Annotated in this window: 55 protein-coding genes, 3 tRNA genes and 1 pseudogene; 55 read left to right on the top strand and 4 right to left on the bottom strand. The window is 34.4% G+C overall.

The window, feature by feature from the left end; translation table 11 throughout:
- Nucleotides 1–307: 307 nt before the first annotated feature.
- The 16 genes from F5ESL0228_RS01340 to F5ESL0228_RS01415 all read left to right on the top strand — a co-directional run bounded on the left by F5ESL0228_RS01340 (nt 308) and on the right by F5ESL0228_RS01415 (nt 15,984).
- Complete coding sequence (locus F5ESL0228_RS01340) at nt 308–970, top strand: CPBP family intramembrane glutamic endopeptidase (RefSeq protein ID WP_122022634.1); 663 nt, start codon at nt 308–310, stop codon at nt 968–970.
- 964 nt (nt 971–1,934) lie between these two features.
- Complete coding sequence (locus F5ESL0228_RS01345; RefSeq protein WP_122017769.1) at nt 1,935–2,294, top strand: CPBP family intramembrane glutamic endopeptidase; 360 nt, start codon at nt 1,935–1,937, stop codon at nt 2,292–2,294.
- 592 nt (nt 2,295–2,886) lie between these two features.
- Nucleotides 2,887–3,081 (top strand): damage-inducible protein J, encoded by a 195-nt coding sequence (locus tag F5ESL0228_RS01350; RefSeq protein ID WP_233551569.1) that lies wholly within the window; start codon nt 2,887–2,889, stop codon nt 3,079–3,081.
- Between the two features lie 42 nt (nt 3,082–3,123).
- Nucleotides 3,124–3,453 (top strand): replication associated protein, encoded by a 330-nt coding sequence (locus F5ESL0228_RS01355; protein WP_122022635.1) that lies wholly within the window; start codon nt 3,124–3,126, stop codon nt 3,451–3,453.
- A 744-nt stretch (nt 3,454–4,197) separates the two neighbouring features.
- Nucleotides 4,198–4,689, top strand: a complete 492-nt coding sequence (locus F5ESL0228_RS01360; protein ID WP_122022636.1) for a PTS glucose transporter subunit IIA — start codon at nt 4,198–4,200, stop codon at nt 4,687–4,689.
- Nucleotides 4,690–4,720: 31 nt separating this feature from the next.
- Entirely contained in the window at nt 4,721–5,575 is an 855-nt protein-coding gene (locus F5ESL0228_RS01365; protein WP_122017772.1) for a PRD domain-containing protein, read from the top strand.
- Nucleotides 5,565–6,989, top strand: a complete 1,425-nt coding sequence (locus tag F5ESL0228_RS01370) for a PTS transporter subunit EIIC (protein WP_122017773.1) — start codon at nt 5,565–5,567, stop codon at nt 6,987–6,989. Before F5ESL0228_RS01365 ends, F5ESL0228_RS01370 begins: the two co-directional genes overlap by 11 nt.
- A 12-nt stretch (nt 6,990–7,001) precedes the next feature.
- The gene (locus tag F5ESL0228_RS01375; RefSeq protein WP_122017774.1) at nt 7,002–7,766 is read left to right on the top strand and encodes a ChbG/HpnK family deacetylase; all 765 of its coding nucleotides are present in this window, start codon (nt 7,002–7,004) and stop codon (nt 7,764–7,766) included.
- Nucleotides 7,767–8,229: 463 nt separating this feature from the next.
- A complete protein-coding gene (locus tag F5ESL0228_RS01380) occupies nt 8,230–10,359 on the top strand; it encodes a BglG family transcription antiterminator (protein WP_233553496.1) in 2,130 nt (709 codons plus the stop codon).
- A complete protein-coding gene (locus F5ESL0228_RS01385) occupies nt 10,316–10,768 on the top strand; it encodes a PTS sugar transporter subunit IIA (RefSeq protein WP_233553497.1) in 453 nt (150 codons plus the stop codon). The genes F5ESL0228_RS01380 and F5ESL0228_RS01385 overlap by 44 nt, the downstream gene beginning before the upstream one ends.
- Before the next feature lies 1 nt (nt 10,769).
- Nucleotides 10,770–11,051 carry a PTS sugar transporter subunit IIB gene (locus tag F5ESL0228_RS01390; RefSeq protein WP_122022639.1) on the top strand — a complete coding sequence of 94 codons (282 nt, stop codon included), beginning with the start codon at nt 10,770–10,772 and terminating at the stop codon, nt 11,049–11,051.
- 4 nt (nt 11,052–11,055) lie between these two features.
- Nucleotides 11,056–12,321, top strand: coding sequence for a PTS ascorbate transporter subunit IIC (locus tag F5ESL0228_RS01395; RefSeq protein ID WP_122022640.1), 1,266 nt, complete (start codon nt 11,056–11,058; stop codon nt 12,319–12,321).
- An 11-nt stretch (nt 12,322–12,332) separates the two neighbouring features.
- Nucleotides 12,333–12,974 (top strand): ketohydroxyglutarate aldolase, encoded by a 642-nt coding sequence (locus F5ESL0228_RS01400; protein ID WP_233553498.1) that lies wholly within the window; start codon nt 12,333–12,335, stop codon nt 12,972–12,974.
- Nucleotides 12,971–13,582, top strand: coding sequence for an SIS domain-containing protein (locus tag F5ESL0228_RS01405; protein ID WP_122022641.1), 612 nt, complete (start codon nt 12,971–12,973; stop codon nt 13,580–13,582). Before F5ESL0228_RS01400 ends, F5ESL0228_RS01405 begins: the two co-directional genes overlap by 4 nt.
- 22 nt (nt 13,583–13,604) lie before the next feature.
- Nucleotides 13,605–14,489: a 4-hydroxy-tetrahydrodipicolinate synthase gene (dapA, locus tag F5ESL0228_RS01410; protein WP_122022642.1), complete on the top strand. Its 885-nt coding sequence runs from the start codon at nt 13,605–13,607 to the stop codon at nt 14,487–14,489.
- Between the two features lie 307 nt (nt 14,490–14,796).
- Nucleotides 14,797–15,984: an SLAP domain-containing protein gene (locus F5ESL0228_RS01415; RefSeq protein WP_122022643.1), complete on the top strand. Its 1,188-nt coding sequence runs from the start codon at nt 14,797–14,799 to the stop codon at nt 15,982–15,984.
- 336 nt (nt 15,985–16,320) lie between these two features.
- Here F5ESL0228_RS01415 and F5ESL0228_RS01420 read toward each other — a convergent pair whose 3' ends face one another.
- Nucleotides 16,321–17,283 (bottom strand): D-2-hydroxyacid dehydrogenase, encoded by a 963-nt coding sequence (locus F5ESL0228_RS01420; RefSeq protein WP_122022644.1) that lies wholly within the window; start codon nt 17,281–17,283, stop codon nt 16,321–16,323.
- 325 nt (nt 17,284–17,608) lie between these two features.
- Between F5ESL0228_RS01420 and F5ESL0228_RS01425 the strand changes: the two genes are divergently transcribed.
- From F5ESL0228_RS01425 to F5ESL0228_RS01500, 16 genes and pseudogenes are all read left to right on the top strand, one after another.
- Nucleotides 17,609–18,400 carry a zinc ribbon domain-containing protein gene (locus tag F5ESL0228_RS01425; RefSeq protein WP_158592466.1) on the top strand — a complete coding sequence of 264 codons (792 nt, stop codon included), beginning with the start codon at nt 17,609–17,611 and terminating at the stop codon, nt 18,398–18,400.
- A 12-nt stretch (nt 18,401–18,412) separates the two neighbouring features.
- Nucleotides 18,413–19,819 carry a zinc ribbon domain-containing protein gene (locus tag F5ESL0228_RS01430; RefSeq protein ID WP_122022646.1) on the top strand — a complete coding sequence of 469 codons (1,407 nt, stop codon included), beginning with the start codon at nt 18,413–18,415 and terminating at the stop codon, nt 19,817–19,819.
- 295 nt (nt 19,820–20,114) lie between these two features.
- Nucleotides 20,115–21,043, top strand: a pseudogene (locus tag F5ESL0228_RS01435) (phosphate/phosphite/phosphonate ABC transporter substrate-binding protein).
- Nucleotides 21,044–21,380: 337 nt separating this feature from the next.
- Nucleotides 21,381–22,136, top strand: coding sequence for a DeoR/GlpR family DNA-binding transcription regulator (locus F5ESL0228_RS01440; protein WP_122017777.1), 756 nt, complete (start codon nt 21,381–21,383; stop codon nt 22,134–22,136).
- 23 nt (nt 22,137–22,159) lie between these two features.
- Complete coding sequence (gene lacA, locus F5ESL0228_RS01445; protein WP_122021299.1) at nt 22,160–22,588, top strand: galactose-6-phosphate isomerase subunit LacA; 429 nt, start codon at nt 22,160–22,162, stop codon at nt 22,586–22,588.
- A 13-nt stretch (nt 22,589–22,601) separates the two neighbouring features.
- Entirely contained in the window at nt 22,602–23,177 is a 576-nt protein-coding gene (gene lacB, locus F5ESL0228_RS01450) for a galactose-6-phosphate isomerase subunit LacB (RefSeq protein ID WP_122022647.1), read from the top strand.
- Between the two features lie 260 nt (nt 23,178–23,437).
- The gene (locus F5ESL0228_RS01455) at nt 23,438–23,923 is read left to right on the top strand and encodes a PTS sugar transporter subunit IIA (protein WP_122017780.1); all 486 of its coding nucleotides are present in this window, start codon (nt 23,438–23,440) and stop codon (nt 23,921–23,923) included.
- Between the two features lie 11 nt (nt 23,924–23,934).
- Entirely contained in the window at nt 23,935–24,249 is a 315-nt protein-coding gene (locus F5ESL0228_RS01460) for a PTS fructose transporter subunit IIB (protein WP_122017781.1), read from the top strand.
- 22 nt (nt 24,250–24,271) lie between these two features.
- Nucleotides 24,272–25,690 (top strand): PTS galactitol transporter subunit IIC, encoded by a 1,419-nt coding sequence (locus F5ESL0228_RS01465; RefSeq protein ID WP_122017782.1) that lies wholly within the window; start codon nt 24,272–24,274, stop codon nt 25,688–25,690.
- Nucleotides 25,691–25,719: 29 nt separating this feature from the next.
- Entirely contained in the window at nt 25,720–25,956 is a 237-nt protein-coding gene (locus tag F5ESL0228_RS01470) for a hypothetical protein (RefSeq protein WP_122017783.1), read from the top strand.
- A 203-nt stretch (nt 25,957–26,159) separates the two neighbouring features.
- The gene (locus F5ESL0228_RS01475) at nt 26,160–26,876 is read left to right on the top strand and encodes a GntR family transcriptional regulator (protein ID WP_122017784.1); all 717 of its coding nucleotides are present in this window, start codon (nt 26,160–26,162) and stop codon (nt 26,874–26,876) included.
- A gap of 23 nt (nt 26,877–26,899) precedes the next feature.
- Nucleotides 26,900–28,063 carry an SIS domain-containing protein gene (locus tag F5ESL0228_RS01480; RefSeq protein ID WP_122017785.1) on the top strand — a complete coding sequence of 388 codons (1,164 nt, stop codon included), beginning with the start codon at nt 26,900–26,902 and terminating at the stop codon, nt 28,061–28,063.
- Between the two features lie 165 nt (nt 28,064–28,228).
- A complete protein-coding gene (locus F5ESL0228_RS01485; protein ID WP_122022648.1) occupies nt 28,229–28,717 on the top strand; it encodes a PTS sugar transporter subunit IIB in 489 nt (162 codons plus the stop codon).
- 10 nt (nt 28,718–28,727) lie between these two features.
- On the top strand, nt 28,728–29,645 hold the full coding sequence (locus F5ESL0228_RS01490) for a PTS sugar transporter subunit IIC (protein ID WP_122022649.1): 918 nt from the start codon (nt 28,728–28,730) through the stop codon (nt 29,643–29,645).
- Nucleotides 29,632–30,450, top strand: a complete 819-nt coding sequence (locus F5ESL0228_RS01495; RefSeq protein WP_122017788.1) for a PTS system mannose/fructose/sorbose family transporter subunit IID — start codon at nt 29,632–29,634, stop codon at nt 30,448–30,450. The genes F5ESL0228_RS01490 and F5ESL0228_RS01495 overlap by 14 nt, the downstream gene beginning before the upstream one ends.
- 22 nt (nt 30,451–30,472) lie before the next feature.
- The gene (locus tag F5ESL0228_RS01500; RefSeq protein WP_122022650.1) at nt 30,473–30,874 is read left to right on the top strand and encodes a PTS sugar transporter subunit IIA; all 402 of its coding nucleotides are present in this window, start codon (nt 30,473–30,475) and stop codon (nt 30,872–30,874) included.
- Between the two features lie 60 nt (nt 30,875–30,934).
- On the opposite strand, the gene F5ESL0228_RS01505 is transcribed toward F5ESL0228_RS01500, so the two are convergent.
- Nucleotides 30,935–32,953, bottom strand: a complete 2,019-nt coding sequence (locus tag F5ESL0228_RS01505) for a hypothetical protein (RefSeq protein WP_122022651.1) — start codon at nt 32,951–32,953, stop codon at nt 30,935–30,937.
- 255 nt (nt 32,954–33,208) lie between these two features.
- On the opposite strand from F5ESL0228_RS01505, the gene F5ESL0228_RS01510 reads away from it, so the two are divergent.
- On the top strand, nt 33,209–34,201 hold the full coding sequence (locus F5ESL0228_RS01510) for a tagatose 1,6-diphosphate aldolase (RefSeq protein ID WP_122017791.1): 993 nt from the start codon (nt 33,209–33,211) through the stop codon (nt 34,199–34,201).
- Nucleotides 34,202–34,291: 90 nt separating this feature from the next.
- Here F5ESL0228_RS01510 and F5ESL0228_RS01515 read toward each other — a convergent pair whose 3' ends face one another.
- Nucleotides 34,292–35,053: a MurR/RpiR family transcriptional regulator gene (locus tag F5ESL0228_RS01515; RefSeq protein WP_122017792.1), complete on the bottom strand. Its 762-nt coding sequence runs from the start codon at nt 35,051–35,053 to the stop codon at nt 34,292–34,294.
- A gap of 121 nt (nt 35,054–35,174) precedes the next feature.
- On the opposite strand from F5ESL0228_RS01515, the gene pfkB reads away from it, so the two are divergent.
- From pfkB to F5ESL0228_RS01575, 12 genes are all read left to right on the top strand, one after another.
- Entirely contained in the window at nt 35,175–36,104 is a 930-nt protein-coding gene (gene pfkB, locus F5ESL0228_RS01520; protein ID WP_122022652.1) for a 1-phosphofructokinase, read from the top strand.
- Nucleotide 36,105: 1 nt separating this feature from the next.
- Entirely contained in the window at nt 36,106–38,025 is a 1,920-nt protein-coding gene (locus F5ESL0228_RS01525) for a fructose-specific PTS transporter subunit EIIC (RefSeq protein ID WP_122022653.1), read from the top strand.
- A gap of 643 nt (nt 38,026–38,668) precedes the next feature.
- Nucleotides 38,669–39,307: a hypothetical protein gene (locus F5ESL0228_RS01530; protein ID WP_122017795.1), complete on the top strand. Its 639-nt coding sequence runs from the start codon at nt 38,669–38,671 to the stop codon at nt 39,305–39,307.
- Nucleotides 39,308–39,497: 190 nt separating this feature from the next.
- Nucleotides 39,498–40,556 (top strand): SEC10/PgrA surface exclusion domain-containing protein, encoded by a 1,059-nt coding sequence (locus F5ESL0228_RS01535; protein ID WP_122022654.1) that lies wholly within the window; start codon nt 39,498–39,500, stop codon nt 40,554–40,556.
- A 61-nt stretch (nt 40,557–40,617) separates the two neighbouring features.
- Entirely contained in the window at nt 40,618–41,133 is a 516-nt protein-coding gene (locus tag F5ESL0228_RS01540) for a GNAT family N-acetyltransferase (protein WP_122022655.1), read from the top strand.
- 87 nt (nt 41,134–41,220) lie between these two features.
- Nucleotides 41,221–41,292 (top strand) — tRNA-Gln (locus F5ESL0228_RS01545).
- 174 nt (nt 41,293–41,466) lie between these two features.
- On the top strand, nt 41,467–42,171 hold the full coding sequence (locus F5ESL0228_RS01550) for a glycerophosphodiester phosphodiesterase family protein (protein WP_122022656.1): 705 nt from the start codon (nt 41,467–41,469) through the stop codon (nt 42,169–42,171).
- A gap of 123 nt (nt 42,172–42,294) precedes the next feature.
- Nucleotides 42,295–43,476 (top strand): aminotransferase class I/II-fold pyridoxal phosphate-dependent enzyme, encoded by a 1,182-nt coding sequence (locus tag F5ESL0228_RS01555; RefSeq protein WP_122022657.1) that lies wholly within the window; start codon nt 42,295–42,297, stop codon nt 43,474–43,476.
- Between the two features lie 57 nt (nt 43,477–43,533).
- Nucleotides 43,534–43,615: transfer RNA gene (locus tag F5ESL0228_RS01560), tRNA-Tyr, on the top strand.
- Between the two features lie 7 nt (nt 43,616–43,622).
- Nucleotides 43,623–43,694: transfer RNA gene (locus F5ESL0228_RS01565), tRNA-Gln, on the top strand.
- Nucleotides 43,695–43,858: 164 nt separating this feature from the next.
- Nucleotides 43,859–44,974, top strand: a complete 1,116-nt coding sequence (locus F5ESL0228_RS01570; RefSeq protein ID WP_122022658.1) for a hypothetical protein — start codon at nt 43,859–43,861, stop codon at nt 44,972–44,974.
- 73 nt (nt 44,975–45,047) lie between these two features.
- Entirely contained in the window at nt 45,048–45,746 is a 699-nt protein-coding gene (locus F5ESL0228_RS01575; RefSeq protein WP_122017801.1) for a GntR family transcriptional regulator, read from the top strand.
- A gap of 326 nt (nt 45,747–46,072) precedes the next feature.
- Here F5ESL0228_RS01575 and tagD read toward each other — a convergent pair whose 3' ends face one another.
- The gene (tagD, locus tag F5ESL0228_RS01580; RefSeq protein WP_122017802.1) at nt 46,073–46,459 is read right to left on the bottom strand and encodes a glycerol-3-phosphate cytidylyltransferase; all 387 of its coding nucleotides are present in this window, start codon (nt 46,457–46,459) and stop codon (nt 46,073–46,075) included.
- 121 nt (nt 46,460–46,580) lie between these two features.
- Between tagD and F5ESL0228_RS01585 the strand changes: the two genes are divergently transcribed.
- The 10 genes from F5ESL0228_RS01585 to F5ESL0228_RS01630 all read left to right on the top strand — a co-directional run bounded on the left by F5ESL0228_RS01585 (nt 46,581) and on the right by F5ESL0228_RS01630 (nt 57,592).
- On the top strand, nt 46,581–47,315 hold the full coding sequence (locus F5ESL0228_RS01585; RefSeq protein WP_122017803.1) for a WecB/TagA/CpsF family glycosyltransferase: 735 nt from the start codon (nt 46,581–46,583) through the stop codon (nt 47,313–47,315).
- Nucleotides 47,312–48,412: a glycosyltransferase gene (locus F5ESL0228_RS01590; RefSeq protein WP_122022659.1), complete on the top strand. Its 1,101-nt coding sequence runs from the start codon at nt 47,312–47,314 to the stop codon at nt 48,410–48,412. Before F5ESL0228_RS01585 ends, F5ESL0228_RS01590 begins: the two co-directional genes overlap by 4 nt.
- 67 nt (nt 48,413–48,479) lie before the next feature.
- Nucleotides 48,480–49,949: a nicotinate phosphoribosyltransferase gene (locus F5ESL0228_RS01595; protein ID WP_122022660.1), complete on the top strand. Its 1,470-nt coding sequence runs from the start codon at nt 48,480–48,482 to the stop codon at nt 49,947–49,949.
- Between the two features lie 4 nt (nt 49,950–49,953).
- Complete coding sequence (gene nadE / locus F5ESL0228_RS01600) at nt 49,954–50,787, top strand: ammonia-dependent NAD(+) synthetase (RefSeq protein WP_122022661.1); 834 nt, start codon at nt 49,954–49,956, stop codon at nt 50,785–50,787.
- Between the two features lie 22 nt (nt 50,788–50,809).
- On the top strand, nt 50,810–51,241 hold the full coding sequence (locus tag F5ESL0228_RS01605; protein ID WP_122022662.1) for a GNAT family N-acetyltransferase: 432 nt from the start codon (nt 50,810–50,812) through the stop codon (nt 51,239–51,241).
- Nucleotides 51,242–51,505: 264 nt separating this feature from the next.
- Complete coding sequence (gene alaS / locus F5ESL0228_RS01610) at nt 51,506–54,145, top strand: alanine--tRNA ligase (protein WP_122017808.1); 2,640 nt, start codon at nt 51,506–51,508, stop codon at nt 54,143–54,145.
- Between the two features lie 52 nt (nt 54,146–54,197).
- Nucleotides 54,198–54,455 (top strand): IreB family regulatory phosphoprotein, encoded by a 258-nt coding sequence (locus tag F5ESL0228_RS01615; RefSeq protein ID WP_122017809.1) that lies wholly within the window; start codon nt 54,198–54,200, stop codon nt 54,453–54,455.
- Nucleotides 54,455–54,883, top strand: a complete 429-nt coding sequence (ruvX, locus tag F5ESL0228_RS01620; RefSeq protein WP_122022663.1) for a Holliday junction resolvase RuvX — start codon at nt 54,455–54,457, stop codon at nt 54,881–54,883. The genes F5ESL0228_RS01615 and ruvX overlap by 1 nt, the downstream gene beginning before the upstream one ends.
- A gap of 1 nt (nt 54,884) precedes the next feature.
- Complete coding sequence (locus tag F5ESL0228_RS01625; RefSeq protein ID WP_122017811.1) at nt 54,885–55,190, top strand: DUF1292 domain-containing protein; 306 nt, start codon at nt 54,885–54,887, stop codon at nt 55,188–55,190.
- 50 nt (nt 55,191–55,240) lie between these two features.
- A complete protein-coding gene (locus F5ESL0228_RS01630) occupies nt 55,241–57,592 on the top strand; it encodes an endonuclease MutS2 (protein WP_122022675.1) in 2,352 nt (783 codons plus the stop codon).
- Nucleotides 57,593–57,671: the final 79 nt, after the last annotated feature.

The raw sequence follows: 57,671 nt of genomic DNA on the forward strand, positions 1-57,671 counted from the left end.
TACGGCATTGAGGAATGGTGCAATAACCTGCCGCGCAAAATCTTAGCCTACCACACTCCCGATGAATTATATGAGAAAAGATTAGATTGCATCTATCAAATCAAGTAGGGTGTTCAACTTAAAATTGTAATTTTCGATTATTCAAAAAATAAAAATAAACGAGAAACGAATTTGTAAAGGTGGAAATAAATATTTGAAATGATTTTAACTCAAGAATAATAAACTGACTATATAAAGTATTGATTGGCTGTCAAGCACGTTGGTGTATTTTGAGAAATCTTTTGATTTTGAAGGAATAATTATTAATATGAAAATTTTAAAAAAGATCACAAACAAAGTTTTATATCTTTGTTTGTTTATGATATTATCTATAATTATCCAAATCCCTACAATAAGTGAAGGCTTTTTTGGGGGAGAAAGTTCGAAAAATATAAATTTATTTTTACATGTTGCGATAACATTTTTTAGTACGATAATTATATTTCTGATTGTTTATACTGTTTATCATCGTTTGAATTCCAAACCAATATTTGTGAAAAATAATATTATTAGAAGTTATAGTTTTGCAGTTTTATTTGCATTACTTTCACAGATTTTACAGTTTGCTATTACAGTGCTTGAAAAAGGAAACGATCGAGATTTAGAGTTACTAGCCGCTTCACAATCAAAACTTGCGCCAATTTTAATAATTACGTTAGTTTTGATTTCTCCACTTTTAGAGGTAATGGTATGGCAAGGAATTTTACAGGGCGGTATTTTAAAAGATATACCTCCTTTTTTTTCAATAATAATTACGAGCGTATTATTCGCATTTGCTCATGGTTATTCCTTTAACTATAAAACTTTAGAGTTATTATGTTCAGGAATTTCGTATTCTATTTTATATTATGTGACTGATGATTTGGGATCAGTAGTATTTTGTCACGGTTTATCAAATTTAATTGTCTATTTAATAAATTTTGTTTTTTGATCTTACTGTTATCCAAATCTATTTGTGCATCATAGTACTTAAAGAACATAATAAATTAAACCCAAAAGCTCAGTTAACTAGTTATAGCTAAGCTTTTGGGTTGTCTTTTTAATTTTATTAATTTGGCATTTTTCTTTAGTTTGGAAGAAACTTGTATAATTTTTGCTTCTTCAATTTTTGTTATGGGAACATAATATGGATGTGAGTATTCATTTTATCAAGTGAATTATTTAAATTATAAATAACATTTAATAGGATGAATTCACTTTCCTGAATTGTTATTTCTAAGGAAGTATAGATAAAATCATCATCTATATAAGAGCTGTTAATTTTAGACAAGGGTAATTTTCAAAAAGCATAATAAGATAAATTTCTAGTTTTTAATGTGTATGCTTCCCTTTCAAAATGATGAATTTCTTGTCCCATTGAAGCACTATAATTTGCATCTAACCAGTATCACTGAAGTTATAAAATTATCGCTATAATACCCATTTTATGTATAGTCTAGCTCATTTCTATACTTATCGAGTCGAGGTTATATACGGCATCATATAGTTGAGCAACCTTATCTAGCTTTTTACTGATCAAAATTTTTTTAAAAGTTTCATTGTTGATGAAAAAACATATACCTTTGAACAGTTTAAGCGGCGAATTCATTCAATTCATATTATATCAAAATTTATTGTGGAATTTTTTCAAGATAACGAATCTGAGTTTGAATAATTATTTGATGTTAAGTAAAAACAATGGAAGAAGATGAAAAAATGTTTGGCAATGAGTTATTAAATGATAGACAAATAGCAGATATAGGGGATAATTAGAAATGGATGTATTAATAGATAATAATTATAAAGAATTATAAAGAATTATAAGACGATGAACTAAATAACATATATGATGGTAGGTTTGATTTCTGCTTAGGAGCTGTTGCAAGTGCTATTTGGGAATTTTGCGATGGCTATAAATGACTACTGGGTATGATGCGGGTCAAAAAGAGTACCTAATAGAAATGCTTAAAACATCTCCACTAGCAGTGTTTATTATTTTTGGAAATATAATAATAGCTCCAGTATTAGAAGAAATATTATTTAGAGGTATATTACAATCTAATTTTTTTAAAAAAATAAATCCTATAATTAATATCTTTCTAACTGCATTTATTTTTGCATTCTTACATTCTGGACAAATTGATTGGGGGACCGTAGAAAATTTTGTTTTAGGCATAGGATTGGGAATTTCATGTTTTTATTCAAATAGCCTAGTTCAGCCAATAGCTATTCATATGGTTAATAATTTGTTAGTTATTTTGATTGGACTTTTTTAATATTGTGTCATAACACAGTACTTTCATAGAATATTTAATGCTTTAAAATAAAATTAGTGATACTTCAATAACTGTAAATGCCAGAGCGGTAAGGCTTTAACAACTTAAATCACACTGGCAATCAGCATAAATTAAGTTTGTAAAAATTAGTTATCCTTTGTGTATCAACGTTTTAAACAGATACGCGAAGGATAATTTGATAATTAATAACACAAACGAAACATAAAAATTACTGTGTTTCGTGACTGATTTTTTGACAGATACAAAGATTGATATATCAATCTTTGTAACCGCTTTTTAGTGTGCGGAATGAAGCTTTTTTACGTTATTGCAACTGTATGGTTATAGGTTTTACTGCGAGCGTCACTATTGACTGGTTGCAGTAAATTATTATCTTTTTTAATACTAGCAGCCCAAATAACTTTTTAACTCTTATAGAAAACTTAGAATAGTGTAAGTTTTATTATCGCTTTGTACGACAATGATAGTACAATTAAACTGAGATGATTAAAATGGCACAAACAGCAAGAATTGAAGCAAGAATGGATCCTATATTAAAGCTAAGGCTAGTAATGAATTAGAAAAACACGGTTTGAGTATTTCTGATTTTGTTAGAATGAGTTTGACTGAAGTTGCAATTGAGGGACTTCCAAAGCAATATATTGTGCCTACTCTTAGTGAAACTGTTCAAGCATCGCTAGCAGAGATAAAAGCAGATATGAATGGCACTAAGAAATTGCCAAAAGCTCATAATTATGAAGAATTAATGGAATTGCTAAATGAATAAAAAGAAATTGGCTTTTCTAGTCAATTTAAGAAACAATTTGCTATGAGACAGGTTGATCCTAATTGGAATAATGTTTTTAAAAAACATTTCTCAGAAGGAATTGATTCTGAAAGAAGCCCAGCTTGGAAATATATCGTGGATCAGTTAATAGAGGGCAAACGTATTCCAAGTTATTTTAAGCCTCACCTGCTTCATGCTAAACTGAAATTAATTAAGCAAATTAAAAAAGGCCTAGGTAATCCGGCAGGTACGCCCATTAAAATAATTGATATTCATCTTAATGGTCAAACAGGCAATCACTTATTAATTTATTCGCAGTCCAAAACGGTAGTGTATTTAGTTGCTATTGGAACTCATAGTGAATTGTTTTAATTAATTAGTTGGAATCAAAGATGGAGCTAGCTAAGCAATTTAGAATTGGGTAAACATTGATAAATAAAGTTTTGAAGTCAACAGCCTACCGGTTTCTAGTCAGCATAACCAAAGCAAATATAGTATTAAAGCTCGTTGTATCAATCTTGACATGACCGGCTTTTGCTTGTTATGAAGTATTTTAAACAGTTGTAAATTAATGTGAACTGTTATTGTCAGTTACATTACAAGTCACATAAAGTAAAATAAGTTAAAAAGTTATCGTTATTAATTGTTTAAGAATGAACATAACCCTTGATGTAGCAGGCTTGATTGCTTGTTTTTTTGTGTGAATTAGTGTGACTAGAGTGTTTCTATTGTTAATAAATTTTGTTCTGTCCGACTTGCAACTTATTTCTCAACAAGTAAAAATTCTCTGTTTATTATTACAGATAATTCTTTTGTAAATTACAATTTTAAGTTGAACGCTTACATTAATTAACTTAATAGATGCAATCTAATCTGCATTCAAATAATTTAAAAAGTGAAAACTATAACCAGCAGCAGGTAAGGGCTAAAAGTTTATTACCCACAAAAAGTTGACACTAATCGATAAATAAAAAGCGCTTGCATAAAAGTTGCTGATGTGTATAATAAAACTAAATGGATTGTTACTCTTTGAGGCATTACCACTAATTAAGTATTTTATGTACTTTTTAGTAGTGATGTCTCAAAGAGTTTTTTGTTTTTAGAAAGGAAATAATCTTGTTTAATTTTTTCAAAAATAAGAAACAAGTATTTACAGTTTCTGCACCTGTCAATGGTTTATTAACTAATCTTTGTGATGTTGATGATCCAGTGTTTGCACAAAAACTGATGGGTGATGGCTTTGCTGTTGCCTTAGGTGAATCAGCAAAACTGATTTGTTCACCAATATCTGCGAAAGTTGTTTCACTTCCAGAAACTAAACATGCATTAGGTTTAGTTTCTAGTGAAGGTGATGAAATTTTAGTTCATATTGGTATTGATACTGTTAATCTGAAGGGTAAGGGTTTCACAGCTTTGGTTCAAGAAGGTAACACAGTTGAGCAAGGTCAGCCAGTTATTGAACTTGATCGTGAGTTGTTAGCTAACGAACATGCAAATTTAATAACAATGGTAATTTTCACCAAATTATCTTCTGAGCATCAAAATTGGAATATGGTCAAAAGTTTTGGTGATCAAGTAACTACTCAAGATGTGGTAGTTAAGCAATAAAATAATGTAATGTTGAAGTAGGGAGAGCCTAATGCAGGTTATTAAAAAAATTAATAATAACGTCGCAATTTGTTTAGATCAAAATTTTGATGAATTAGTAGCATTTGGCAAAGGAATAGGATTTCCTAAAATGCCATATGAGTTGTCCGATTTAAGTAAAATAAAAATGACTTTTTATCGGATGGATACACATAATTTCCAATTAATTAAAGAGATTCCTGAAAACATCTTAGAAGTAAGCGCAGATATTATTAAAAATGCACAGTCAATTCTTGATCATGATTTAAATCAAAATATTATGTTTAGTTTGGCTGACCATATTAATTTTGCAATAGAACGATCTAGAAAAGGGATAAAGTTTAATTATCCTTTTTCCTATGATATTCGGTCTTTATATCCTAAAGAATACCATGTAGGTGAAATTGCTTTAGACTTAATTAAAGAAAAAATAAAGATTCAGTTACCTCAAGAAGAAAAGATTGCAATTGCCATCCATTTTATTAATTCGCAAGTGGTTACTACTCTTCAACTAAGTGAAACTGGATTTAATTCAATTACTGAATTAGCAATTCAAGAAATTGAAAGTAAGTTTAATCTAAAGATAGATCGAAATGCTTTTATTTATAATCGATTTGTAACTCACTTACGCTACTATCTGAAACGATTGGAAAATAATGAACAAATTGATGATGGTTCTAGTAAATTAATTCGATCAAGCTTTAAGAAAAATTATCCAGAAGTATATCAATGTACAGTTGATATTGTCAGTAAAATTGACCAGCGATTGAAAACATTCAGTACAGATGATGAAACTTTCTATTTAATGATTTATGTTCAACGAATAATCTCACAAACAATAGATAATGGGGGAATAAATAATGAATAAAGATTACCAGAAAATGGCAGAAAAAATTATTGAAGCCATTGGTGGTAGTGGTAACGTAATAACTGCTACACATTGTATGACTAGACTACGCCTTAATTTAAAAGATATGAGTATTCCCAATGATGAGGCTATAAAAAAAATCACTGGAGTACTTGGTGTTGTGCGTTCTGCTGGACAATACCAAATTATTATTGGTCAAACAGTTAACGAAGTTTATGATGCCGTGGTACAAGTTGGCAATTTAGCTGAAGCAGCACCAATTGCAGAAAATGTAGATAAAAGCAAAATTCAGAAAAAAGAAAAACAAACATGGAAATCACTTGGAAATACTATTTTAAATAAAATCACTGGTAGCTTGACACCCTTGATTCCTATTTTAATTGCAGCATCAATGTTTAAAATGCTAGCTGCAGTTTTTGGGCCAACAATGTTAAATATGATTTCTGTTCAAAGTGATTTGTATCGATTATTTTCTTTTGTTGGTGATGCTGGTTTTTACTTTTTCCCTATTGCAATTGGTTATACGGCCGCTAAGCAATTTAATACTTCACCAGTATTAGGAATTTTTTTAGGATCAATTTTACTTGATCCAGAGTTAGTTAAAATTGTTGCAGCCGGTAAGCCATTTACTGTGTATGGTATTCCAATGCATTTAACTAACTATGGCAGTACCGTTGTTCCAATTTTATTATCTGTTTGGATAATGTCATATATTGAACGTTTCTTTAATAAACATATTACTCCGGCACTTAGAACAATATTAGCACCTACTCTAACAATTGCTGTTATGTTGCCACTGGCTTTATGTATATTAGGACCTTTAGGAGGATTTTTGGGTGAATATGTTTCAAAAGGAATTATTTCATTCGGTCAATTAGGTGGTGTTGCAGCTATTATTGGAGTTGGAATAATTGGTGCTTTATGGGAGTTACTAGTAATTACAGGGATGCATTTGGTAATGATCAGTGCAATGATTACAATTGTAGCTCAAACTGGACATGATAATTTTATTATTCTTGGTTCTCTTGCCGCTAGTTTTGCAGTTGCAGGAATGAGTTTAGGTGCGACTTTGCGCTTAAAAGATAAAAAAGAAAAATCATTAGCGTTTAGCTATTTCATTGCCAATATAATTGGTGGAGTTACTGAACCTGGGTTATACGGATTAGCAATTAAATATCGTAGACCATTTATAGGAATGATGATAGGTGGTTTTGTTGGAGGAATATATGCAGCTATTATGCATGTATCAGGATATGTAATTGTACCAGTTGCTAATTTTATGTCTTTAACAGCTTATGTAGGCGGTTCAACTGTAAATTTGATTAATGGAATTATCAGTGCTGTCGTAGCACTAGTTGTTGCAGCAGTAGCAACATATCTTATTGGAGTTGAACCCAAGTCTAAGGGTGAATAAGGAGGAATTGAAATGAATAATTTAATTATTCGAGCTGATGATCTTGGTTATTCTAAAGGAGTCAATTATGGTATTTATGAAAGTATAAAAAATGGCATAATTAACAATGTTGGTGTGATGGTCAATATGGCAGATACGAAGCATGGATTAAATTTATTAAAGGACTTTGATATTGATATTGGTATGCATACAGTAATTTGTGCAGGTAAGCCAATTAGTGACCCTAACTTAATACCCAGTTTAGTTACTGAAGATGGTTATTTTAAAGCTTCCAAGACTTATCGACAAACTGATCATGATTTGGTTAATTTAGATGAAGTTGTTATTGAAATTGAAGCACAATATCAATACTTTTTAAAACTTGTTGGTAAAAAACCGGCCTATTTTGAGGCACATGCTGTTTATAGTAATAATCTATTGAAAGGTTTGAAAATAGTAGCTGATAAATACGATTTGCCTTTACTTCCATTTGATCTAAATTTGGATCCAGTTAAATTTAAAAAGAATACTACGATTACAAGTTTTATGGATAGTATGAAGCCTAATTATAATCCGTATACCACTTTTAATAATGCAATTAATTTTGCTAAAAATTGTCCGACTAATAATGTACCAATGATGGTATGTCATCCTGGATTTTTAGACCAAAGTATTTTAAATCAATCTAGTTTAACGTTACCACGTCCACAAGAAGTTGCTTTTTTGTGTGATTCGAAGACTCGTTTTCAAGTTATTGACAAAAACATTCATTTAGTCAGATATTCAGAATTAAGTTAAACTCAGAATATTAATTAGGGGTCACGTCAGTATTTAGGAAATAATTTTTATAATCATTAAGTACTCTATTATTGTTAAGTATAGCAATTAATAATAGAGTGCTTTTTTGCTTTAACCTCATCTATCTATAATAAAAATAAATCAACCTGTATACACTTTAATTCAATTTGAAAGTATTAGTTAATATACGAATTGTTTAAACGCAAGTTAGATTATATCTATTGAGCTTAATTATGATAGGTGTTGGACTTAAAATTACAATTTTCGATTTTAAAATGGTCGTTAGAATATTGATTTGAATTTTATAGTTAGGATTGCTAATTTAAAAATTCATACTGTATCAAATATCTAGCAGATTGTTTATTTAGCTGAAAATGTAAAAGTTTTCAGTTTAAAACGTGTAACAAGTTTCATTTTATTCGGCTTATTATTTAGCTGAGAGTTAGAAGTAGGTGAGAATATGATGTTGTATCACGAATATTTGTTGTTGAAGATGTTGACAGATTCAAATTCATTATTGAGTATTAGTCAAATTATTGAACAGTTGAAAATAACGCAAAGGACAGCCTACTTATCAATTAGTGGCGTAAATGAATGGCTTGAATCACGCGATTTAAACAAGATTATGACTGTAAGAAATCATGGCTATTATGTACAACCATATGAAATTGATAAAATTAAATCCTGTTTGAAATATGACTTACAACAAGGAAATGTGAAACTGCCAAGTTTTATCAGAAAGATAGCAATTGAATTTGTCTTACTTTGTAAAGAAGGTCCAGTATCTCTAAAATATTTAAATGCATTAAATGGAGTTACTAATAGAACTACTCAAAATGATTTAGCAAAAGTTAAAGAAGAATTAGAAATTAGAGGATTAAAACTTGATTTAGTTCGTCATGGCTATTCAATTAGTGGGGCAGAAGAAGAAGTTAGAAAATTTGCCCTGCAAAAACTTGCCAATATCCAAGGAACAGTTGTTAATGATAAAATTTCGCAATATTTAACGTTAAAGACTAAGGATAGAGTGCAGATTGAACAAGCGCTATTAGCGATAGAACAAAATTCTGGCTGTTATTTAACTGATGAGTCGATTTTTCAAGTAAGAAAATTTATATGTTTTTCTTTAGTAAGATATCGCAATAAACATTATTTGAAAATTAATATAGAAAATAATATAAAAGAAAAAAATAATTCAAAGTCACTGATTTTTAATTTACTTAAAAATTTAGGTCTTAATGCTAAGCATTTAAATTCCGAAACACAGCTTTTATGTCGAATTATTGAATCAAGACAAATTAGCAAAATAAATAAAAAAATGGAATCACGAGAAATTTCTAAAATTGCTGCAGAAATTATTAATCGGTTTTCAGTTATATCAGGTATAGATTTAGTAAATAACAAAAGTTTACAACAAGCGTTAACAACACATTTAATTGCTGCAGAAAGACGAGTATCTTATAATATACAATTTTTAAATTCGAATTTTTTAAATATCCAGAAAAAATATCCAGAAATATATTTTTTAACCAAAAAAGCAATTCATCCTTTCGAAAAATATACGGGTAAGAAATTGACTAAAGATGAAATTGAATTAATTGCAATTTACTTTGGTGGAGAAATTGAATTAATGAAAACGGCAGATACCAATGATTCTATTGGAAAAATTCTTTTAGTATGTGGAAGTGGTATCGGTACATCTAGACTGTTAAAGATTCAGTTAGAAAATCATTTCTCTGATCAGCTAAAAGTTGAAGTAGTTACAAAACAAGATTATGAGAAACTTAATAAAGTCCGGTCTGATTTAGTTATTTCTACTTTGCCTGTGACAAATAAGGGTGCACCCATTATAAATATCAATCGAATTTTAACCGACAATGACTTACAAAATATTAAACAGCATTTATCGTCTAAGACAAACTATTCTTCTGCTCTACATAACTCTCCTGTAGTAAAAACAACGCAAATTTTAGATATTGTTAGTGAATATGCTCAAGTTAAAGATTTTACAGGCTTAACTACGGCCCTACAAAGTTATTTTTCAAAAATAGCTTTACCTGTTAAAAAAGAGGAAAGCCAATTGTTAAGTTTAAGTCAGCTTTTACCAGAGAATAGAATTTCTTTTAAAAGTGGAAGATATTCTTGGCAAGAATCTGTTGAATTAGCAGGGAGATTGCTAGAAAAAGACAATGTTACAAATTCAGCATATACAGAGAAAATGTATTTGCAAATAAAAAAGTACGGTCCGTATATGAAAGTCTTGAATAATGTTATGTTACTTCATGCAAAACCTGATGATCCAAAAAAGTATTCATTACCAGGTATGAGCTTAGTTTGTTTTAAAAATCCAATTAAATTTAATTATAAAGTAAAAGCGAACTATGTTTTTAGTTTATATGCACCAAATACTAATTCTCACTTAGAGGCGTTAAAGCAATTAACTGAAATGTTTTCAGATAATAATTTATTAACAAAATTTGAAAGCGCCGAAAATGGTAAAACAATTTCTAAAATTTTTAATACTATTGAGAAAGGAGATGCTAATACTGGTGACAACATTAATAGATCCCAAATTAGTTCAATTGAATATTAGGGCTGAAAATTGGAAAGATGCAATTATTAAGTCTGGTAAACCGCTAGTTGATAATAAATTAGTTACTAAGAATTACTTAAAAGGAGTAATTAGAATAGCTGAAGAAACTGGTCCATATATTGTATTTATGCCACATGTAGCATTATCGCATGCAAAAATAGAGGATGGTGCATTGAAAGATGGTATGGGATTAACCGTTTTAAAAGATCCAGTTTCTTTTGGTAATAACGATAATGATCCAGTTAAGTATATTTTTACATTAAGTTCGACAAAACCAGATGGTCATTTAAGTCAAATGGCTCGTTTAGTTGATTTATTATCTAGTAATGATTTTTTAAAAAATATTGATAAAGCAAAAAATATTCAAGAAATTATTAATTATATAAATAAATTAGAAGGAGAAAATTGAAATGAAAAAAGCAATAATTACATGTAGAGCTGGAATGGGCACAAGCACTATGTTAACGGTGCAAGTTAGAAATGTAGCTAAGAAAAATAATTGGGATCTTGATGTAAGTCATACTAGTATAGATGGAATTGGAAGTTTTAACGGTGACTTTATTATTGCATTAAGTGACGTTGCCGATGATTTGCGCACTAAAGAAACAAGAATACCAATTGTTGGAATAAAAAACATGATGGATCAAACAGAAATTGAGCAAAAACTTGCTCCTTTAATGGAAAGTAGGTAATAAAATGTTAGATTTTGTTATTAGTTTCTTAAGTCAGCCTGCAGTTTTATTAGGATTTGTTGCTTTTGTGGGTTTAGTTGCGCAAAAAGATAAAGATTGGACAGATGTAACTAAAGGAACTGCCAAAACTGTTATTGGCTTTTTGATTTTTGGTATAGGTTCTAGCACACTAACAGGAGTCTTACAAAATTTCAATGTACTTTTTCAATCAGCATTTCATATTCATGGCCTAATTGCATCTCCTGAAGCTGCTACAGCAGCAGCACAAACGAAATATGGCTTTGTTGTTGCCCTGATTTTAATTGTGGGCTTTGTAATGAATATTGTTTTTGCAAGATTTACACCTTTTAAAAATATCTTTTTTACGGGTCAACATAGTTTATATTTTGCGTGTGTTTTAGGCTTAGTCTTAAAATTTAGTGGATTGAGTAATCTATGGGCAATTATTATTGGAGGTATTATTTTAGGGCTTTGTGCAAGTGCATTACCTGAATTGTGTCAACCATTTATGCGTAAAATAACAGGCAACGATAATCAAGCTATTGGACATTATAATATGTTTGGCTATGCTTTATCTGGAGCAATTGGACTTTTGTTTAAAAAACATAAAGATTCGACAACTGAAAATTTTAAATTACCTAAATCATTGTCAATTTTCAAAGATTTTTTAATGGGTTTAGCTATTATTATGCTGATATTATTTTATATTTCTACATTAATTGCTGGACCAGAAGTAACTAGAAAACTATCAGGTTCAGTTAATTGGCTGGTTTATCCATTTATTCAGGCAATGACTTTTACTGCAGGTATGGGCGTTTTAATGTATGGTGTGGGAATGTTTTTGGAAGAAATCACTAATGCTTTTGTTGCGATTTCGACTAAATTTATTCCTGGATCTCGACCAGCTCTAGATGTACCAACCGTATTTCCATTTGCACCAACAGCTGTTTTAGTAGGATTTGTCAGTTCATATACAGCAGGCCTATTAGCTATAGGGATAATGGTATTACTTCATAGTCCAATTGTGATTATTCCAGCTGCACATATTTGCTTTTTCTCAGGTGGTACCGCTGCAATTTTTGGTAATTCAACTGGTGGTTGGCGAGGTGCTATTGCCGGCTCATTTGTAGTAGGTTTATTGTTAGCATTTTTACCTCTGATTTTAGTACCTGTATTTCAACAAATGGGTATTAATAGTTCGACATTTCCTAATATTGACTACAACATTATCGGTTCTTTGCTTCATGGTGTTTTACAATTATTTCATTAAAGGTGATTAAATTGTTACAAAAAAATATATTTGTAAATCAAATTAGTAACTTAAATATTATGTCAGTTGTACGAGATACTCCTGAAGAAACTCTAAGAATAGCTAAAGCTTGTTTTAAGGGAGGAGTTAAATCTATTGAAATAAGTTTTACTATACCTACTGCATTAAAAACAATTGAATTAGTTCAGAAAAATTTACCTGAAATGTTGATTTGTGCAGGAACTGTTTTAGATCAAACTACAGCACGTTTAGCAATATTAAGTGGAGCAAAATTAATTTTGTCGCCTGCATTTAGTCAAGAAGTTGCTCAAATCTGTAATTTATATCAAATTCCATATGCTCCTGGATGTAACAGTGTTTCTGAAATAACTACAGCTTTAAAAGCAGGTGCATCATTTATTAAAATTTTTCCAGGTTCTAGTATAGGTGGGGTAAAGGAAATAAAAACAATTACTACGCCAATACCATATATACCAATACTTATTTCAGGTGGAGCAACTAAAGAAAACTATCAAGAATTTTTAAGAGCTGGTGCTGACTGTGTTAGTTTTGGATCAGCATTAAATGGCTCGTCTGATAACATTACTAATAACGCTATTATGTTAAATGAGATTTTAAAGAATTACCGATCTAAAAAAGGAGAAAAAAGATGAATATAATTTCAAATATTCAAGATGTTATTAAAAGCGAGGTTTTTGCAATAACCAAAGTTGGAGAAGACTTGAATAATCATAATCAAGATTATGAAGATGTAGTTAATAAAATTATAAATTTAAAAGGTAGACTTATTTTTACGGGTGTCGGTAAATCAGGACATATTGGAGAAAAATTAGCAGCAACATTTGCAAGTACAGGTACCCCTTCATTCTTTGTTCACTCTACAGAAGCAATGCATGGTGACTTAGGCATGATTACTAAAAAAGATTTGGTTATTGCTATTTCAAATTCGGGAGAAACGAAGGAGGTAGTAAATATCATTGCTCCAATTCATCGAATAGGAGCAGAAATAATTGCATTAACTGGAAATAAAAATTCTACTTTAGCCCAAAAATCTGATTTTTTACTTTTAGTACAAGTTAATGGAGAAGCAGATCAGTTTAATCTTGCTCCTACTAATAGTTCTACTTCAGCTTTAGTAATTGGTGATGCGATTGCAGTAACTGTTTCGAAGGCTAAAAACTTTTCTGAAAAAGATTTTGGGAAGTTTCATCCTGGAGGTGCTTTGGGTAAAAAACTTTTAAAGGAAGGTGTCATTAAGTAAATGATTAATCACAGAGGTAAAAATGTATAAAGGAATTATTACACCAATTGTTACGCCATTTAATAATGATAAATTGCAAACTATCAATTATGAAGCAACTAAAACACTTATTGATTATTTGATAGATAATGGAGTTAACGGTATTTTCCCATTAGGAAGTAATGGTGAATTTCATGTATTATCTCATAAAGAAAAAATCAATTTTGTTACAGAAGTGGTACAATATGTCAATCATCGAATACCTGTATTTGCTGGAACAGGTGCATGCTCAACTAGTGAAGCGATAGAGTTGTCCTGTGAAATGGAAAAAATAGGTGTAGACGCTTTATCTGTAATTAATCCATATTTTATTAGATTAAGTAATGAAGAACTTTATAATTATTATCAAGAAATAGCTTCTAGTGTAAAATTACCGATTATTTTATATAATATTCCACAAAATACAGGTAATAGTATTCCAGTCGCAGTAGTCAAGGAATTAGCTAAGATTGATAATATAGTCGGAATTAAAGATAGTAGTGGCGACATTGACTTGATAAGGCAATATCAAGAAATAGCAAAGGAAAATGAATTTCAGGTTTTAATTGGTTCTGATTCAAAAATATCTTTTGCATATAAGTTAGGAGTCAAGGCAGCAATTGCAGGTACAAGTAATTTGATACCACAAACTTTGGTTTCACTTAATAGTGCTTTGAATAATAAAGATTACAAGAAGGCAGAAGAGTTACAAAAAAGTATTGAAATTTTGCGTAACACACTTAAATTAGGTACAGTTCCGTCCATTCTAAAACGTTCAATTGAACTTGCTAATATTTCTCCAGTAGGATTAGCACGCAAACCAGTCAAGAAAACAACTCCTGAAATAGATGAGCAGATCAGAAAAATGTTGAAATTTTATGGACTCTAAATTTTTTAGTGATAATTGACTTAAAGTCTTAAAGCATCCTTTAATTTTTTAAAAGTGATGCTTTTTTTATATAAACAATGTAGATATAAAAGCATCTTGAGTTTCAAGAAAGACTAGAAACAATGGGTAAAAAAATATTTGGGAGATACAGATGGCGTAATTTATGTTTCTGTTGACTATGGAAATGGAACTAACTATGATATTCAATCGACAAATTATCAAGAAACTTTATTATAATAAAATAACTTTTTTTACGATTTTAATACTGCTAAAATAATTATAAATATTTATATTAGAGGGAGATCTTATGAAATATAAAAAATTTTTAATTATTTTAACTAGTGTAATGCTACTAGCAGTTAGTGCAATTACAGTAATAAATTGTTCACTGCAAGCACCAATTTTTGCAGCTAAAAATAAAAATACTGATTTCAGCACCATATACTATCTTGAACAAACTAAAGATACAAAGGCATGTGACAAAAATGGCAAACCACAAAATAATCAAATTTTCCGATTAGGTAAAAAGTTTATTGCTTATAGTTATTTCATGATTAATGGTAAAAAATACTACTACACCGATAAGGATTATGAAACTCATCAGGAACGTTATATCCCAGCAAATACGGTCAAAATTATTACCAAATATAAGGCTAAGTATATTTGGCGAGGTGTGGTTTTAACTAAAGACTCTTATGTTTACGACTTAACTGGTAAAAGGACTAATCATGTACTAATTAAAAAGGGCACCCCGCATATTGCATATTCAATTTTAAAAATTAACGGTAAAAAATATTATCAACTCGATAATTTAAATGGGCATCGTATGAATAAATTTGTTAGAGTTGCTAACACCAAGCCTGGCTTGCGTGGAACCGTCGACAATGTATCTGATGATCCTAACGAAGCAAGCAAATGGGGCAATCCCGATGCCAAGCAAGTCAAGTGGCTGTTTAAACATGGTGCTGTTTACTTCACTAACGAGCAAATTAATCAAATTCAAACTGTACTTTGGCAAAAAATTCAAGACTATCGTATTCAGAACGGCTATCAGGCTTACAAGAAGAGTCCGGAGCTAGATGATTTTGCTAAAGACAATATCAGCAATTCAATGAATGGTATGTATAAATACCAAGAGCCAATTGATTCTTGGTTTTCTGATAAAATGGCACCATATCTGCCTACTTTGGCTAAAGCAGGCATGGATAGCGAAAAAGGCTTCGCATTGCCTGAATTTTATGGTCCTAATAGTCCTTATAATCTAGATTTTACTTTGACAGACCGCAATCCTGATCACGTTGCTAAGCAAATTTTTTCTGCATTATTAAAAAATGATACCACCCGACGTTCACTTGTCGGTGAAAATAATGATGAATCTTATGGTACGCTCGCACTGCATTATTTTTTTGATGGATCAGATTCGGCTCTTGGTGTTGCCTTTATTCAAGTATCTGGCAATAGTAAAAATTGGCATAACTATTATGTAGCTAATTAATATAAAGAATCTTATATAAATCATTTTTGATTTACTACAATAAAATTTTTTAATATAGCTTACATTTTAAACATTAGAATAAGTGATTTTATATTATTTACAAAACACTTTATATTAAGGTACTCGTAGATAGTATGAAATTATATACCTTAATACTTAAAAACAGATAACTAGACTGGCTGTTAGAAATAGCTTTGAGTTAAGCAAATTAGATTTAGTTGCACTTTCTCAAGGAGTTTTTGCAGGGTTAAATGTGAATACTTCAAACCAGTAAAAAGTTTATTATAAATAAGGATGTGTCTATTTTCCCCAGACTATTTTGTCTCTTGCAGTTATTTAGTTGGCCACGTTCTCTTCACGGCCGTTTAAAAAGGCCTCTAGGTTAGCAACGGCGATTTTAAGCAGGCGGGCGCGCGTTTCGCGTGGTGCCCAGGCAGTATGGGGCGTAATGTAACAGTTTTTGGCAGTGAGCAAGGGACTATTAGCTGCAATTGGTTCAGTTGTGGCCACGTCGATGCCAGCAGCGGCGATTTTGCCATCATTTAAGGCATTAGCAACTGCGGCATCATTGATTAATCCGCCCCGTGCAGTATTAAGTAGAATAACTCCATCTTTCATTTGGGCAATTGCTTGTTGGTTAATCATCTTTGTCGTTTCAGGTGTTTGCGGCACGTGCAGGCTGATAATGTCTGCTTTTTGGTAGAGCTCACTTAAGGTAACCTGCTTGACATAATTTGGTACACCCTCTTTGGGGCGATGATTATAAAAAATCACCTTCATTGAAAAGGCGTGGCCGATCTCTGCGACCTTTTGCGCAATGCGGCCAATGCCGATTAGGCCTAGTGTCTTATCTTGCAGCTCCATCAATGGCTTAGCCCAAAAAGTAAAATCGGGATTAGTCGTCCAGCGACCTTGATGAACTAACTGGTTATGTAGACCAACGTGGCTAGTGATTTCGAGTAGCAGTGCGAAGGTAAATTGTGCAACCGCATCGGTGCCGTAAGTGGGGATATTGGTAACAGGGATATTATATTTACGGGCTGCTTTGGTATCGACAACGTTGTAGCCAGTCGCAGTTACGCCGATGTATTTTAAGTTGGGTGCTTTACTTAAAACAAATTGGTCTAGCGGAGTCTTATTGGTCAAGACAATTTCAGCATTACCAATCCGTTTCAAAATTTCACTATCATCATCAACAGGCGTGCGATCATAAAAGGTGCAATTGCCCAATTTTTCTAACGGCGACCAGTCTAAGTCGCCGGGATTTAGGGCGTAACTATCTAGATTTACTATTCTCATTTTTGGATAACCTCATTAATTAATTGTTAGTTATTTTTAAGTTCAGTGTACTACAGACTAAGCGAAGTAGTACTTTATAAAATTATAGCCGCTGCTTGACAATATATAGTTATGAGAATATTTGACACTGTTTTTATTTAAATTTACAATTGATAAGTATTCTGTTTTTTTAAGTCAAATAATTTGTGACTTAAAAAACGTAGAATCTTGAGTGGGAGTTTATTTATTGTTCTGCTAAAAGTTATTATATAAGAAGCTGTAACTTTTTAATTTTGCAGAGCGATAAATAATAATGGAAAATTTGGATAATGAAGAGGGAGTATTGATGAAAAAATGTCCTAATTGTGGCGCCTTAATGGAGGAAGACGTCAATTTTTGCACGAAGTGCGGTCAAGACTTGGCCACTATTGCTACCGAAGTAAAACAAGAAGCTTCAAATCAAACTCAGGTAGTCCAAAAGGAAAGTATTGATAGTCAATTTAAACGTTATTGGCAATGGTGCACTGAATCATGGAAGCATCCAGCTACGAGTACAGTGGAGGCTGAACAGTGGTATGGCTATTTAACGTTAATAATTGAAGATATCTTGCTTGTATTAAGCCTTTATTACTTTGCTAAATCAATTTTAGCAGATGCCATGGGAATAGCAGGTCATATGGGTGTTAATACTGGCAATTTAAGTGGTGTTGATATTCCTTTTAATGTTGTTTTAACGGCGCTACTATTCATAATCGTTTTTCAAGTTATTGTTATTGGCAGCCATTATTTGGCTTATAAATTTATTTACGATCGTCAACCTAAGCTATTTGACTTTGTTAATCGCGGTGTTCATGCTAGCAACTTTAATTTGATTTTTGTTACATTGTTCTTCTTATTAATGCTAATGGGGTTAAACAGTATTAGGTTTGCGACAATTCTGTTAGTTTTAATAATCGCCTTATTCTTCATGGGTCAACAAGTTATTTTACTTGCTGATAAAGATGCTAAGCGCGACCGGATTTATGGCTTTTTAATTGCCTTTGGCATTATTTTTGTTTGTATGATGGTGTTAAATTCAATTATCTATAATTCTGTGCTTCACACAGTTATTAACGAAGCCTTTTCAGCAATACATTAAGGGTGATTTAAATTGAATGAAAGAAAATTTTGCCCTAATTGTGGCGCTAAAATAAAGGCTGATGCAACTTTTTGTCCGAGTTGCGGTACTAAATTAACTAAGCAAGAGCAGAGTAAGCAAGAATATCGGACAAAATCTTCGCAGGCGTCAGCGTCCAAAACTGTTCCAGTTAAGCAGCAAGTACAGGTTAGACAAAGACGCGTACCAATGAAGAAAAGGAATAAAATTATCCTTATTTCTTTACTCGTAATCGTGGCTTTGGGCGGGGCTTTTTATGCCTGGGGCTCTAACCACTACCAACGTAGTAACCAGGTCGCACAACTAACGGCTTACTTAAAAAATCCGCAACAAAATTTAGCCGACTATGCTATGGGCGACGATCCGGACATGCACGTAACTGCAGCTGCACTCAAGCCAACGCAGAAGTATTATGCCGAACACAGCAATGAGGCGGATAAAATAGCAGATGCACTTAAATATAGCGATAATTACAATAACGTTAAACTAGTTGAATCAGGCCATTATTTGTTGATTTTTCCTAAATATAAGTTGAAGTTTAAGACGTTTGCGCCACATATAGAGACCAATCACGCTAATTCAACTATTTTTGTTAATGGTAAAAAGATTGGCGGTGTTGATGGTAGTGGTGAAGATTACTATAAAAAAGTCACGCCACTATTTCCAGGTAAGTACCATATTGCGGTTAAGTCGATTGCTTCTGGGTATAAGTTGGCTGCTAATAAGAATGTTGACATTTTTTCTAACCAAGCAATCAATATGGACATCAAGACGGTCAACTTTATGATTAAGAGTATACCTAAAGCTACGGTTTATATTAATGATGAGCAAGTCGGCGTTCTCAATAACAATGGAACTAAGACCTTTAACGACTATCCAGTTATTAATGATATGAAAATCTACGTTGAGACTAAAGTTGACGGCAAAATGATTAGATCAGAAACGATTAATTATGATGACTTAGGTTTTGCGGATGATGATGACAGTGAAGATAATGTTGTCAAGCCAAGTTGGAAAGGGCTGATTGATAAGAAAGAAGCCGAACAAATCCTGGAAGATAATTTCAACTCACCAGATGAAGATAATTTTATCGGTGGTGCCGAAAATAAGAGCTACCAAGACTTGCACACGCAAAGTTCCAATTTTGCTGACGATGATGATATCATCGATACATCAATGGAGTGCAACGTTGTTTCTATCATGCCAGCACCAAACAATGGTAGTAGCGTAACTTACAAGATAACTTATACTTTTGAGCATGAAGATTTTGAACACAAGCAAGTTTTGCTATATACTGGTGGGCTTTTCCGCCATGTAGGTGATGATGATGACGATAATACCCAAAAGATAAAATCGATTGGCAACGGTAAAGTAATCAGCGACAAGAAGTACAACAATTAATGTTTTTATCAGAGCGAACTCATTTGAGCTTGTTTTTTGTTAATTATCTTTCGTAAACAAAATATTTGTGCTATTATTTTTCTTGGTTAAATGATAGTAGAAGGGAGTTAGTAAGATGAAAAATTTGGTCGGTTTAAAAACAATTTTTTCATTACTAACTTTTACTTTTATCCAAGTCATACAATCGTTTTTATTTTTAATTGTTGGATTCAATAAAAGACTTAATTTTTCACTTTCGTGTTAAACATTAAGTCTTTTTTATTGGTCAATTTTTTGCAAAGCTCGGGAGGAAATTATGTCAAAAATAAGAAAAGTGCTCGTCACTATAGTTGCGATGCTCAGCGTGGTTGCCTTAGCAGGTTGTTCGAATTCAAACAAGAAAGAGAACGCAAGTGGCACACCCAAGTCATTGAACGTTCAATTCGTGCCAAGTGTTGCAGCCGACAAGATGGAAGGTCAAGCTAAGCCACTTGCAAAAATGCTTTCAAAGCGCCTTGGTATTCCAGTTCATGTTACCGTGTCGACTGATTATAATACGGTCATCGAAGCAATGAAATCTAAAAGGTTGACGCAGGCTTCTTGCCAGCTGACGCTTATGTGCAAGCACATAAGCAAGGTGCAGCTGATGTTTTATTGCAATCAGAACGTTACGGCTTGAAGGCGCCCGAAGGTACTTGGACCAAGGAGTTAGTTCATACTTTGCGCTCAGAAATCTTAGTTAGAAAAGGTTCGCCAATCAAGAGCTGGAAAGATCTGAAGGGTAAATCAATTTCGATCCAAAATCCAACTTCGACTACAGGCTATATTTTCCCAGTAGCAGAATTGAAGCAAAAAGGATTTGACGTTAAGCGTAATTGTAAGTTGGTTACAGTTACTGGCCATGATCAAGGCGTGCTTAATGTCTTAAACAAGGATACCGATGCCGCGTTTGTTTTTGAAGATGCGCGTAACAACGTTTTGAAAGATAATCCAAAGATTAAATCGCAAGTTATTCCAATTTACTACACGCGTCCGGTTCCTAATGACACGATTTCTGTTGTACCAAGTATGTCTAAGGCTTTCCGTGAAAAATTAGCTAAGGCCTTCATCGCAATTAGCAAGTCAAAAGCCGGTAAAAAGGTGATCGAAAGCGTTTATAATCAAGAAGGTTATATTCGAGCTAAGGACAGTGACTATAATATTGTTCGTAAGTACCAAAAAATTGCCGAAGAAGTCAAAAAGTAGTTAGTTGTAAGTCGATTTAACGTGCGCAATATAAAGTAACTTCTAAAGTTAGTTTGGTGAAAACCAGGCTAGCTTTTTGTTTGCAAATTAATTTCGTGTGAGACCAATGTAAAATAAAATAGAGGTATTTTTTAATAAATATTCGTTTTTACTTGTTAAAAAGTTTGAAAATGCATTATATTTTTACTTAAGGTAAAAAAATTAAATAAATATAGCAATGACTTCTAATCTTCTTATATTATTCAAACATGTTCAAACATTGACAAACAAAATAGAACAATTATACTAAAAGATGAACTAAGTTAGTTGCTTAATCTAGTTTAAAAAGTAGGTAACCATGTTAAAAAGTGAAAGATTAAAGACGATTTTACAGATAGTAAACACGCAAAAGTTTGTAACAGTCGATGAATTGGCTCAAGCACTCAAGGTGTCTGATATGACAATCAGGCGGGATCTAAATGAATTGCATAAGTCCAACAAGATTATGCGTATTCACGGTGGCGCGCAGCTTTTGTCAGACCAAAGCCGTATTGAAAAAAGTTACAAACAAAAAAGAGAGATTCATAGTAAGGAAAAGATTGAAGTTGCCAAGCGCGCCTGCAATCTAATTCATGAAAATGATTCAATTTATGTTGGTCCGGGCACTACTTTAGAATTAATGGTTGCTAACCTTAAAGTTAAGCATCTCAGGATAGTGACTAATTCACTACCAGTTTTTGAAGTGGCTAAAAACAGTCCTAATAATTATGATCTGATCATGATTGGCGGTTCTTATCGGAGAATCAGTGGTGCTTTTTTAGGAGCTCTTGCTAATAGTGAACTTGCAACAATGTCTTTTTCTGTCGGCTTTGTAGGTGTTAATGGCATTAAAGATACTTCTATGACAACAGCTAACTTAGAAGAGGGTCAAACCGAAGGAATCGGATTGGATCATTCACAAATTAAATTGATAGTGGCTGATTATTCTAAATTAGATCACAGCGATTTTCATCAATTTTATGACTTGCGCAATGTTGATGGTTTGATTACTAATCGTGGTATCGATCCTGAATTGGAAAAACATTATAGTCAATTTACAACTATTTATAAGTAGTTGTTTTGAGAGGAGTTTTAGCTATGAAAGTTGTTATTGGTAGCGATCAGGCTGGCTTTGACTTAAAGGAAAAAGTCAAGCAGTACTTGGAGGATCACAATTATGAGGTCTTGGACGTTACAACAAAAGCAGCAGCAGATTTTGTTGAATCTAGTTTGCTCGTTACACGCGAAGTGCTGGATAATGGTATTAAAAAGGCCATCATGTTTGATGAATATGGTGTAGGCTCGGCAATGGCTTCTAACAAGGTCAAAGGGATGGTCACCGCAAATGTGAACGAGGAAAGAACCGCCCACATGACAGCGATGCACAACGGTGCCAAGGCTATCGCTTTGGGTAGTGGCATTGTTGGTGAAAAGTTAGCTTATTCGATCGTGCAACATTATCTTGATACTGATTATGCTGGCGGACGGCATCAGATTCGGCTAAACATGTTAGAAGAAATGATCTAAAGGAGGGCTAGAAATGTTAGATAATGATCGACCACAACCAGAATTTGTTGATCCTAAAATTGATAAGCATACGGTGATTGCCTTGGGTAATGATCATATTGTGACTGCAATTAAAATGGCTATTTCTGATCACCTTAAGGATGAGGGCTATCGTGTAATTGATGAAGGTACGCATGACAACACAAGAACTCACTATCCAATGTATGGTAAACGCGTAGCAGAAGATGTTGCTGATGGCCGCGCTGATCTTGGCATCGTTCTTTGCGGGACAGGCATCGGTATTTCAACGGCTGCTGATAAAAATGAGGGTATTCGAGCAGCGATGGTTGGCGACGCTACCCAAGCTGAATATGCCCGCCGTGAATTAAATGCAAATGTTATTGGCTTCGGCGGTATTGTGCTTGGACGTGATTTCATTTTTGATATTGTAGATTCATTTTTGAACGCTAAGTATGCTCCAACTGACGATAACCGCAAATTAATTACCAAAATTGATGGTATTGCAAAGCCAAATCCTGATCAAAAGGATAATGTTCACTTCTTTGATGAAGAAAATAAGAAGTGGGCCGAAGGCGTATACCACGACTAATAAAAGTAAATAAAAAACAAAATTTAATCGCACACAAAAGTCCATGGTCAAACAGAATCATGGGCTTTTTTAATTAAAGCGGTAAAGTTAAGCAAACCACTAACTCATGAAGTTTTTGACATTCTTATTTACTGAAATTTGTAAAATTTGTTGCAATTTTGAATCCGATTACATATAATAGCAATAGACAAGCAAACAAAATAAAACATTTTCAAACAAAAACGAAAGTGCTTGCCTAGTATGGAAAAGGAGTCTGAGCTGTGAAAGTAGATAGCTTGTTTTCACCAAAAGCTGTATTTGTCAGCGATGCGATTGATTCAACCGCGGTTTTAAAGGAAGTTTCAGAGAATTTGCTGCAACAAGATCTTGTTAAGGCTGATTTCTTTACTGAAATCGCCAAACGAGAGGCCGATTACCCGACTGGAATTGACACGTCACCGATTGCAAAAGAACTGCCTAATATTGCAGTACCGCACACTGAAGGGGAATTTGTTAATACGCGTTTAGTAATTCCGGTTGCCTTGAAGTCGACGGTTGGATTTAAAAATATGATTGCGCCTGATCAAGAATTACCAGTGAAATTCTTATTTATGATTTTAAATAATGATCCGGAAGGACAGGCAAATATCTTGGCACAAATCATGGACTTTCTTCGACTTACGTCTGTTTCAAAACTACAAGAGTTATTCAGTCTTACTGACCCTGATAAAATTTATCAGTTTTTAAGTGAGTATTTTAAGCAATAGGGGGTATTTTTATGAGTAGAGAAGTTAAATTTATTGCTGCATGTGGGGCAGGGGTTAACTCATCGCACCAAATTAAAGATGCAGTTGAGGAAGAAATGAAAAAGCGTGGCTATAACGTTAAGGTTGATGCTTACATGGTTAAAGATGTCAATGAGGAATTATTGTCACACTATGATGGCTACCTAACAATCGCCAAGACTGATCTTTCATTTACACCGAAGATTCCGCTGATTGATGCCGGTGCTATTTTGTACCGGATACCAACAATGGCCAAACCGGTTTATGACAATGTAGAAAAAGTAGTTAAGGAAATTAATGCAAAATAGTTTTATTTGAAAGGAACTAATAATGAACGGAATAATTAATTTCGCTAATTCACTTTTTAAACCACTGATTGATATGGGTGCAGCCACGATAATGCTAATCGTGTTAACACTTATTGCTTTACTCTTTCGGGTTAAATTTTCTAAAGCGCTCGAAGGTGGTATGAAATTAGCGATTGCGATTACGGCGATCGGTAATATTATGAATATGCTAACTACGGCATTTCAAAAACCAATGATGCAGTTTGTTAAGCACACTGGAATTCATATGGATATGCAGGATATGGGTTGGGCACCATTAGCAACAATTACTTGGGGTTCGCCTTATACCCTTTTTTACCTCTTAGTATTAATCATTTTGAACGTTGTTTTACTAGTAATGAACAAAACCAACACTTTGGATGTTGATATTTTTGACGTTTGGCATTTAGCCTTTATCGGTTTGTTCTGTGTTTATGTCGGAGCACCATTATGGCTTTCGACTCTACTGGTTATTTTTATTGGAACAATGAAGATCATCAACTCTGATTTGATGAAACCAACTTTCAATGACTTACTTGATGCGCCTGAAGGTAACCCAATGACGACCACGCACATGAATTATATGATGAACCCTATTATCATGGTCTTCAACAAGTTCTTTGATAAGTGTCTTCCGTGGCTTGATAAATTCGACTTTGACTCAACTAAGTTGAATGAAAAAATTGGTTTCTGGGGCAGCAGATTTGCCATTGGTGTTTACCTTGGTGTCTTTGTTTCCTTACTTGCAGGCAATAACTTTGCCACTGAACAGGGATGGAAAGATATGTTTACGCTATCCTTTGTTGGTGGTTCATGTATTGAACTCTTCTCCGTTATTGGCTCATGGTTTATTGCTTCGGTTGAGCCGCTATCACAAGGAATTGCAGACTTCGCCACCAAGAAATTTTCCGGCAGGACATTTAACATTGGTCTTGACTGGCCATTTCTTGCTGGTCGGTCTGAAATCTGGGCAGCTGCCAATGTCTTGGCACCAATTATGATGCTTGAAGCAATGGTTTTGCCTGGTAACAGATTAATGCCACTCGGTGGTATTATTGCCATGGGTGTAACGCCAGCTTTGTTAGTTGTTACTCGCGGTAAAATCATTCGGATGATTATTATCGGTACGGTTGAATTACCAATCTTCCTTTGGGCAGGTACAATGGTTGGTCCATTTGTTACCAACATGGCTCACTCAGTTGGTGCAGCAATTCCGGCCCACACATTGGTTTCTGATACCACGATGGAAGGCCCAGTTGAAAAATTCTTGGCTTATCTAGTTGGTAATGCATGGAAGCAACACGGTATGTTCATTGTTTATGCAATTGCCGCTTTGGCAGTTTATCTTCTATTATTCTGGTGGTATGCACGTGAAATGAAGAAGAGGAATATAGAATATGCCGCAGCTGAAAAGCATAGTTAATTACAATGATTCTGGTAAGGATGATTTGAATGAAAAAAGAAAAGGTTACACCAAAAGAAGTAGCTAGACGTAATGGACTTTTTATGTGGACTGTGTTTGTAATCGTAATTAATCTTGTGCAAGTACTTTTCAAAAATTGGTTAACCAGTTTAGTTGCAATGGTGGGAACAATTTATGCATTGTATCGGGTAGTCGTTTATGATAATCCAAAAAATCGCCTCAGCCAAAAGTATTACGATTGGCGCGGTAATAAAATAAATAAATAAAATCATAACGAAGGTCAGTAAGGTGAACAATCTTACTGGTCTTTTTTATGACTAAAATGTTGCGAATGCTGTCAAAAGTGAGTGCATTTCAGATAAGTACTGATGAAAAGATAAAATAAGCTAAAATCAGATTGCAATTAACCGCTTTCTTTGCTACACTCAAATCATAAGTGGTATCAACCAGTTAGAAAGGAAGAAAGACAATGCAAAAACCGCTTTATCAGCGGGTGATTACTGATTTAGAAAAACAAATCAAAAAGATGAAGCCAAATGCCCGCTTACCAAGTGAGCGTCAACTTTTAATTAAATACGGTATTAGTCGTAATACTATTAGATTAGCGTTGCAAAATCTAGAAGAGCGCGGATTAATTTATCGTCTTCATGGCAAAGGAACTTTTGTTGCGAGTGTCGTTCTTGATCAACCTAATATCGGCGGGATGTATTCTTTTTCTGAGGAATTGAAACGGGCTGGTCAAAAAGCCTCGACTCAGAATCGAAGTTTAGAATTAGTTACTCCGAATCAGCATATCATCGAACAACTGAATTTAACCGAAGATGAACAAGTTTATGAGTTGGTACGCATACGTTTAGCCAATAACCAGCCACGGATTTTTAGTAAAAGCTACTTACCAGCCAGGCTTTTTCCAGATCTTAAGATTACTGACCTGCAAGATCAGCAGCTGTACGGCGTTTTCAAACAAAAGTACAACCAAATTGGTGTAATGGCGTTTGAGGACGTGCAGGCTGTTAGTTTAAGCAAGCAAGAGGGTCAGTATTTAGATGAAAAAGCTGGTTTACCGTGTTTGAAAATTTTCCGTAAAACTATCAATGAAAAAAATATTCCGATCGAGTTTACGATATCACTAGCCCGCGGTGACAAGTTTATTTATCGTTCGCGCCAATACAATAAGTTATTTTGATTTTTAATAGAAGGGGAAAATAAATGTTTACTAAAACAGATGCAGAATTAGAACAAATGAATGCTAAAATCACGGCTCGTGAAATTGAGCAACAACCTAAATTATGGCTGGAAACATGGGAAATATACCAGGATAAAAAAGATGAAATCTCGGCTTTTTTAGCTAAAATTAACCAACAATGGAGTAAGGTACGGGTTATTTTCACTGGCGCTGGAACTAGTGCCTATGTTGGCAATACCGTGATGCCATACTTGCAAAAGCACGGCGATCGCAGCAAGTATAACTTCGAAGCTATCGATACCACTAAAATTGTATCTACGCCAGAAGATTACCTTGAACCAGAAACACCAACGATTTTAGTTTCGTTTGCACGCAGTGGTAATTCGCCTGAATCGGTGGCAACGGTTGAATTAGCCAAAAAAATGGTCAAGCACTTGTATCAAATTGCCATTACCTGTGCGCCTGCTGGCCAGTTAGCCCAAGACCTGATTGGTGATCCATGCGGACTAGTATTGCTAATGCCGGAAAAATCGCTCGACCAAGGCTTTGCGATGACCGGCTCATTTACGTGTATGAGTCTTGCAACCCTGCTCGTTTTTGACCAAATGGCTGATAAGCAAAAGGGTAAGATAATTGAACAGATTGCCCAAATGGGCGAAAGTGTCATTGAACGGGAAAGTGAAATACAAACGATCGTTGATACTAATTTTAACCGTATCACTTATATCGGAAGTGGTAGTCTTGGTGGCCTTGCCGAAGAAGCACGGCTGAAAATTTTGGAATTATCTGCTGGTAAAGTAGCTGCCCTCTTTGACACGTCAATGGGGCTTCGTCATGGTCCAAAGTCATTTTTGGACAAAAAGACAATTGTTTTTGATTTTGTCTCAAATAATTCTTATACCAGACAATACGACTTGGATATCTTAAATGAGATCAAAGATGATCAAATTGTGCCGCTTGTCATGGCAGTTGGTCAAGAAAAAGAGGGCCAAAACTTTGACGGACAATCATTCACTTTTGCTGAAAAAAATTTGCTACCCAATGCCTATTTGGCCTTGCCAGATATAATGTTTGGTCAGACGCTAGCACTGTTGACCTCAATTAAAGTGGGTAATAAGCCAGATACGCCATCGCCAACTGGCACAGTTAACCGAGTCGTTAAAGGGGTGACAATCCACCAATTTTAAAAGGCACTTGAATGAGTGATTGTAAGAATTTTTTAACCAGTAAAATGTTAAGACTTTAATTATTATAAATTATTTGTTGACAAAAACTGGTTGGTACCTTATTATGTAATTGTGAAAGCGCTTTATAATAATGTGAGGGTTTACTTAGTATAGATGGAGGTATATATGAATATTGTGGGTGCAAGAGTTGATGAGCGCTTGGTTCATGGTCAAGTAGCCAATCTTTGGACTCCTAAGTTGCAGGTAGAACGAATTATCGTTCTTGATGAAGCGGCGGCAAAGGATGACATTCAAAAAAGTGGTTTAAGAATGGCGACGCCAATGACAACTAGATTAAGCGTTTTACCAACTGTGGTTGCGGCGGATCATTTAAATAAGGATCGTTATGGTAATCAGCGAATTTTCATTGTTGCAAAAAAGCCACAAAAATTTCTCAATCTTCTTAACTTAGGTGTTAATCTTGAAACGATTAATGTTGGGAATATGTCTAAAAAAGAGGACACTACTGAGTTAACCAAACAGGTTAATATCAGTTCAAATGATGTTGAAATTTTTAAACAAATTGCCGCTAAAGGAGTAAATTTAATAGCTCAAGTTAATCCAAGCGTTGATGCGCATGATTTAATGAAAATGATTGATGAAAAAATGAAGTAGGAGGAAGAAAATGGTTTGGTGGCAAATATTACTGCTTACAATATACGCAGGTTTAGAAATTCTTGACGAGTTGCAGATTTATTCATCATTGAACACTCCTGTTGGTGCAGGTTTGATTGCAGGAATAATTATGGGCGATTTACAAACTGGATTAATCATTGGAGCATCAATGCAGTTAATGGTTTTAGGAGTAGGTACTTTTGGTGGTGCTTCAAAGATAGATGCAACAACAGGAACAGTTTTAGCGACTGCATTTTCAACTAGCGTTAAGGGCATGAGCCCCCAAACGGCTATTTCATCAATTGCAGTACCAGTTGCAGCAATTATGGTTGAGTTGGATGTTTTGGCAAGATTTGCTAATACATATTTTGCGCATAGAATTGACCATTTGATCGACCAGGATAAAATAAATTATAGTGCGGTTGAAAGAAATGTTTTATACGGTGCAATCCCATGGTCATTATCTCGTGCAGTACCAGTATTCATTGCCTTGGCGTTTGGACGTGGTTTAGTTCAAACAATTGCTAATGCACTAAATGGTGATTTAATGTGGTTAGGTACTGGGTTAACTGTTGCAGGTGCCACACTTCCAGCAGTTGGATTTGCGATATTGCTACGCTATCTTCCAGTTAAAAAGCATATTGCTTATTTAATACTAGGATTTACCATTACGACTTTGTTCTCTGTTATTTTCTCTAACATTCAAGCTTTAGGTGCTGGAGTTGCTGCTGCAAATAAATCATTCACTGCCACTTTCAATGGACTTCCAATGTTAGCAATAGCCATGATAGGATTAGCTTTAGCAATTCTGCACTATAAGAGTATTCCAATTAATAAAGCGGCTGCTAAGAATGTCGTGGCCTCAAGTGATAATGCAAGCTCAAAAATTGATGATAATAAAGGAGAGATCACTGATGACGAACTCTAAACCAAAGTATCAGTTAACGGATAAAGATTTTAAGCAAATTAACCGTAGGTCATTATTCGGTTTTCAGCTGGGATGGAATTATGAAAGAATGCAAAATAGTGGTTATTTGTACACAATTTTACCGCAGCTAAGAAAAATTTATGGTGATGATAGTCCAGAATTGAAAGAAATGATGAAAACTCATATGCAGTTCTTCAATACCTCTAACTTTTTTAATACAATTGTCACTGGTATTGATTTGGCTGTAGAAGAGAATGAAGGAATTGAGGGTAAGGATACAGTTACAAGTTTGAAAGTTGGATTGATGGGTCCGTTTGCTGCTATTGGGGACTCGATCTTTGCTTCCCTTGTTCCAACTATCTTTGGTGCTTTGGCAGCTTCAATGGCTGCGCAAGGCAATCCCATCGGTGTTGTTATCTGGGTAATTGCCAGTTTATTAATCTGTGTTTTCCGGTGGAAACAGCTACATTTTGCTTATGATAAGGGAGTATCCCTCGTTACTGATATGCGTGATAGTTTAAATGCTTTAACTGATTCTGCTACCGTATTGGGAGTATTTATGGTCGGTGCGCTAGTGGCTACAATGGTTAATATCAAGTTTGCTTGGGTGCCACAAATAGGCAAGGTTACCATGAATGTTCAAAATAATCTTGATATGATTATTCCGAAACTTTTGCCAGCGGCTGTGGTAGCCTTTGTATATTGGCTGCTTGGAAAGAAAGGGATGACTTCAACTAAGGCAATTTTAATTGTATTAGTACTTTGTGTCATTTTAGGCGGTATTGGTGTTATTGCAAAAATTTAATTATTAAGGAAAAAGAATATAAATGGCAAAAAATGAATTGATTTTAATTAGTCATGGAAACATGGCCGAGGGAGTAAAAGCTAGTGCTGAGTTAATTATGGGTGAACAAGAACATGTTCACGCTGTATGTTTACTTCCATCAGAAGGACCAGATAATTTTAAGCAAAAATTTGAAAAGGAAATTGCTGGTGTCAATCCAGAAAATATTACGGTATTTGCTGATTTAATGGGTGGTACACCAGCTAATGTGATTAGCCAGCTGATTATGGCTGGTGAACAGTTTCATTTGATTGCAGGAATGAATTTACCCCTAGTTATTGAATGGCTGAATAGCCAAATGAACGGTATGGATTCTGATTATATTACGGCTGGAAAAGCTGGTATGGTCGACATTTCCAAAATGTTAGCAAAAATGAAAAAATAAAAACTTAAATAAAAATAAAACCTGATTTGAAAAGAAAATCAGGTTTTATTTTTACACAAATTAGAACAATAATTGAATTGTTTCGAGTGGATTAAGTTTGGTGGAAATAGTAGCAATATTATTTTCGACTTTAATTGATAACATTTTACAAATAAAGGATTTTCCTTTTCGTTTAATAACGGTTACCTTATCTTTGGATAGAGGATGAGACAAGTGCCATCTGATTTCTTTGTAACTGTCCAAAGTAAAGTTAGCTAACCACGCAATTTTACCATCATCTTGAATATTTAATTTAACATTGGGCATATCAACCAAATAATCAACGGAATGAATCTGATTAATCATTTGCTGCAAAAGTTCTTGTTTATAAGTAGTATATTGAGATTCCCAACCGTATTTAGGATCTTGATCCATCGGTAAAATGATTGTTCTCTTGTTAACTATAGTCATAAAATTACCCAGTTTTTCTCCTACTGAGTTGTATGCATTAGAGCAGATTTCAACAGGAGAATTTTTTTCATAGTCAAGTTTTAAGTAATTACCAGTATGTTGAAGCATCGTGATTCGTGGATTGACAACATTATTAATTCGATATCCGTCTGCTTGTTCGTATGATTGATAAGCTGTTCTACATTTGTGCCATCTTGCTTTTTTAATATGTAATAAACTATTTAAGCCACGATCTAAAAGCACTTGTACGCTTTCGCCATCAAGTAAAACAAAGTTATTGCGTAATAGATCAGTAATTTTTTCATTAGAAAAGTTACGCAGCAGTTGTCCAGATATAGCAATAGTTTCATTATTTAGTTGACTTTCCGAATTAACGGTAGTGATTGTTGTGGCGAAACCAAAAGATCCAAGCAAACTGGCCCAATTTTTTTCATGGGGCAAAAGCTCAGTGATGTCCTTACCTGTTGGGGTTTGAAGACTGTAACTAGAATCTTGATCGACTAATACCTTAATGCCGCGTAAATGGTTTATGGACAAGCGGTTATTTGAAAGCTCAGTTATAAACGGCTTGATTTCAGATAGCATTTTAGCATAATGCCAAGAGGCGTTAATACCATTGCCCATCATATCAAATAGGTTGAGCAAAATACCTTTGCTACCCACTAAAATAGATGTGATAATCTGAAACTTTGTAAAAGATAGTGATTTAACTAGTGGTGAGTACATATAATTTTCTAATTCAGGATAAAGGTCAGTTTCTTCTCCTAAAAAAGCCGCAGTAATTCGAGTATATGCTTCAAAATCACGCCCATATTTTAATGGTGCTACTTCGTTATAAGCTGGCAGATGAGGACGAGCAATTGGAGTATGTCCTGAGCCAGCTTGTGTAATAAACAATTTTTGCCAATCGCGTCCTTCAACCGCGTGCCAGTCAGGATAGGAAGTCATTTGAGCCAAATCGGTTTCTGGACTAACTCTATGCACTGCCTGTTCAATTAAATGTTCATTTTCAATCATTTCTTGGCGAGCTTGGTCAAGATAAACTTGTCGCTCTTTGGTAACTTTTCCTGGTTGGAGAAGTTTTTTAACGAAATCTGTGCGTGATTCTGTAAAACCTAATCTCTGTTTGTATAACTTCATATGGTATGGACAAAAGCACATCAAACCGAGTGGTGAATGATTGTAATGACGAAAATCGTCTTCAAGCCAAAGACGATGGGGATGGATACTGGCATATTGAGCGTAAATTTTACAAATATATTTGCGCCAATGGGGATCAGCAGGACAAGCCATATCTTTTGCTTTATTACCATTAAGATCAACAAAAGTCTTGAATCCAATTGTTGGATTGACTTGATAACCTCTATCTGAATGCATAATTGTAGTCCAAGGATTTAAACTAGTTGTGACGCCTAATCTCGTTAACTCTTTTTGCATAGGTTTAATTGCATCAAGCCATACTTGAGTCTCATTTGTAGTTAGGTGACTATGGTTCAACTCTTCTCCATTAATAAAAAACGCAACATCATCAATTTTTGCTTTTTTAACAAAATTTAGTAACTTTTGCCTTTTTTCTGATGTATTTGTTTGTGGATCCAACATGTATCTTAGCGTATAGGTAAATGTCATAAGAAACACCTCAATATCGTTTGTGTTAACTTTTTATTAGTTAAATTCTAACACAAAATAAATATTCAAGTCTTGTCAATTTTAGGAATAAAAATGTTGAAATTCAAATAGATTAGATACAGTATTGAGTAAAGTTTTTCTAAAATAATAAATCATCTGTAAAGCTTTACACAAAGATTGGTACCGCTTTTAAAGCTAGTAATTTGAGTATATAATAATTGTGTGCGATTAAAAAATTATCAAAGGAGATATATAATGAGAACAATTACTTCTACTGTTGCTAAGCATATGGCTAATTTATCAACTGAAGATGGTGTAATTAGTGCCTTAGCTATTGATCAACGGGGATCACTAAAAAAAATGTTGGCTGCTGCTGCTAATAAGCCAGCAGATGAAACAACAATTATTGATTTTAAAAAGGCAGTTTCAAGTGAATTAACGCCTTATGCTTCTTCAATATTGACAGATCCTGAGTATGGTCTTCCGGCTACTAAAGTTAGAGATAAGAATTGTGGATTGCTTTTATCATATGAAAAGACTGGATATGACACTACTGAACCTGGTAGAATGCCAGATTTAATTGCCAACCAGTCAGGGCTGCGCATAAAAAATGAAGACGGCGATGCTATAAAGTTCTTGGTTTATTACGATCCTGATGAGGGTGCGGAAATTAATGACAAGAAGAAAGCATTCGTTGAAAGAGTTGGTGCAGAAGCTAAGGCCAACGAATTGCCATTATTTTTGGAATTATTAACTTATGATTCCAAGATTACTGATGCTAAGAGTGAAGATTTTGCTAAAGTTAAGGCTGCTAAAGTTATTGCAACCATGCAAGAATTTTCAAAACCTCAATATAATGTGACAGTTTTAAAGGTAGAAATTCCCTTTAATCTTAAGTATGTTGAAGGCTTTAATGGCGATAACAACGTTATTTATACTCAAGATGAAGCTAAAAAATTATTGAAAAAACAATCCGAAGCAACCGATCTACCTTATATCTTCTTATCAGCTGGTGTGACAAGCGAAGAGTTTATTGCTGAGATTAAAATGGCTGAGGATGTGGGAGCAAAATTTAATGGTGTTCTTTGCGGCCGAGCTACGTGGAAACCAGCAATTAAACCATTTGCAGGCGAAAGTGAAGAAGCAGGGCGCAAATGGCTTGCAACTAAAGGCAAAGAAAATATTGAAAATTTAAACAAAGCACTCAAAGGAGCAAAGTCTTGGCATGATAAGTTAGAAGTTGAATAATGTTATAAAAGCTTCTAGTTAAGAACAGATATTTTGAAATTTACTATATAAATTACTAGCACGAAGTTATTTAAATAACTTCGTGTTTTTTTATTTGTTTTTATAAAAGTCAGTTCTAACAGAATAGGCGTCACTAAAAATACGTGTCATAATTTGCAAAGGTAAACGTGAACGCACCTCATATTCAGGAAAGTAATTTGTTTTTGACATATATCCGATAAATGACAGGGTGGAATAAGGCATGATACTTCCAGCTGGATTGGTAGTAAAAGTTAAAATTGGTATTTCATTTTTATTCAAAATGGCTGCTGCCGCAACTAATTCTTCGGTTTCGCCATTTAGGGTAATAAAAATGGCAAGTGCATTAGGCTTAATTTTACTAGCCATAGTTTTAATAATATTTGGGTCAGAATGAAATTCGCAATATTTCCCAGTTAACTGCAACTTAACCATTAATTCATTGGCAATTGATTCTGAGAGACCGCGAGCAAAAATAAAGACAATTTTTGCTTGTTTAGTCAATGAAATACTGTCTTCAATTGTGCTATAGCTGAGATTATGGAGAGTATTGTTCATCTCAATTTCGTTTTTAGTAATAACATGACGGATTTTATCGTCAGCGTCATTTAAGACGCTAAAGGCAGAGTTTGATTTACTCTTTAGTTTCAAAGATTCACGGTAAGAAGTATAACCGCTATAACCCATTTTTTGCATTGTGCGTACGATTGTAGCAGTAGATACATTTGCGAATTGACTTAATTTAACTATTGACATTTTTGCAATTTGTTCAGGATTATTTTCGACAATATTCCATAAGTGAAGTTCAGCAGAACTGAGTTCTTTAGTTGGCATTGATTTACCTCATTTGTAAAACTTTTTCTGTTTATTATAGTAAACGCTATCATTTAAGAAAATCGTTACACTAAATTATCTTTATAATAAAGCAAAAGGCAAGAAAAAGGAGAAGAGAGCTTTGATTTATACAATAACTTTAAATCCTGCAATTGATTTAGTAATTGTGACAAGGAAGTTAAAACCTCAAGTTGTTAATCGAACAGAAAAATTCGAGTTACAACCTAATGGTAAAGGGGTTAATGTTTCATTTGTTTTGAAAAAGTTGGGTATCACTAGTGTTGCTACTGGTATTGGCGGTGGTTTTACATTGGATTATATCGTTTCTGGATTAAAAGAAAAAGGTATACAAACTAATTTTTTTAAAGTTAAGGAACCAACTAGAGTTAATGTTTTTACAAATGTCATTGACGAAAATACTGAATATAAAGAGGTAAATCCGGGACCTGTAATTAATCAAACCGTTCAGGATAAATTTTTGCAGTATCTAACCACTAATTTAGTAACTAATGATATTGTAGTGATTTCTGGAAGTTTTTCCAAGGGAATTAAACCCAATATTTTGGTTGAGATTGCTAAAATTGCTAAGAATAAGAAAGCTAAGTTGGTTATCGATAGTAGTTACCCGGCAATTCTTGATACTTTGCCATTTCAGCCATTTTTGCTAAAACCGAATGATGCAGAATTGGCAAAACTTTTTAACTGCAAAGAAAAATTAACTAAAAAGAAGATCGTAGAATTGTCACAAAAATTATTGGCGGGTGGTTGCAAAAATGTTTTGGTTTCTTTAGGGGCGCGAGGAGCAGCATTGATTAATAATAATCATATTTTATTTGCCAATGCGCCCAAAATCAAAGTAGTCAATTCAGCTTGTGCAGGCGATACAATGTTGGGAACTTTTATTGCTCTATTAGAAAAAAACAAACCAGTTGAAGAAGCTTTAAAGATGGCGGTGGCGGCAGGTAGCGACACTGCAAGCAGAATTGGCTTAACTGAGTTTGATTTAGATGAATTATTACCACAGATTTCAGTAAAAGAAGGGATGAATTAATATGACAAAATATGATTTGGTAGGTGCAACAGGTTGTGCTACTGGTGTTGCGCATACTTTTATGGCCGAAGAGGCCTTGGAAAAGGCCGCAAAAAAGCTTGGCTATACGATCAAAATTGAAACTCATGGACAAACTGGGGTTGAAAATCATTTGACAGCTGAAGAAATAAGAGAAGCTAAAGCTGTAATTGTTGCGTCTGATATAGATGTTGATACTGATCGTTTTGCAGGTAAAAAATTAGTTGTGGTTCCTGTGGCTCATGGATTAAAGGCACCCGAAAAGTTGATCAATCGTGCATTGAATGCTCCTATTTATAAAGAAGGTCAAAATTCGGGTAATTCTGATATGATTAGTGAAAATAACCAAAGTGTAGGAAACAAATTGTATACATCACTAATGAATGGTGTATCGCATATGTTGCCATTTGTTGTTGCAGGCGGTGTTTTGATCGCAATTTCCTTCTTCTGGGGAATTAATTCGGCTGATCCTAAGAGCAGTGAATACAATCAATTTGCGGCCATGCTAAACACGGTTGGTAGTACGACCATGAATTTGATGGCTCCGGTCTTAGGAGCATATATTGCAGAAGCATTGGCTCAACGAACAGGTTTTGTTGTCGGATTAGCTGCTGGTTTTATTACTTTTAATGGTGGTGGTGGATTTCTGGGCGCCATTGTTGGTGGCTATTTAGCAACAATTGTAGTTTGGGGATTACAAAAATTATTTAAACCATTACCAGATGATAAATTTCGCGGCTTAAAATCAATTTTCCTATTTCCAGTTCTAGGAGTTTTAATCACTGGTTCTATCATGTATTTATTAAATACACCGATTAAAGCGATTAATGTAGGTATGATGACATGGCTCAAGGGTTTTGAAAACACTAATCCGATTTTACTTGGAATCATTGTCGGAATAATGTGCGCATCTGATTTCGGTGGACCAATTAATAAAGCTGCCTATGTAACGGGAACTGTTTTACTTGCACAAGGTAATTATTACTTCATGGCTGGTGTTTCTGCTGCATGTATTGCCCCACCACTAGCCACAGGATTTGCTGTTTTAATGAATCCTAAAGCATATTCTAAGAGTGAAAAAGCTGCTGGTTATGTTAATTTCCTACTTGGTTCAACCCATATTACGGAAGGAGCTATTCCGTTCGCTGCTAAACATCCTTTATGGAATATTCCCGCATTTATGATTGGTTCAGCTGTAGCTTCTGTTCTTACCTATATTTCCAGGATAAGTGTGCCTGCACCTCATGGCGGTTTTATCGTTTTACCATTAGTTAATAAACCACTTTTATGGGTTTTGTGGATTGTAATAGGCTCAATTATCTCCGGTGCTTTATTGGCATTGATTGCTTCTCGTTTTGCCAAAAAGGATGCAATATCCACTGAAAATGTTGTGATACCTACTTCTTCCAAAATAAAAAATGAAACAACAGCAACAAATGAGAAAACATTTGATCCGAGTGATATCTTAGAAATAAGAAATATTAAAACAGATGTTGATATATCAACTCGTGATGAGGCTTTAAAATATTTAGCTAATTTTGCAGTTAACAATAATTTAGCTAATGATAGTGAAAAAGTTTATGCTAGTTACACTAACCGTGAACAAGAAGGTTCGACGGGTATGACAGATGGTTTTGCAATTCCGCACGCTCAATCAGCTGCAATTGAAAAATCAGCAATGCTAATTCTTAAATTAAAGCATCCAATAGACTGGCAATCATTGGATGGGCATAAAATTGATACGGTAATTTCATTTTTAATTCCACAAGTTGACAGTAATGAGCACCTAAAATATTTGTCAAATACGGCCAAATTGCTAACACATAAAGATTTTATTACTAAGCTAAAGGCTGCTAATACGTCTCAAGATATTTTTAACTTATTTAAAAATACTAAATTTTAATTGATCACATGCTAAAAAGCGGTTAAAGGAATAATTTTCCTTTAGCCGCTTTTCCACATTTTTTGTTTTAGTGTATTTACAATAAAAAATAAGTGCTCTCATGTTAAACAATAAAATTTTGAGAAACTCTTACTCTTCTACTTTTTTAGCATTATCCAGTGCCTTCATAATTGAAAGATTCTTAGTATGACAATCTTTGATCATTTGCCAGTCTTTTTCATCCAACTTAACGAGATATTTACTCATTATTCTCATCCTTTCAGTAAAACTTTTAGCTTAACTATAGCACTTTAAATAAAAAACAACGATAGTTTTGTAAAGGTATTTTTCAATTGTGTTGCAAAAATAGTTACCTTCATGCCAAATTGCTTAATGCAAATATGAGTCTTTAGACTAAGAAATTGTATCTCAAATCATTGTTCTTGTGCGTTTTTGCTTAAAAAGATGCTTATAAATTAAATGTTACAAATGTGACAAGAATTTTTAACAGAGTAATCTTTTCTTAAAGCGGGAGTGATAGTTCTGTTATTGTTCTGCAATTAAAACACTGTAATATATAGACAATCAAATTGATAAGTAGATTTTTATTTTTCAATTTGATGGGAATAGTATAGATATGAAACTTTATAAGGAGAGAATTTTTTTGAAGGTAAAATCGATCTTAGTTAAATCAGCAGCAGTAGCAGCATTATCCGCTTCAGGCGTTGCTGTGATGAACAGTGCAAAAACAAACACAGTTCACGCAGCTATCGTTGAAAATGATGCAGCAGTTGTAACTGTAAATTATGTCGAGGGAAATCAAATTCGTGTATGGAACAGTTATGAGGAACCTGAAGCTACTGGACAAGTTTTACCAAGTAATTCTTCTTGGAAAGTCATTAAAACTGCTTATGATCAGTATGGTCATAAGTGGTATGACTTGGGCAAGAACCAATGGGTAAAGGCAAAGTATGTTAACCAAGGATATTACCCAGCACAAACTCAAACGCAATCTCAAGAAGTAGTTGCAAGTGGCAATGCAGATAATAGTAGTGTTAACTATACCGCAGTTGCATCTGATTCAGAATCCAGTGCTAAAGCTTGGATTGCTAACCGCGAATCTAGTGGCTCATACAGTGCACAAAATGGCCAATACATCGGTAAGTATCAATTATCATCATCTTACTTAAATGGAGATTATTCCGCAGCTAATCAAGAACGTGTAGCTGATAATTACGTGGCAAGTCGCTATGGCTCATGGGTAGCAGCTAAACAATTTTGGCAAGCTAATGGCTGGTATTAATCATATTTCCATTTCGTTTTAAATAAATAATATATAAGTAGGCACTAGTCGCTAAAACTGGTGCCTTTTTTGTAAAAATAATTATATTTTAAACTGCGTAAATTAATTGCTATTAATAGTAATTAAGTTTTAAAATTGTCTATAAAGTTATAAACGTCAATTAAATGAAAGATATTCTTGGAGAAGATAAATGAATAAAAGCAAAATAATGCTTGCAATAACCAATGTTTTCTTATGTATGACTATTTTGCAAATCATGGTGAATCAATCACAACAGGTACATGCTGTAACAGTTAAAGGATATGTTGTAGTTAAATCCAAGAAGAAACCACGACTATATAATGAATCGGGAAAGATTACTGGTTCTTATGCTAGTGCTAAAACATCTTATCCGTATAGTATTAAAAAGAGAATTGGTAAGAAAAAAATTCTCGCATACAAGATTGGTAATAATTCTCATTGGATTTTAGCAAAAGATGTAAAGCAAAAAAGAAAACAAAGTTCACCGATTTATATTAAAGCTAAGTTGAATTTACCTTCCGGATATACTAAGGCGGAAGTATTGCGAGCATATCAAGGAAAGCCAAGTAAAGCTTTTATTAATGCATCAATGCGAGGAATGAAAGTTAATGACTTCAGCCGCGTTAAGTCGAGTGAATCAAAGACAGATGATTTGATACAAGTGAATTTGGATGCAATAACTTCTGATCAAATCAAAAGTTTAACTGAGTTTAGCTTGCGTCTAATCAATGATGCTAGAAGCGACTTGGGGCTTATGCCTTGGGTTAATAGTATAGGAACATCTAAATTAGCTCAAGATATTGCCGTTGAGTATGCTAGAAATAATCAAACTATTAGAAATAGTCACTATATTCCTGGGATTGTTCGAGCCTGTAAAACTAACGGACTGAATTTGGATAATAATTATGTTGAAGACATGGCTGGATTTTACAATCCTACCCAAACTATGACAATGACGCAACTTAAAAAAAGTATCTATTTTGGCCTGAAACAAATGCTGTTCGGATATACTGGTAGTGGAGAAGATGGTCGCAATAATCGTAATTATTATCAGGAATGGGACCATGCTGGTGACTTATTAAATACGCAAGGCTCATTACATGATGGCGATTATAATTATTTTGGCTTCAGTATTTCACATACTAGTAATATTTGTTCTTTGCACTTCATTAGTGTGCCGACTTATGTAGTAAAAAGCAAAAAGTATAATATTGGATTTCAACCATAATACTTTAAAGTAATCTAATAAGTTAGTTTTATTTTTGTTCTTAAAAAGTGAGGACAGGACAATGGCAATATATATTAGACTGGCTGAAACTAAAGATTTGGCAAAAATTATGAATATTATCACTGATGCCAAGAAATTGTTAAAGAATGATGGTAATCCACAATGGCAAAACGGTCGTCCTAATCAAGCAATAATAAATGAAGATATTATCAAAAAACAGGCATACTGTTTAATAAATGATTCTCAAATTGTGGGTGTAGCAATTCTGCAATGCGGAATTGAGCCGACTTATCAACAGATTGAAGGTTCTTGGCGAATCACGAATGCTCCATATGCGACCATCCATAGGGTAGCAATTTTATCTGTCTTTCGAGGACAACAATTAGGGAAAATTTTGATATCAAATCTGATTTCACGTGGTATGTTGTTAGGAATACATAACTTTCGAATAGATACTCATGCTTCTAATTTGAGGATGCAGGGATTAATTAAGGCAACAGGATTTGAGTATCGTGGTATCATTCATGTCGATAGCGGCCAAGATGGTATGCGCTATGCTTACGAGCTTAATTTATAACTTTAAAAAAATAAATTTTTTCTTGACTCGCAGTCAACAATTTTCTATACTAATAATGTTGAGCGATGAGGAAAAGCTCAGTTTGATTGGGTTATAGCCAAGCGGTAAGGCACTAGTTTTTGGTACTAGTATGCGCTGGTTCGAATCCAGCTAACCCAATTGTTCATACGAACACCCAACCCAGAAAGAAGCAGTCGTTTGACTGTTTTTTTTTTATCAAAAAAATTAAAAATATTTTTGCTTTTAGGTATCAAATTTGTACTAAAAGGTTTAACATTATCCATTGTACTTCTATATTAAAAACTAATTATTTGAGGTTCAAAATATATAAAAATGGAAAAAGTCAAAAATAAAACAATTGTCTTTGGTCACCGTGGTTATCCAGCCAAGTTTGCTGAAAATTCGCTTGCTGGTTTTGCTGATGCTGTTAAAAATGGTGCCGATGGTATTGAATTTGATGTACAACTAACTAAAGATATGATCCCTGTGATTATGCATGATGAGCGTGTTGATCGCACTACCGATGGAATAGGTTATCTTAAAGATTTCACTTTAAAAGAATTGCGTCAATTGCATTTGGCAAATGGTGAGCCAGTTCCATTGCTACAAGAAGTATTTAAATTAGTTAATAATCGAGATATTGTTATTAACCTTGAATTCAAAACTGGTGTTATTCACTATTCAGGAATTGAAGAAATTGTATTAAATTTGGCCAAAAAATACAGTTTTAATCATCCCATTATCTATTCTTCCTTTGATTACGTTACGCTGAAAAACTGTCAGGAAATTGATCCTAATCAAATTTATTGTTATTTAACTGATGAAGAGGTCGCTAATCCCGCCAAATTAATTGCGGATAATCATTTTGCAGGTATTCATCCTAAGCAATTATTACCTACAACAAAGGCGATTTCACAACGTATTTGGACGGTGGATGATCCAAAAGTTGCTCAAAAGTGTTTTGAGTCTCATGTAGCTGGGATTTTTACGGATAATTATCCTTTGATGACCAAAATAAGGAATCAGGTACAGGATTAAAAACTAATTTTATTTAAAAGACGCAATGTATGCGTCTTTTTTTGTTAACTAAAAATTAAAAAATATAGCAAATTTTGTTAATAAAATGTATAATTTGTTAAAAATGAAAGGGGATAATAAGAAATGATTAATTTAACTAAATATATGAGAAAAGGTTTAGCCAATGCTCCTGAAAATCCAATTTTAAAGTTTGCGACATATGCAAGTCAAATTCCCGACGTGGTAAAGTTCACTTTGGGTGAGCCAGATTTTAATACACCAGATCATATTAAGAAAGTTGCACAAAAGTCAATTACTGATAATCATTCGCATTATGCTCCGTCTAATGGAACGATAGGTTTAAGAACTGCGGCCAGTATATTTTTAAAGAAAAAGTATGGTCAAACATATGATCCTGCTACTGAGGTTTTGGTTACTAATGGTGTAAGTGAAGGGATTTTTGATACAGTGGTTGCGGTTTTAAATCCTGGTGATGTAATGGTTGTACCAACGCCAATATTTTCGTTATACATGTCTGATGAAGCAATTATTAATGAGGGAATTGAGGTGGTTGAAATTGATACATCTCAAAGTGATTTCAAATTGACACCTAAACAACTCCAGCAAGTCATTGATCAATATGGTGACCGGGTACGGATGTTAGTTATGAATTACCCCACAAATCCAACAGGTGTTGTATATACTCAGTCCGAACTTGATGCTTTAGCAGATGTAATTCGTGATCGGCCGATTTTTGCTTTATGTGATGAAATTTATAGTGAGTTAAATTATGATCAGCCGCATGCTTCAATGGAAAAATCATTGCATGATCAAGTAATCTTAATGAATGGTGTTTCTAAGTCTTGGGCAATGACTGGTTACCGAATTGGAATTGTTTGTGCACCAAAAGAAATTTTGACTCAAATTGCTAAGGTTCATCAGACAATTGTTACAACTGAGCCAACTCCGATGCAAGATGCTGCTGAAGAGGCTTTCAAGAATGGGATGGATGATGCACAGCAAATGAAATTGGAATTTCAAAAAAGACGTGATGTTTTATATGAAGGATTGACTAAGCTTGGCTTTGTTTGTGCTAAACCTGAAGGTGCGTTTTATATTTTTGCTAAAATACCAACTGGCTTTGAGCAGGATGATAGTAAGTTTATTTACGATTTGGTAGATAAAGCACATGTGGCTGTAACTGGTGGATCATGTTTTGCAAAGGGTGGCGAAGGCTATATTCGTTTTTCTTACGCCGTGGCAATGTCTCAAATTGAAGAAGGGCTTAAACGGCTTGAAAAATATGTAAAAGAAAATCGAAAATAATCAAATTTTTACTTGCATTTACGTATGTTTTTAGGTAAGATAATTAACGTGCGTAACGGAGGAGTAGCGAAGTGGCTAAACGCGGCGGTCTGTAAAACCGCTCTCTCTGAGTTCGGCGGTTCGAATCCACCCTCCTCCATTATCACTGGGTTATAGCCAAGCGGTAAGGCACTAGTTTTTGGTACTAGTATGCGCTGGTTCGAATCCAGCTAACCCAATATCAATACTAAATTTAGGCAGCTGTAATAGTTGCCTTTTTACTTGCTTTTATCAACTAAATTTTAATTTAATAATATTTATTGTTTTAAAGCTGATTTTAGCTATTCAGTGATGAAGATAGTACAATAGTAGCTGGCTTACTTTTCATCAAGAAAGGATTTTTATGGCAAGATTAGTTAAAGTGGGGGCCGGTGGCGGCGAAATTGATTGGCACGATGCATTGAAAGATTTGCGTGCAGATGACGTCCTGTTACTAGAACCGGGTTTTTACGAAATGCCACCAGATACATTGCTATCAGATATTACAATTAAAGGCACAGGAAATCTTCCAGAGGAGACAACCATTTTGGGTTATTTAAATTTAGCGGCTGATAGTCAGTTTGTTAATCTGGAAAATCTATGTATCAATACTAATGATGATTCTAATAGTCTATTCGTGCCAGCCGAAGCTAACACGTATTTAACCTTGCGCAATTGTCTTGTAAAAGGCTATGGTAATGATACGGCAGTTTTGGCGGCCAATGGTAAGGTTACTTTAGAATTATATTCAACTGTTATTTTAAATGGCTCTGTTTCTTTATTTGCAGATTCTGATTTTCGTTTAGAGATGAACGATTCTTCAATTGAAAATATTGCTGAAGATTTTAGTGCTTTAGCTTTAGAAGGTCACGGTACAGCAATTATTAGTAATTCACGTATTTATGGTAGTATTGATACTTTTACCAAAAGTAATGTGGAACTTGATTTGAATAATTCAGTTGTGGACACAATGTTATTACAGGGACAGGTTTGGCTGAATATGCTAAATAGCAAAATTTTATCGCATGATGATACTAGTTTGTATATCACGGATGAGTCATGGGTTAATATTATTGCTAGCAACTTTGAGGGGGGAATTTATCTTGACAAAAAGCCCTCTGTTATTATTCAAAATAGTCGCATTAGTCGTTTAGTTGCAGTTAATGATACACAAATAACATTGATTAATACGATAATTTTAAATCATGCTGATTTTCAGGATAATGTAAAATGTAATGTGCGTCGAAGTACATTCAATGGAGGTAATGAGTATCAATACTTTTTGGCGTTAAGTGATCGTGCTCAACTTGAAGGACATGATCTAATACTTAATTCTAATGGTGCTGATTTAGCAGTAAAGGATTGGGCAAAAATGCATGCCAGTGTTCTTGCTACCAGTGATGAGTCAATTCTGGTGGAATGCAGCCACGATGCCAAGGTTCAAATCTTAGGTATGAAGTGGACCACTAGAAAAAATTAGTTAGAGAAATCAATTAATTTTACTTTATCATAACTAGACCAATTTGAGTTATAATACAATAGGAGGCATGCTGATGGAAGAACCAATGTATATCAAAATTCATAATCAAATTAAGCGTGAAATTGAAAATCACGTTTATCGGGTTGGTAGCAGAATACCAGCCGAGCGGCAGCTTGCTCTAAAATTCGGCGTTTCGCGTATGACTTTGCGTCAAGCAATTAAAACACTCGAAGATGAAGGGATTTTAGAACAACGTTTAGGTAGTGGCACATATGTTGCTAATCAGAAGGTTCAAGAGAAGATGTCGGGCATCATGTCATTTACGGAAATAACCCATGCTAATGGTCAGGTTCCGTCAAGCAAATTGATTTCGTACCGAGTGGGCAAGCCAACATTATCTGAGAGTGAGCGGCTTGGGTTAACGGATAACCAAGAAATTCTACGAATGGAACGAATTCGCTATGCAGATAATATACCAATTTGCTATGAAGTTGTGACAATTCCGCAGCAACTAATTATGGGGATGTCCAAGGCAGATATTTCGGCACATTTGTACCATACATTGAAGAAGAATGGTTATCAAATTGGTCGGGTAACCGAACATATTTCTGCAGCGATCGCCAATGAAAATACAGCCCGTTTACTTGATGCAAAAAAGGGTGAAGCATTGATTACTCGTCTTCAGGTTACTGAACTTTTGACTGGAGAACCATTTGAATATACCAGAGCAAGCTATGTGGCTGATCGCTTTGAATTTACATTTTCAAAATAATGATGTGACTATGTTTTGGGCTTACAACCGAATTAATGAAATTAGCAAAGAGCCTATAGTTATAGTGATTTTGGGGGATTGCTTAAAAACAAATATTATTAGCAGTTAAAAGATAAGTTGAGTTTGATATTTGTAATTCTTACCATCATTGAATTTAAAACTGGTAAAGTATGCTACAGGATTATTGGCTTAAATAATTTATTATGAAATATGATTTTAAGAAATAATGTTTAAATCAGTTTGGTTGGCAAAAATTTGATAACGAGTTTGACATTTTTATTATATTTCGAAACAAAAAGACGAGAATCGAATTCGATTCTCGTCTTTTACTTTAAATCATTTTTTATTTTGCTAGTTGAAACACCTGGTGTTCGAGGCAAGTAAATAACTTCGCAATATGGTTTTAAAAAGTCAAACTTGCCCTGCCAGTCGCTTCCCATGACAAAGGTGTTAATATTATACTTTTTAATATCTTGGATTTTTTGTTCCCAATCTTGTTCAGGAATCACCTCATCAACGTAGCGAATGGCTTCTAAGATGTATTTACGTTCTGCATAGCTATTATAAGATTCCTTATGCTTTTGTAATTCGTTAAATTCGTCTGTTGAAAGTCCAACAATTAAATAATCACCTAATTCTTTAGCACGTTTCAATAAACGAATGTGTCCATAATGTAACAAATCGAATGTTCCATAAGTAATAACTTTTTTCATATATAGCGCTCCCGTTAATTTAACAAAATAATAGTATCATATTTATAGAAAAGGTAAAACCTGTCCCTCAAAACCTAATAGTTTGCTAAAATAAAGTAAATCGGACATGAGGGAGATAGTCATGGATAAAGTAAATGTTTTAGGCGTTAACTTTGATAATAAAAGCTTTAACCAGTTTCAAAATAAATTTATTGGACGAATTAACAATCACCAGTCTACGTTGGTGGTGACCGCTAATCCTGAAATTGTGATGACTGCGAATGAAAATCCTGAATTTATGAAACTCTTAGGTTATGATGCGGATTATATAACAGCAGATGGGATTGGTATTATTAAAGCAGCTAAAATTTTAGAGACACCATTAAAAGAACGCGTAACTGGCTATGATTTGTTTTCTTGGTTAATGACCTTAGCTAATGATCGTGGTTTGCGAGTTTACTTAATTGGTGCCAAGCCTACTGTTATCCATGCTATTCAAGCTAAGATTGCTCGGGAATACCAAGATATTCAATTGGTTGGTGCGCAAGATGGATATTTTAATGAAGATTTAGAACTAGTAGCATATCAGATTGAACGTACTGAACCCGATTTGGTATTTGCTGCTCTAGGGTCGCCACGACAAGAACAACTTTTAGCTTTATTGCGTAAAAATCTTTTGCCAGCTTTAATGATGGGCGTTGGTGGTAGTTTTGACGTCTTTTCAGGAGAAGTTAAGCGGGCACCGCAGTTTTGGCAAAAGGCTCATTTAGAATGGTTTTACCGTTTATTAAAAAATCCGACACGTTGTAAACGAATGTTGGTTTTACCCAAATTTGTCCTGAATGTTTATCAGGAAAAAAGGAACAAAAAAAGATGAAAGTTTTGCACGTTAACGCCGGTCTCGAAGAAGGTGGCGGCTTAACTCATATCATTAACTTGTTAAGAGAAGCAAAGATTGAAAATCAGGACTTTGAATTATTATGCCTTGCTCAGGGTCCAGTTGCCTATGCTGCTCAGGCTGCAAGTATACCTGTTTTTGTATTAGGAGCGCGAAGCCGATATGATTTAGGCAGTTTAAAGCGTTTGGTCACTTTTATTAATCAAGGTAACTATGACATTGTGCATACACATGGGGCTCGCGCTAATTTGTTTTTGTCATTGATTAAAGCAAAAATTAAGGCTAAATGGTGTGTAACAGTTCATTCTGATCCCTACTTGGATTTTGCCAATAGGGGTTTACTTGGTCATGCTTTTACAGTAGCCAATATGCGTGCACTAAAAAAGGCAGATGCCATTTTTGCAGTAACGCAGAAATTTGCTCAACTGTTGATAACTAAAGGTCAAATTATACCTGAAAAAGTTCATGTAATATATAACGGTATTTTTTTTCATGAGAATCAATACTTTTCGTCTAAAGAAGACCACGTAGCTTTTAATATTATTAATGTTGCTCGTACGGAAAAGGTTAAGGGTCAAGAACTATTGTTAAAAGCAATGAAACGTCTTAATAAAAGCAATATCCATCTTTATATTGCTGGCGACGGCTCAGAATTAATTACATTAAAAAAATTGGTTCAGGACTTAAAACTGGAATCGCAAGTCACTTTTGAAGGCTTTTTGACACACCAGCAACTGGAAAAACTATATCATAAAATGGATTTAGCTGTTCTAAGTTCCTATTCGGAAAGTTTTCCGTTGGTTTTACTAGAAGCAAGTGATAATTTGGTACCAATTATGTCTACAAATGTTGGTGATATTAGGATGATGATTCCTGACGAAAGACATGGTTTTGTGGCTCAAATTGGTGATCTTGATTCAATTACTCAGACGCTAAAATCAGCTATAAATCTACCTGCTAAAAAGCTCACGCAAATGGCACTTTGTGAAAAAAAATATTTAGCTCACAATTTCTCTTTAGACAAGCAATTATCAAGTCTGATGGGGGTTTATCATTCATTACTCAAAGTCGACTGAATTGTTTAAACTAATTGAAATGTTTATAATAGAACAAAATTGGTTTGAACTAAATTAAGAGGATAGAATGTTTTATCAAGAATTAGATCAGGATGATTCCTTGACTTTACATACAGATTTGTATGAACTCAATATGATGTATACGTATTTTAAAAAAGGAATTGCTCAGCGTAATGCTGTCTTTGAAGTCTATTATCGTCAAGAACCTTTTGGCAATGGTTATGGTGTTTTTGCTGGCCTACAACATGTTATTTTGTATTTACAAAATTTGAAATTTAAAGAGAGTGATCTGCAATACCTCAAAGAGGAAGTGGGTTATGATTCTGATTTTATCGATTATTTGCGTAACTTCAAATTAAAGTTAACAGTACGTTCGATGCGTGAAGGTGAAATTGTTTTTGCCAATGAACCATTAATGCAAATTGAAGGCCCGTTAGCCCAGTGCCAATTAGTTGAAACAACGATCTTGAATATTATTAATTATCAGACATTATTAGCAACTAAAGCGGCACGTGTAAAATTAGCGGTTCAAGGTGACGGTGTCATGGAATTTGGAACGCGTAGGGCCCAAGAAACGGATGCTGCGCTTTGGGGAACAAGAGCGGCATATATTGGCGGATTTGATTCTACTAGCAATGTCCGTGCAGGGAAACTATTTGGTATCCCAATTTCTGGTACACATGCACATTCTTTAGTTGAAGCTTTTGGTAGCGAATACGAAGCTTTTAAAGCTTATGCACAAACGCACCGAGATTGTGTTTTTTTAGTTGATACTTATGATACGGTAAGAAGTGGTGTTCCAAATGCCATCCGAGTTGCCAATGAAATGGGCGATAGAATTAATTTTCAGGGAGTTAGGATTGATTCCGGTGATATGGCATACATCTCTAAACAGGTGCGTCACGAACTTGATGCAGCTGGCTACCAGAATGCTAAAATTTATGCATCAAATGACTTAGATGAAACAACCATTACTAGTTTGAAAATGCAGGGGGCTAAGATTGATGTTTGGGGAATTGGTACCAAATATATTACAGCTTATGATCAGCCAGCTTTGGGAGCAGTTTATAAACTTGTTTCGGTTGAAGATGGCAATCAGCAAATGCAAGATACGTTGAAAATTTCTTCTAACGCAAGCAAGGTTTCTACCCCGGGTAAAAAACAAGTGTGGCGTATCTCTGCCAATACTCAAAAGAAAAATGAGGGTGATTGGATAGCACGTTCAGGCGTTGACCCACGGACATTTGATTCGTTGTTTATGTTTCATCCCGAATATACCTACATCAATAAAGTAGTTTCTAATTATACAGCTGAACCACTATTGAAGGATATTTTTAAAAATGGAATCTTAATTTATCAGCAACCAAAGTTGACGGCTATTAGGAAATTTTGTGCTGCTAATTTAGATGGCTTATGGGATGAATATAAAAGAAGTTTAAATCCGCAAGAATATCCAGTTGATTTATCTCAAGAATTATATGACAGTAAGATGAAATTAATTAAGGATATTCGTCAACAAATTGCCAAAAGGAGATAATTAAATGAGACCATTACAAAAGAAAATAATTGCGTATGAACATGTTTTGCCAGAAATTGACCCTCAAGTAGAAATAAGACGTTCTGTTGACTTTTTAAAGAATTATTTAAAAGCAAATCCCTTTTTAAAATCATACGTCTTAGGAATTTCTGGAGGTCAAGATTCTACTTTAACTGGTAAACTATGTCAGATGGCAATTACTGAAATGCGCCAAGAGACTGGGGATGACTCATATCAATTTATTGCTGTTCGCTTGCCTTATGGTGTTCAGGCGGATGCTCAGGATGCTGCTGATGCGATTTCTTTTCAAAAGCCAGATCAAGATTTAATTGTTAATATTAAAGAAGCTGTTGATGCTACAGTGTCCAGTTTGAACACGGCTGGTCAAGAAATAACTGACTTTAATAAAGGCAATATTAAGGCGCGTGAGCGAATGATTGTTCAATATGCAATTGCTGGCGCACATAACGGTGCTGTTGTCGGCACCGATCATGCAGCCGAAAATTTTAGTGGTTTTTATACTAAATATGGTGATGGAGCTGCTGATCTAACTCCATTATTTAGATTAGATAAGCGTCAAGGAAAACAAATGTTAAAAGAATTAGGCTGCCCAAAACATCTATATTTAAAAACACCCACTGCTGATTTGGAAGAAGATAAGCCCGATTTGCCAGATGAAATTGCTCTTGGAGTCAGTTATAATGATGTTGATAATTATTTGGAGGGACGAGAAGTTTCGCCTGAAGCAGCTGAAAAAATTGAGGCATTATGGCGAAAGAGTGAGCATAAACGCCATTTACCGATAAGTGTGTTTGATAATTTTTCTATTAACAATTAATAAGTTGTTTGAGGAGATAAAAATGATTCGACTAGCCAAAGTGGCCGATGCAGAGCAAATTCAAGAAATTAATCAAGAGCAATTGGGTTACGATTATCCGGTTAAACAGACTAAGGAAAATTTGTCAAGACTTTTAGCTGATAGTAAGCACCATTTGCTTTTGGTTTTTGAAAATGATTGTAAAGTAATTGGTTATGTTCATACCGAATTATTTGAAGAAACCTATTTTCCGCCAATGTATAATGTGCTGGCATTAGCTGTTGCAAAATCAGCGCAGCAAAAGGGAATTGGTACACAGTTAATGAATGCAGTTGAACAGTTTGCTAAAAAAGCGGGAATTAATGAAATAAGATTAAATTCTGGTGAAGAGCGGTATGGCGCACATCAGTTTTATGAACGATTAGGGTACCATTGTAGTAAAAAACAAAAACGATTCGGTAAACGGTTAGATTAATATAGATGGGTAATGGAATCATTGACAAAGATTGTGCAAGTAGTACAATTATTTTTAACTTAAGATATGTTTTTTAAAATGACGTTTCAAAGAGAGAGCCGGATGCTGAGAGCGGTTTATGGTCATTTAAAAGATGCTCCTTACAGTTTTTACAAAATAAGATAATTAAGAGGTAACAAGCACTGTTGCAATTGAGGTGGTACCGCGTTTTATGCGTCCTTAAGTATAGCAACAGTGCTTTTTATTTTGAAAAGGGAGAAAATAATGAAAAAACTGACGAGTTCTGAATTTAGACAAATGTTTTTGGACTTTTTTAAAGAACACGGTCACATGGTAATGCCGAGTCAATCATTAATTCCACAAGATGACCCAACTTTACTTTGGATCAATTCTGGTGTAGCAACGATGAAAAAGTATTTTGATGGATCGGTTGTACCTAAGAATCATCGTATCACAAGTTCACAAAAATCAATTAGGACTAATGATATTGAAAATGTTGGTAAAACTGCACGACATCAAACATTCTTTGAAATGTTAGGTAACTTTTCCGTAGGTGATTATTTTAAAAAAGAGGCAATTACTTGGGCTTGGGAGTTTCTTACTAGTCCGAATTGGCTTGATTTGGATGAGGACAAACTTTATTGTACGGTTTATCCTAAAGATACCGAAGCACAGAAAATTTGGCTTGAGGTAGGGATGCCTCAAGATCATATTGTTAGATTAGAAGAGAACTTTTGGGATATAGGTGAAGGTCCATGTGGTCCAGACTCTGAAATTTTTTATGATCGAGGACAAGAAAATAATGATATTTCTGAAGATGATCCTGAAAATTTTCCAGGAGGTGAAAATGCTCGCTACTTGGAGATTTGGAACATTGTCTTTTCACAATATAATCACCTGGCTAACGGAAAATATGTTGATCAACCGCATAAAAATATTGATACAGGAATGGGCCTAGAACGTGTGTTATCAATTTTGCAGGGAGCTCCAACTAACTTTGAAACAGATTTGTTTATGCCAATGATTCATGCTACTGAGGAAATGACATCGGGTAAGAAATATGGTCAAAATGGATCTGATACCACCGCATTTAAAATTATTGCTGATCACGTTCGAACGGTTAGCTTTGCTATAGCCGATGGTGCACTTCCTTCAAATACAGGTCGCGGTTATGTATTGCGTCGGTTGATTCGTCGTGCTGACTTAAATGGTCAGCGCTTGGGAATTAAGGGCTCATTTCTTTATAAATTAGTTCCTGTGGTTGGCAAAGTTATGGAAAGTCACTATCCAGAAGTAACTAAACAAAAGGATTTTATTGCTAAAGTTATCAAAAATGAAGAACAGCGTTTCCAGCTGACACTTGATTCAGGGTTAACCTTGCTTGACAAGTTAATTGCTGATGCTAAAGAAAATGATACTAAGACAATTAGTGGTGAGGATACTTTCAAATTATTTGATACTTATGGTTTTCCATATGAATTAACTTTTGAAACTGCACAAGATGCTGGCTTAGAAGTTGATAAAAAAGGTTTTGATAAAGAGATGGAGGCCCAAAAGAAACGTGCGCGAGAAGCACGCGGTAATTTGCAGTCAATGGGAGCTCAGGATGAAACCTTAATGAACTTGAAAGACAATTCTGAGTTTGAGTATGGTATTTATGAAGAAAAACATGCTAAATTGATAGATATTATTGTTGACGACAAGTTAGTTAATCAAGCTGATGGTGAACAAGCAACTTTGATTTTTGATAAAACACCATTTTATGCAGAACGGGGTGGTCAAGTGGCTGATCATGGTTCAATTTATGATCATGAAGGTAATCTTGTTGCTCAAGTTGTTGATGTTCAGCATGCACCTAATGATCAAAATCTGCATTACGTTGACGTAATTTTACCTTTTAAAAAAGGTGAAGACTATACTTTAAAAATCGACCGTGCACGCCGTGAAGGATTGCGCCACTCACATACGGCTACTCACTTATTACATGCAGCTTTGCGCAGTGTTCTTGGTGAACATACCCACCAAGCTGGTAGTTTGGTAGAACCTGATTATTTGCGGTTTGATTTTACTGCAATCGAACCTTTAACCGACAAGGAAATCAAATCAGTTGAAACATTGGTTAATCAAAAGATTTGGGCAGCAATTAATGTTAAGACCACTATTACTGATCCAGAACATGGAAAAGAAATGGGTGCATTAGCCTTATTTGATGGTAAGTATGGTGACCAAGTTCGCGTTGTACAAATGGATGACTTTTCAATTGAATTTTGTGGTGGCACTCACTGTTCTAATTCTAATCAAATTGGAATTTTCAAAATAATATCAGAATCAGCTATTGGTGCAGGTTTAAGACGAATTGAAGCGGTTGTTTCTCAAAAGGCTTACGAGTATTTAGCACATCGTTCAGAATTACTTGATGAAGTTCAAAGCAGTGTGAAATCAACGAAGCCTGAAGATGTAATTAATAAAGTTGAGAGTTTGGAAGAAGAACTTCATTCAACTCAAAAACAAGTTGACGATTTGAACATGAGAATTAACCAGGCAAAAGCAGCATCAATTTTTAATAAGGTTCAACAAATAGGTAGCTTAACAGTTATTGCTGAACAAGTTGATGTCAATGGCATGAACGACTTGCGCGAACTTGCAGATGCATGGAAGAATAGTTCTAAGTCTGATGTTCTTGTATTAGGTTCAGCCAAGAATGACAAAGCTAACATGATTATTAGTTTGGGACAAAAAGCTCTCGATGCTAATCTTCATGCAGGTAAATTAATTAAGCAAGCTGCGCCAATTTTTGGCGGTGGTGGCGGCGGTCGTTCTAACATGGCTCAAGCTGGTGGTAAAAAGCCTGAGGGGTTAGGCAAAGCTATTCAAACTGTTTTGAACTTAATTTCTGTAAATTAATTTATTGAGTTTATGAAAGTTTTCAAGTAAAATTACGTCAGGAGGAATGATTATGAGTTCATTAGGTAAAACAATGCATTTCGACTTTAATGAAAATAAGGGTAAAAATGTTTATGATACGCTACAAGATGTTTACAATGCACTTGAAGAAAAGGGCTATAATCCAATTAATCAGATTGTTGGCTATTTATTGTCAGGCGATCCAGCATATATTCCCCGGCATAATGATGCTCGTAATTTAATTTTAAAGCACGAACGTGATGAAATTATTGAAGAACTTGTAAAAAGTTATCTAGGTAAAGATAAATAATGCGGTTAATTGGGCTAGATATTGGTTCTAAAACCGTTGGGGTCGCAGTTAGTGATGAGTTAGGAATAACCGCTCAAAAAATTGAGACGATTTTGATAGATGAAAAACGACATAATTTTGGTATGAGACCCCTTAAGAAAATTGTTCGTCAATACAATGCGGATGGCTTTGTATTAGGTCTTCCTAAAAATATGGATGGTTCATCAGGTGCTTCAGTTATTAGAAGTAAAGCATATGGTCAAAGATTACAAGACAAGTTTAAGTTGCCTGTTTATTATTCAGATGAACGTTTGACAACTGTCGAATCTCAACGAATTCTAGTGGAAGAAGCTGGAATTCATGATCGGCATCAGCGTAAGAAAATTATTGACCAAATGGCTGCTGTCTTGATTTTGCAAAATTATTTAGATCAAAACCGAAAGGATTAATATGACACAAGAAGTTCACGGTGAAGACCGTCAAATCACCTTAATAGATGATCAAGGTAATGAAGAATTATACGAGGTTTTATTCACATTTCATTCAGATGATTATGATAAATCATATATTTTACTATATCCAGCTGCTACCAATAAAGATGAAGAAATTGAAGTGTTGGCTTTTAGCTATGACGCTGATTCAGAAGGCGATGTAACTAGTAGCGATTTGCATGAAATTGAAGAAGACGAAGAGTGGAATATGGTTCAGGGAGTGCTTAATACGTTCTTGGATGATGACCGCTTAAGTGGTGAGTAAAAAAAGACTGGCTTAGCCAGCCTTTTTTAGTAATAGAGAATTTGTTAATGATGAATAATAAAATATTAGAAACTTTAGAATTTGCCAAGATTACTGATAAATTGCAGCAAATGGCAATTACAATGCCGGCTAAGAAAAAAGCTGCTACATTAACTCCAAGTAGCGATTTTAAGAAAGTTGAATTTGCTTTGCAACAAACTTTTACTGGTGTAAACCTGCTTAGAGTCAAGGGTCAATTACCACTTGTGGATTTTATGGATGTCGTGCCAAGTACAAAGAGGCTTAAAATCAATGCTAATTTGAATGCGACCGAATTAGGCAATATTTTGTTGGTGTTGACTCTTGCAAATGAGGTTAATCATTTTTTAGACCAAAGTGAATTGTCACAAATAGATTTAACAGCAATTACCGATATTTTGTCTAACCTTAAGGTTCCTGCTAATTTGTTATATGAATTAAAAAAATCACTTGATTTTGATGGGACAATATTGGATACTGCATCGAGTGACTTAATGCGATTGCGTCGTGAGCTTAAAAAGAATGATGAAGAAATTAAGATTCGGATGGATGATTATGTTAAAGGTGGTGCTAATAAGTATCTCTCAGATCAGATTGTGACTATTAGGGATGAACGCTATGTTATTCCGGTGAAACAGGAGTATCGTAATAAATTTGGTGGTGTTGTTCATGATCAAAGTTCTAGTGGCCAAACTTTGTTTATTGAACCAAGCGCAGTGTTAAATTTAAATAATCGTCAGCAAAACCTTCTTGCACAGGAACGCCGTGAAATTCAACGTGTTTTACATCAATTATCGGATATTGCACGCAATGATGTGAAGCAGATCGATCAAATTGCTTTAGCTCTCGTTGAACTTGATTTTATTCAAGCCAAGGCCATGTTAGCCTCTTCATTAAATGCAAGTGAACCTAAATTAACTAAAGATCAATCTTTGTCTTTCTTGAAAGCAAGGCACCCTTTAATTACGCCAGACAAAGTTGTTGCTAATGATATTTATCTTGGTCAAGACTTTGATACTATGTTAATTACGGGACCGAATACTGGTGGTAAGACTATTACTTTGAAGACAGTGGGGCTATTGCAATTAATGGCACAATCGGGTCTATTTATTCCAGCAGCTGAAGGAAGTAAAGCAGGGGTATTTAAAGACATTTGTGCTGATATTGGCGATGAACAGTCGATAGAGCAGTCACTTAGTACTTTTTCATCACACATCAATAGTATTATTAAGATAATGAAAAAGGTTGATGATCACACCTTGGTTTTAATTGATGAAATTGGTGCGGGAACAGATCCTGAAGAAGGTGCTAGTTTGGCAATTAGTATCTTGGATTTTTTACGTAAAAAAAATGCTAAGATAATTGTGACTACACATTATCCAGAGTTAAAGCTTTACGGTTATAATCGACACAAAACAACTAATGCATCAATGGAATTTGACTTGAAAACTTTGTCACCAACTTACCGTTTGCAAATTGGTATTCCCGGTCATAGCAATGCATTTGCGATTGCACGTAGGTTAGGTATGCGTGAGGATGTAGTCAAGGATGCACAGGAAATGATGTCTGATAGCAATGTTGATGTTAATCAAATGATTACGGAACTGACTAAGCAAACTAAGGCAGCTACTCAGGCTCGTAGTCACTTGCAATCAAGCCTTGATCGAAGCCGAAACCTTGAACTAGAGTTACAACAGGCACTTGATTGGTACAACCAGCGAGTACAGAAGCAATTGGAATTTGCACAGGAGCGGGCAAATGAAATTATAACCAAAAGTCGTAAAAAAGCTGACCAAATAATTACACAGTTAAAGCAACAAGGAAGTATTAAGCAAAATGAGTTAATCGCTGCTAAAGGTAAATTAAATCAGTTAGAGCAACAAAATGAAAAATTGGTCCATAACCGTGTATTACGACGAGAGAAAAAAAGACATCATGTGCAGGTTGGTGATAGGGTAAAAGTTTTATCTTATAATCAGTTGGGTACAATTACTAAAAAACTTGGTGAGCATCAATATGAAGTGCAGTTAGGTATCATTAAAGTTAAAGTTAGTGACCGAGACATCCAAAAAGCAGGTACTGAAACTAAGTCAAAGAAAGTTATACTCACTCATGCTGTTAGCTCTAACCGTCGTAGTAATGCTAGGAGTGAACTGGATTTACGAGGGCAACGATATGATGAAGCCTTGAATAATCTTGATCGTTATATTGACTCCGTTTTGTTAGCTGGACTTGATGTTGTAACAATTATTCATGGTATTGGTACAGGAGCGATCAGAAAGGGGGTATGGCAATATTTACATGCAAGTAAACATGTCAAAAGTTATAATTATGCTCCAGCTAACGAGGGTGGGAATGGTGCTACAATTGTTCATTTGAAATAAACCCCCTTGCTTGTAAAAAGTAAGTTAAATTGCTATACTTAATCTATTAATAAGAAAACTCCTTATTTATATGAAAGAG

Origin of the sequence: Lactobacillus sp. ESL0228 (assembly GCF_003692825.1) — a bacterium.
GTDB lineage: Bacteria > Bacillota > Bacilli > Lactobacillales > Lactobacillaceae > Lactobacillus.

Excerpts from the sequence above, each read along its gene's own strand:
- F5ESL0228_RS01615 (WP_122017809.1), top strand. The coding sequence starts at position 54,198 with ATGAGTTCATTAGGTAAAACAATGCATTTCGACTTTAATGAAAATAAG.
- F5ESL0228_RS01480 (WP_122017785.1), top strand. The coding sequence starts at position 26,900 with ATGTTTACTAAAACAGATGCAGAATTAGAACAAATGAATGCTAAAATC.
- lacA (WP_122021299.1), top strand. The coding sequence starts at position 22,160 with ATGAAAGTTGTTATTGGTAGCGATCAGGCTGGCTTTGACTTAAAGGAA.
- tagD (WP_122017802.1), bottom strand. The coding sequence starts at position 46,459 with ATGAAAAAAGTTATTACTTATGGAACATTCGATTTGTTACATTATGGA.
- F5ESL0228_RS01425 (WP_158592466.1), top strand. The coding sequence starts at position 17,609 with ATGAAAAAATGTCCTAATTGTGGCGCCTTAATGGAGGAAGACGTCAAT.
- F5ESL0228_RS01380 (WP_233553496.1), top strand. The coding sequence starts at position 8,230 with ATGTTGTATCACGAATATTTGTTGTTGAAGATGTTGACAGATTCAAAT.
- F5ESL0228_RS01490 (WP_122022649.1), top strand. The coding sequence starts at position 28,728 with ATGGTTTGGTGGCAAATATTACTGCTTACAATATACGCAGGTTTAGAA.
- F5ESL0228_RS01590 (WP_122022659.1), top strand. The coding sequence starts at position 47,312 with ATGAAAGTTTTGCACGTTAACGCCGGTCTCGAAGAAGGTGGCGGCTTA.
- F5ESL0228_RS01415 (WP_122022643.1), top strand. The coding sequence starts at position 14,797 with ATGAAATATAAAAAATTTTTAATTATTTTAACTAGTGTAATGCTACTA.
- F5ESL0228_RS01505 (WP_122022651.1), bottom strand. The coding sequence starts at position 32,953 with ATGACATTTACCTATACGCTAAGATACATGTTGGATCCACAAACAAAT.
- F5ESL0228_RS01510 (WP_122017791.1), top strand. The coding sequence starts at position 33,209 with ATGAGAACAATTACTTCTACTGTTGCTAAGCATATGGCTAATTTATCA.
- lacB (WP_122022647.1), top strand. The coding sequence starts at position 22,602 with ATGTTAGATAATGATCGACCACAACCAGAATTTGTTGATCCTAAAATT.
- F5ESL0228_RS01340 (WP_122022634.1), top strand. The coding sequence starts at position 308 with ATGAAAATTTTAAAAAAGATCACAAACAAAGTTTTATATCTTTGTTTG.
- F5ESL0228_RS01485 (WP_122022648.1), top strand. The coding sequence starts at position 28,229 with ATGAATATTGTGGGTGCAAGAGTTGATGAGCGCTTGGTTCATGGTCAA.
- F5ESL0228_RS01355 (WP_122022635.1), top strand. The coding sequence starts at position 3,124 with ATGAGACAGGTTGATCCTAATTGGAATAATGTTTTTAAAAAACATTTC.
- F5ESL0228_RS01440 (WP_122017777.1), top strand. The coding sequence starts at position 21,381 with ATGTTAAAAAGTGAAAGATTAAAGACGATTTTACAGATAGTAAACACG.
- F5ESL0228_RS01375 (WP_122017774.1), top strand. The coding sequence starts at position 7,002 with ATGAATAATTTAATTATTCGAGCTGATGATCTTGGTTATTCTAAAGGA.
- F5ESL0228_RS01585 (WP_122017803.1), top strand. The coding sequence starts at position 46,581 with ATGGATAAAGTAAATGTTTTAGGCGTTAACTTTGATAATAAAAGCTTT.
- F5ESL0228_RS01460 (WP_122017781.1), top strand. The coding sequence starts at position 23,935 with ATGAGTAGAGAAGTTAAATTTATTGCTGCATGTGGGGCAGGGGTTAAC.
- dapA (WP_122022642.1), top strand. The coding sequence starts at position 13,605 with ATGTATAAAGGAATTATTACACCAATTGTTACGCCATTTAATAATGAT.
- F5ESL0228_RS01500 (WP_122022650.1), top strand. The coding sequence starts at position 30,473 with ATGGCAAAAAATGAATTGATTTTAATTAGTCATGGAAACATGGCCGAG.
- nadE (WP_122022661.1), top strand. The coding sequence starts at position 49,954 with ATGAGACCATTACAAAAGAAAATAATTGCGTATGAACATGTTTTGCCA.
- F5ESL0228_RS01420 (WP_122022644.1), bottom strand. The coding sequence starts at position 17,283 with ATGAGAATAGTAAATCTAGATAGTTACGCCCTAAATCCCGGCGACTTA.
- F5ESL0228_RS01605 (WP_122022662.1), top strand. The coding sequence starts at position 50,810 with ATGATTCGACTAGCCAAAGTGGCCGATGCAGAGCAAATTCAAGAAATT.
- F5ESL0228_RS01625 (WP_122017811.1), top strand. The coding sequence starts at position 54,885 with ATGACACAAGAAGTTCACGGTGAAGACCGTCAAATCACCTTAATAGAT.
- ruvX (WP_122022663.1), top strand. The coding sequence starts at position 54,455 with ATGCGGTTAATTGGGCTAGATATTGGTTCTAAAACCGTTGGGGTCGCA.
- F5ESL0228_RS01465 (WP_122017782.1), top strand. The coding sequence starts at position 24,272 with ATGAACGGAATAATTAATTTCGCTAATTCACTTTTTAAACCACTGATT.
- F5ESL0228_RS01365 (WP_122017772.1), top strand. The coding sequence starts at position 4,721 with ATGCAGGTTATTAAAAAAATTAATAATAACGTCGCAATTTGTTTAGAT.
- F5ESL0228_RS01390 (WP_122022639.1), top strand. The coding sequence starts at position 10,770 with ATGAAAAAAGCAATAATTACATGTAGAGCTGGAATGGGCACAAGCACT.
- F5ESL0228_RS01550 (WP_122022656.1), top strand. The coding sequence starts at position 41,467 with ATGGAAAAAGTCAAAAATAAAACAATTGTCTTTGGTCACCGTGGTTAT.
- F5ESL0228_RS01575 (WP_122017801.1), top strand. The coding sequence starts at position 45,048 with ATGGAAGAACCAATGTATATCAAAATTCATAATCAAATTAAGCGTGAA.
- F5ESL0228_RS01405 (WP_122022641.1), top strand. The coding sequence starts at position 12,971 with ATGAATATAATTTCAAATATTCAAGATGTTATTAAAAGCGAGGTTTTT.
- F5ESL0228_RS01345 (WP_122017769.1), top strand. The coding sequence starts at position 1,935 with ATGACTACTGGGTATGATGCGGGTCAAAAAGAGTACCTAATAGAAATG.
- alaS (WP_122017808.1), top strand. The coding sequence starts at position 51,506 with ATGAAAAAACTGACGAGTTCTGAATTTAGACAAATGTTTTTGGACTTT.
- F5ESL0228_RS01535 (WP_122022654.1), top strand. The coding sequence starts at position 39,498 with ATGAATAAAAGCAAAATAATGCTTGCAATAACCAATGTTTTCTTATGT.
- F5ESL0228_RS01525 (WP_122022653.1), top strand. The coding sequence starts at position 36,106 with ATGACAAAATATGATTTGGTAGGTGCAACAGGTTGTGCTACTGGTGTT.
- F5ESL0228_RS01495 (WP_122017788.1), top strand. The coding sequence starts at position 29,632 with ATGACGAACTCTAAACCAAAGTATCAGTTAACGGATAAAGATTTTAAG.
- F5ESL0228_RS01630 (WP_122022675.1), top strand. The coding sequence starts at position 55,241 with ATGAATAATAAAATATTAGAAACTTTAGAATTTGCCAAGATTACTGAT.
- F5ESL0228_RS01540 (WP_122022655.1), top strand. The coding sequence starts at position 40,618 with ATGGCAATATATATTAGACTGGCTGAAACTAAAGATTTGGCAAAAATT.
- F5ESL0228_RS01570 (WP_122022658.1), top strand. The coding sequence starts at position 43,859 with ATGGCAAGATTAGTTAAAGTGGGGGCCGGTGGCGGCGAAATTGATTGG.
- F5ESL0228_RS01515 (WP_122017792.1), bottom strand. The coding sequence starts at position 35,053 with ATGCCAACTAAAGAACTCAGTTCTGCTGAACTTCACTTATGGAATATT.
- F5ESL0228_RS01475 (WP_122017784.1), top strand. The coding sequence starts at position 26,160 with ATGCAAAAACCGCTTTATCAGCGGGTGATTACTGATTTAGAAAAACAA.
- F5ESL0228_RS01470 (WP_122017783.1), top strand. The coding sequence starts at position 25,720 with ATGAAAAAAGAAAAGGTTACACCAAAAGAAGTAGCTAGACGTAATGGA.
- F5ESL0228_RS01555 (WP_122022657.1), top strand. The coding sequence starts at position 42,295 with ATGATTAATTTAACTAAATATATGAGAAAAGGTTTAGCCAATGCTCCT.
- F5ESL0228_RS01595 (WP_122022660.1), top strand. The coding sequence starts at position 48,480 with ATGTTTTATCAAGAATTAGATCAGGATGATTCCTTGACTTTACATACA.
- F5ESL0228_RS01395 (WP_122022640.1), top strand. The coding sequence starts at position 11,056 with ATGTTAGATTTTGTTATTAGTTTCTTAAGTCAGCCTGCAGTTTTATTA.